The sequence below is a fragment of the Pseudomonas sp. SORT22 genome (assembly GCF_018417635.1).
GTDB lineage: Bacteria > Pseudomonadota > Gammaproteobacteria > Pseudomonadales > Pseudomonadaceae > Aquipseudomonas.
This window is the reverse complement of sequence record NZ_CP071007.1, coordinates 1619181-1676851: the sequence shown is the minus strand read 5'-3', so window position 1 is coordinate 1676851 and position 57671 is coordinate 1619181. Positions and strand designations below refer to the sequence as shown.

At 62.2% G+C, this 57671-nt stretch carries 54 protein-coding genes (2 of these 54 cut by a window edge); 21 read left to right on the top strand and 33 right to left on the bottom strand.

Translation table 11 applies throughout. The features are described from left to right. The 15 genes from fcl to mtnA all read right to left on the bottom strand — a co-directional run. Positions 1-144 carry the beginning of a GDP-L-fucose synthase gene (fcl, locus tag JYG36_RS07850; protein ID WP_442794288.1) on the bottom strand. 783 nt of this gene lie to the left of the window's left edge, so only the first 144 of its 927 coding nucleotides appear in the window; it begins with the start codon at positions 142-144; its stop codon lies beyond the left edge, outside the window. Between the two features lie 41 nt (positions 145-185). Further along, positions 186-1307: a GDP-mannose 4,6-dehydratase gene (gmd, locus tag JYG36_RS07845; RefSeq protein WP_045195372.1), complete on the bottom strand. Its 1122-nt coding sequence runs from the start codon at positions 1305-1307 to the stop codon at positions 186-188. A 15-nt stretch (positions 1308-1322) separates the two neighbouring features. Further along, the gene (locus tag JYG36_RS07840) at positions 1323-2657 is read right to left on the bottom strand and encodes a glycosyltransferase (RefSeq protein WP_213603509.1); all 1335 of its coding nucleotides are present in this window, start codon (positions 2655-2657) and stop codon (positions 1323-1325) included. After that, positions 2654-3907, bottom strand: coding sequence for an O-antigen translocase (locus JYG36_RS07835; RefSeq protein WP_213603507.1), 1254 nt, complete (start codon positions 3905-3907; stop codon positions 2654-2656). The genes JYG36_RS07840 and JYG36_RS07835 overlap by 4 nt, the downstream gene beginning before the upstream one ends. Then, positions 3904-5043 carry a dTDP-4-amino-4,6-dideoxygalactose transaminase gene (gene rffA, locus JYG36_RS07830; protein ID WP_093380425.1) on the bottom strand — a complete coding sequence of 380 codons (1140 nt, stop codon included), beginning with the start codon at positions 5041-5043 and terminating at the stop codon, positions 3904-3906. Before rffA ends, JYG36_RS07835 begins: the two co-directional genes overlap by 4 nt. Positions 5044-5178: 135 nt before the next feature. Then, positions 5179-6231: an LPS O-antigen chain length determinant protein WzzB gene (locus tag JYG36_RS07825; RefSeq protein WP_093380422.1), complete on the bottom strand. Its 1053-nt coding sequence runs from the start codon at positions 6229-6231 to the stop codon at positions 5179-5181. 108 nt (positions 6232-6339) lie between these two features. Further along, on the bottom strand, positions 6340-6582 hold the full coding sequence (locus JYG36_RS07820) for a lipopolysaccharide assembly protein LapA domain-containing protein (RefSeq protein ID WP_045195379.1): 243 nt from the start codon (positions 6580-6582) through the stop codon (positions 6340-6342). Positions 6583-6602: 20 nt separating this feature from the next. Next, the gene (gene ihfB / locus JYG36_RS07815) at positions 6603-6899 is read right to left on the bottom strand and encodes an integration host factor subunit beta (protein WP_045195381.1); all 297 of its coding nucleotides are present in this window, start codon (positions 6897-6899) and stop codon (positions 6603-6605) included. Positions 6900-7144: 245 nt separating this feature from the next. After that, positions 7145-8824 carry a 30S ribosomal protein S1 gene (rpsA, locus tag JYG36_RS07810; RefSeq protein WP_045195383.1) on the bottom strand — a complete coding sequence of 560 codons (1680 nt, stop codon included), beginning with the start codon at positions 8822-8824 and terminating at the stop codon, positions 7145-7147. A 125-nt stretch (positions 8825-8949) separates the two neighbouring features. Then, positions 8950-9636 carry a (d)CMP kinase gene (gene cmk / locus JYG36_RS07805; protein WP_093380420.1) on the bottom strand — a complete coding sequence of 229 codons (687 nt, stop codon included), beginning with the start codon at positions 9634-9636 and terminating at the stop codon, positions 8950-8952. After that, complete coding sequence (locus JYG36_RS07800; RefSeq protein WP_213603505.1) at positions 9633-11873, bottom strand: bifunctional prephenate dehydrogenase/3-phosphoshikimate 1-carboxyvinyltransferase; 2241 nt, start codon at positions 11871-11873, stop codon at positions 9633-9635. The genes cmk and JYG36_RS07800 overlap by 4 nt, the downstream gene beginning before the upstream one ends. 43 nt (positions 11874-11916) lie before the next feature. Beyond that, positions 11917-13011, bottom strand: a complete 1095-nt coding sequence (gene pheA / locus JYG36_RS07795; protein ID WP_093380418.1) for a prephenate dehydratase — start codon at positions 13009-13011, stop codon at positions 11917-11919. After that, complete coding sequence (gene serC, locus JYG36_RS07790) at positions 13011-14096, bottom strand: 3-phosphoserine/phosphohydroxythreonine transaminase (protein WP_213603503.1); 1086 nt, start codon at positions 14094-14096, stop codon at positions 13011-13013. Before serC ends, pheA begins: the two co-directional genes overlap by 1 nt. Before the next feature lie 101 nt (positions 14097-14197). Beyond that, positions 14198-16840, bottom strand: a complete 2643-nt coding sequence (gene gyrA, locus JYG36_RS07785; protein ID WP_213603501.1) for a DNA gyrase subunit A — start codon at positions 16838-16840, stop codon at positions 14198-14200. Positions 16841-17118: 278 nt separating this feature from the next. Beyond that, positions 17119-18195, bottom strand: a complete 1077-nt coding sequence (gene mtnA / locus JYG36_RS07780) for an S-methyl-5-thioribose-1-phosphate isomerase (protein WP_213603500.1) — start codon at positions 18193-18195, stop codon at positions 17119-17121. Between the two features lie 108 nt (positions 18196-18303). Between mtnA and JYG36_RS07775 the strand changes: the two genes are divergently transcribed. From JYG36_RS07775 to JYG36_RS07760, 4 genes are all read left to right on the top strand, one after another. Next, the gene (locus tag JYG36_RS07775) at positions 18304-19635 is read left to right on the top strand and encodes a TRZ/ATZ family hydrolase (protein WP_093380411.1); all 1332 of its coding nucleotides are present in this window, start codon (positions 18304-18306) and stop codon (positions 19633-19635) included. Positions 19636-19696: 61 nt separating this feature from the next. Further along, positions 19697-20395 carry a bifunctional 2-polyprenyl-6-hydroxyphenol methylase/3-demethylubiquinol 3-O-methyltransferase UbiG gene (ubiG, locus tag JYG36_RS07770; RefSeq protein ID WP_045195398.1) on the top strand — a complete coding sequence of 233 codons (699 nt, stop codon included), beginning with the start codon at positions 19697-19699 and terminating at the stop codon, positions 20393-20395. Positions 20396-20397: 2 nt separating this feature from the next. Then, on the top strand, positions 20398-21069 hold the full coding sequence (gene mupP, locus JYG36_RS07765) for an N-acetylmuramic acid 6-phosphate phosphatase MupP (protein ID WP_045195400.1): 672 nt from the start codon (positions 20398-20400) through the stop codon (positions 21067-21069). Positions 21070-21147: 78 nt separating this feature from the next. Continuing rightward, complete coding sequence (locus JYG36_RS07760; protein WP_045195402.1) at positions 21148-21888, top strand: YciK family oxidoreductase; 741 nt, start codon at positions 21148-21150, stop codon at positions 21886-21888. Positions 21889-21890: 2 nt separating this feature from the next. Here JYG36_RS07760 and JYG36_RS07755 read toward each other — a convergent pair whose 3' ends face one another. From JYG36_RS07755 to JYG36_RS07725, 7 genes are all read right to left on the bottom strand, one after another. Continuing rightward, complete coding sequence (locus JYG36_RS07755) at positions 21891-22685, bottom strand: iron-containing redox enzyme family protein (RefSeq protein ID WP_093380409.1); 795 nt, start codon at positions 22683-22685, stop codon at positions 21891-21893. A gap of 36 nt (positions 22686-22721) precedes the next feature. Further along, positions 22722-25178 carry an EAL domain-containing protein gene (locus JYG36_RS07750; protein WP_093380407.1) on the bottom strand — a complete coding sequence of 819 codons (2457 nt, stop codon included), beginning with the start codon at positions 25176-25178 and terminating at the stop codon, positions 22722-22724. Positions 25179-25283: 105 nt separating this feature from the next. Next, positions 25284-27116 (bottom strand): ABC transporter ATP-binding protein, encoded by a 1833-nt coding sequence (locus tag JYG36_RS07745; protein WP_213603499.1) that lies wholly within the window; start codon positions 27114-27116, stop codon positions 25284-25286. Beyond that, complete coding sequence (locus tag JYG36_RS07740) at positions 27109-27741, bottom strand: DsbA family protein (protein WP_045195409.1); 633 nt, start codon at positions 27739-27741, stop codon at positions 27109-27111. Before JYG36_RS07740 ends, JYG36_RS07745 begins: the two co-directional genes overlap by 8 nt. A 3-nt stretch (positions 27742-27744) precedes the next feature. Further along, entirely contained in the window at positions 27745-28683 is a 939-nt protein-coding gene (trhO, locus tag JYG36_RS07735; RefSeq protein ID WP_045195410.1) for an oxygen-dependent tRNA uridine(34) hydroxylase TrhO, read from the bottom strand. A gap of 109 nt (positions 28684-28792) precedes the next feature. Then, positions 28793-29092, bottom strand: a complete 300-nt coding sequence (locus JYG36_RS07730; protein WP_045195412.1) for a BolA family protein — start codon at positions 29090-29092, stop codon at positions 28793-28795. Between the two features lie 15 nt (positions 29093-29107). Beyond that, positions 29108-29632 carry a DUF2059 domain-containing protein gene (locus JYG36_RS07725; RefSeq protein ID WP_093380399.1) on the bottom strand — a complete coding sequence of 175 codons (525 nt, stop codon included), beginning with the start codon at positions 29630-29632 and terminating at the stop codon, positions 29108-29110. A 156-nt stretch (positions 29633-29788) separates the two neighbouring features. On the opposite strand from JYG36_RS07725, the gene JYG36_RS07720 reads away from it, so the two are divergent. Further along, positions 29789-31183, top strand: a complete 1395-nt coding sequence (locus JYG36_RS07720; protein WP_045195415.1) for a class II fumarate hydratase — start codon at positions 29789-29791, stop codon at positions 31181-31183. A gap of 1 nt (position 31184) precedes the next feature. On the opposite strand, the gene JYG36_RS07715 is transcribed toward JYG36_RS07720, so the two are convergent. Together JYG36_RS07715 and pap are read right to left on the bottom strand one after the other, a co-directional pair. Beyond that, positions 31185-32141: a DMT family transporter gene (locus JYG36_RS07715; RefSeq protein ID WP_093380397.1), complete on the bottom strand. Its 957-nt coding sequence runs from the start codon at positions 32139-32141 to the stop codon at positions 31185-31187. Positions 32142-32282: 141 nt separating this feature from the next. Beyond that, on the bottom strand, positions 32283-33776 hold the full coding sequence (gene pap / locus JYG36_RS07710; RefSeq protein WP_045195420.1) for a polyphosphate:AMP phosphotransferase: 1494 nt from the start codon (positions 33774-33776) through the stop codon (positions 32283-32285). A gap of 135 nt (positions 33777-33911) precedes the next feature. On the opposite strand from pap, the gene mnmC reads away from it, so the two are divergent. From mnmC to JYG36_RS07685, 5 genes are all read left to right on the top strand, one after another. Beyond that, entirely contained in the window at positions 33912-35927 is a 2016-nt protein-coding gene (gene mnmC, locus JYG36_RS07705; protein ID WP_213603498.1) for a bifunctional tRNA (5-methylaminomethyl-2-thiouridine)(34)-methyltransferase MnmC2/FAD-dependent 5-carboxymethylaminomethyl-2-thiouridine(34) oxidoreductase MnmC1, read from the top strand. 150 nt (positions 35928-36077) lie between these two features. Beyond that, complete coding sequence (locus JYG36_RS07700; protein WP_045195423.1) at positions 36078-37865, top strand: N-acetylglutaminylglutamine amidotransferase; 1788 nt, start codon at positions 36078-36080, stop codon at positions 37863-37865. Positions 37866-37868: 3 nt separating this feature from the next. Next, positions 37869-39614 carry an N-acetylglutaminylglutamine synthetase gene (gene ngg, locus JYG36_RS07695; RefSeq protein ID WP_045195425.1) on the top strand — a complete coding sequence of 582 codons (1746 nt, stop codon included), beginning with the start codon at positions 37869-37871 and terminating at the stop codon, positions 39612-39614. Positions 39615-39628: 14 nt separating this feature from the next. Next, positions 39629-40813 (top strand): osmoprotectant NAGGN system M42 family peptidase, encoded by a 1185-nt coding sequence (locus tag JYG36_RS07690; RefSeq protein WP_213603497.1) that lies wholly within the window; start codon positions 39629-39631, stop codon positions 40811-40813. Positions 40814-40879: 66 nt separating this feature from the next. Next, complete coding sequence (locus tag JYG36_RS07685; protein ID WP_045195429.1) at positions 40880-41107, top strand: YheU family protein; 228 nt, start codon at positions 40880-40882, stop codon at positions 41105-41107. 1 nt (position 41108) lies between these two features. Here the strand turns inward: JYG36_RS07685 and csrA are convergent, their stop codons facing one another. From csrA to JYG36_RS07670, 3 genes are all read right to left on the bottom strand, one after another. Further along, entirely contained in the window at positions 41109-41291 is a 183-nt protein-coding gene (gene csrA, locus JYG36_RS07680) for a carbon storage regulator CsrA (protein ID WP_045195430.1), read from the bottom strand. 135 nt (positions 41292-41426) lie between these two features. After that, complete coding sequence (locus JYG36_RS07675; RefSeq protein ID WP_045195432.1) at positions 41427-41759, bottom strand: YnfA family protein; 333 nt, start codon at positions 41757-41759, stop codon at positions 41427-41429. A gap of 53 nt (positions 41760-41812) precedes the next feature. Beyond that, complete coding sequence (locus JYG36_RS07670; protein ID WP_195884810.1) at positions 41813-42628, bottom strand: SDR family oxidoreductase; 816 nt, start codon at positions 42626-42628, stop codon at positions 41813-41815. 241 nt (positions 42629-42869) lie between these two features. Here JYG36_RS07670 and JYG36_RS07665 point away from each other — a divergent pair, with 241 nt between their 5' ends. Continuing rightward, complete coding sequence (locus tag JYG36_RS07665; RefSeq protein ID WP_010224169.1) at positions 42870-43022, top strand: DUF3309 family protein; 153 nt, start codon at positions 42870-42872, stop codon at positions 43020-43022. Between the two features lie 122 nt (positions 43023-43144). On the opposite strand, the gene JYG36_RS07660 is transcribed toward JYG36_RS07665, so the two are convergent. From JYG36_RS07660 to JYG36_RS07650, 3 genes are all read right to left on the bottom strand, one after another. Further along, positions 43145-44803, bottom strand: coding sequence for a cation acetate symporter (locus tag JYG36_RS07660; RefSeq protein ID WP_045195438.1), 1659 nt, complete (start codon positions 44801-44803; stop codon positions 43145-43147). Next, entirely contained in the window at positions 44800-45111 is a 312-nt protein-coding gene (locus JYG36_RS07655) for a DUF485 domain-containing protein (protein ID WP_038994010.1), read from the bottom strand. The genes JYG36_RS07660 and JYG36_RS07655 overlap by 4 nt, the downstream gene beginning before the upstream one ends. A gap of 191 nt (positions 45112-45302) precedes the next feature. Then, the gene (locus JYG36_RS07650) at positions 45303-46151 is read right to left on the bottom strand and encodes a glycine betaine ABC transporter substrate-binding protein (protein WP_045195441.1); all 849 of its coding nucleotides are present in this window, start codon (positions 46149-46151) and stop codon (positions 45303-45305) included. 224 nt (positions 46152-46375) lie between these two features. On the opposite strand from JYG36_RS07650, the gene JYG36_RS07645 reads away from it, so the two are divergent. Next, positions 46376-47932, top strand: coding sequence for a glycoside hydrolase family 17 protein (locus tag JYG36_RS07645; RefSeq protein ID WP_213603496.1), 1557 nt, complete (start codon positions 46376-46378; stop codon positions 47930-47932). A 98-nt stretch (positions 47933-48030) separates the two neighbouring features. On the opposite strand, the gene JYG36_RS07640 is transcribed toward JYG36_RS07645, so the two are convergent. Next, positions 48031-48387 carry a hypothetical protein gene (locus JYG36_RS07640; RefSeq protein WP_213603495.1) on the bottom strand — a complete coding sequence of 119 codons (357 nt, stop codon included), beginning with the start codon at positions 48385-48387 and terminating at the stop codon, positions 48031-48033. Positions 48388-48629: 242 nt separating this feature from the next. On the opposite strand from JYG36_RS07640, the gene mlaY reads away from it, so the two are divergent. Both mlaY and JYG36_RS07630 read left to right on the top strand, forming a co-directional pair. Then, the gene (mlaY, locus tag JYG36_RS07635) at positions 48630-49928 is read left to right on the top strand and encodes a lipid asymmetry maintenance lipase MlaY (protein WP_045195447.1); all 1299 of its coding nucleotides are present in this window, start codon (positions 48630-48632) and stop codon (positions 49926-49928) included. Beyond that, on the top strand, positions 49921-50724 hold the full coding sequence (locus tag JYG36_RS07630; RefSeq protein WP_045195448.1) for an MlaA family lipoprotein: 804 nt from the start codon (positions 49921-49923) through the stop codon (positions 50722-50724). Before mlaY ends, JYG36_RS07630 begins: the two co-directional genes overlap by 8 nt. A 6-nt stretch (positions 50725-50730) precedes the next feature. On the opposite strand, the gene JYG36_RS07625 is transcribed toward JYG36_RS07630, so the two are convergent. Continuing rightward, entirely contained in the window at positions 50731-51888 is a 1158-nt protein-coding gene (locus JYG36_RS07625; protein ID WP_213603494.1) for a patatin-like phospholipase family protein, read from the bottom strand. Between the two features lie 103 nt (positions 51889-51991). Then, on the bottom strand, positions 51992-52924 hold the full coding sequence (locus tag JYG36_RS07620) for a lipid A biosynthesis lauroyl acyltransferase (RefSeq protein ID WP_045195451.1): 933 nt from the start codon (positions 52922-52924) through the stop codon (positions 51992-51994). Between the two features lie 121 nt (positions 52925-53045). Between JYG36_RS07620 and minC the strand changes: the two genes are divergently transcribed. The 7 genes from minC to JYG36_RS07585 all read left to right on the top strand — a co-directional run. Continuing rightward, a complete protein-coding gene (gene minC / locus JYG36_RS07615) occupies positions 53046-53795 on the top strand; it encodes a septum site-determining protein MinC (RefSeq protein WP_093387360.1) in 750 nt (249 codons plus the stop codon). A 98-nt stretch (positions 53796-53893) separates the two neighbouring features. Next, positions 53894-54706 carry a septum site-determining protein MinD gene (gene minD, locus JYG36_RS07610; RefSeq protein WP_045195453.1) on the top strand — a complete coding sequence of 271 codons (813 nt, stop codon included), beginning with the start codon at positions 53894-53896 and terminating at the stop codon, positions 54704-54706. A gap of 3 nt (positions 54707-54709) precedes the next feature. Beyond that, entirely contained in the window at positions 54710-54964 is a 255-nt protein-coding gene (minE, locus tag JYG36_RS07605; RefSeq protein ID WP_010224188.1) for a cell division topological specificity factor MinE, read from the top strand. A 108-nt stretch (positions 54965-55072) separates the two neighbouring features. Further along, positions 55073-55708 carry an RluA family pseudouridine synthase gene (locus tag JYG36_RS07600; RefSeq protein WP_093380382.1) on the top strand — a complete coding sequence of 212 codons (636 nt, stop codon included), beginning with the start codon at positions 55073-55075 and terminating at the stop codon, positions 55706-55708. A gap of 142 nt (positions 55709-55850) precedes the next feature. Beyond that, on the top strand, positions 55851-57140 hold the full coding sequence (locus tag JYG36_RS07595) for a M18 family aminopeptidase (RefSeq protein WP_045195457.1): 1290 nt from the start codon (positions 55851-55853) through the stop codon (positions 57138-57140). 119 nt (positions 57141-57259) lie between these two features. Next, entirely contained in the window at positions 57260-57424 is a 165-nt protein-coding gene (locus JYG36_RS07590; RefSeq protein ID WP_176794228.1) for a hypothetical protein, read from the top strand. 48 nt (positions 57425-57472) lie between these two features. Next, on the top strand, positions 57473-57671 hold the start of the coding sequence (locus JYG36_RS07585; RefSeq protein WP_093380379.1) for a mechanosensitive ion channel family protein. It continues 1961 nt past the right edge of the window; only the first 199 of its 2160 coding nucleotides appear in the window; it begins with the start codon at positions 57473-57475; the stop codon falls past the right edge of the window.

The window sequence follows — 57671 nt, the reverse complement described above, 5'->3', positions numbered from 1 at the left end:
CAGGTAAACCTGATCGATCTGCTGCTCGGCAAAGAACGCACTGACCTGGCGCTGATCCAGCAGGTCGAGCTCTTCCCGGGTTCGCGTAACGATGTTGGTGTAGCCCTGCTGCTTCAATGCACGCATCAATGCCGAGCCGACCATACCGCGGTCACCGGCAACGAAAACCGTTTCTTTGCTCACGATTAACGCTCCACCGCTACATGCACGTCATGACCATGGGACTTGAGCAGCGCGTGGCGCTGGGCCACCTTGAGATCTTCGCTGACCATTTCCGCACACATTTCCTGAACGGTAATTTCCGGCACCCAGCCCAGCTTCTCTTTTGCCTTGGCTGGATCGCCCAGCAAAGTTTCTACTTCCGCAGGACGGAAGTAGCGCGGGTCGACACGCACAATGACATCGCCAACCTTCAGCGCTGGCGCCTTGTCACCTTCGATGGCGGAAACGATCGCAACCTCATCAACACCCGTGCCTTCGAAGCGCAACGAGACACCCAACTCCGCTGCTGACCACTCGACGAACTGGCGAACCGAGTACTGCACACCCGTAGCAATGACGAAATCATCAGCAACTTCCTGCTGCAGCATCATCCACTGCATGCGAACGTAGTCCTTGGCATGCCCCCAGTCACGCAGCGCGTCCATGTTGCCCAGGTACAGGCAATCTTCCAGCCCCTGACTGATATTGGCCAAGGCACGGGTAATCTTGCGGGTCACGAAAGTCTCGCCGCGACGCGGCGACTCGTGGTTGAAGAGAATACCGTTACAGGCATACATACCGTAGGCTTCACGGTAGTTGACCGTGATCCAGTAGGCATACATCTTCGCCACCGCATAGGGCGAACGCGGATAGAACGGCGTGGTTTCACGCTGCGGCGTCTCTTGGACGAGGCCATACAGCTCAGAGGTCGACGCCTGATAGAAGCGGGTTTTCTTTTCCAGGCCGAGCAAGCGAATGGCTTCGAGAATCCGCAGGGTACCCAAGGCATCGACATCCGCGGTGTACTCAGGCGACTCAAAACTTACCGCAACATGAGACTGGGCGCCCAGGTTGTAGACCTCATCAGGCTGAACTTCCTTGATGATGCGGGTCAAGTTGGAAGCGTCGGAAAGATCACCGTAGTGCAAAACGAAATTTTGATTGGCAACATGTGGATCCTGATAGATATGGTCCACACGCTGGGTATTGAATGAAGAAGCCCGGCGCTTGATTCCGTGAACTTCGTAACCTTTTTCCAGCAGCAATTCGGCGAGATAAGAACCGTCTTGCCCGGTAACGCCAGTAATTAAAGCTTTCTTTTTCATTTCAATTATCCAGTTCTATATTTCAGCCGAAATCAAATCAGAAACCCTGTCAGCCCAGTGCAGATGGCTGAACACACGCGCTGCGCGCTCGTGAATGACGCCGGGTTGCTCGAGATCAGGCGCTTGCGCCCGGTAAACACTGAGGATACGTACTGCCATTTGCCGGACATCAAGCCGGTCGACGATAAAACCATTGCGACCTTCTTCCACGAGCTCCGTGGCGATGCCGACATCAAATGCCACTACGGGTACGCCACACATTAGCGCTTCCCCTAACATCATAGGGCCAGCATCTTCGATTGACGTACTGACAAACAGATCAGCCTTACGATAAAGCGCCGCCAACGCGGCATCGCCTTGACAGTAGTCGAATTGGATCACTTTAACACGCTCAAGACCCAGATGAGAGAAGCGATCCGGCGCCAGGCACAGGAGACCAATCTCCTCCCCCGCGAGCAACTGCTGCTCCAGACAGACGAGCACTTGGGAGAGGTATTCAAAACCCTTGCGCGGGTCGTCAGCATCATTGGCATTGGTAAGCATCCGGAACTGCACCGAACGCTCCGGAGCACGCTGCGCCAGTTCTGGCTTGAACAGGTCGGCGTCCAGCGGCAGCGACAACAGCTGATGGTCAGCATATTGAATGGCAGAGCGCTTTCCGGCCTCATGAATGCGCTGGCTACCCGACAATAATGTCGCCTTCATCTGCAGAATATTCACCGACTTGGCGCGCAACTGATAAGCCGCATAATTTTTCTGGCGCTGATCGAGCGCCGGACAATCAGAGCAATCGACCTGGAAACCCGTGCACTGCCAGTAGTAGTGGCAGCCACCGGTCAGGTGCGCCATGTCCATTGAGGTGTAATACACCTTGCAACCAGTTTTTCTCTGGATCTGCAGGACATCGAAGCTGTTGGCAAAGCCCGCAACCCAGTGCACAAAGAGCACATCTGCCGAGGTAATACGCTGAACCAGCTCGGGATTGATGCCTTGAACCGCGGACTCGCCGACAGAAAAGAACAGGTACTTTCTTTTTGCCGAAAATCGCTCGCGAGCGGCAAAGTGGGCCCGCACCCTGGAGAACACTTTTGATGGCAAGTGCTTCCTGGCAAACGCCTTGATACGGACCTTGAACAGTTCGCTCACCACCCGCGTTACCGCCGGCACGGTATGGGACGATCGGGATTCAGCCACAAACAATTGCGAGTCGTGCCCGGCTGCCAGCAAGGACGCGTGAAAGCGCAAAGCCGCACTGCCGGCACCACCAAAATCATTGGTAGACAAGTGAATGACCCTGGCACTGAACGCTTGCTGCGCCCGCTCGGACGCACCGGTTTCCTTGAGACTCAACGCTGCTTCCTCATATAAACCCGCAAACCGATCAAGCAAATAACGAAGTACAGGATATAAGTAACAACGTATGCTTGCATAACACTTTCAACGCCCACCTGAGCGCGACTCATCAGCCAGGCACCCAACAAAAACAAACCGCCCTGGAGCACCTCGGCAATAATATATAACTTCGTTGCCGCCTTCGCCACGGCGATAAAACCGATTACATAGGCCGATATTTTGAAAAAGTCCCCCAGCAACTGATAAATAATCAGGTCGGCCAGCGGGCTAAACTCTTCGGAAAAAATAAGCTTTATGAAGAACGTTCGCCCCAGGTACAGCGTCCCCGCACCAAGGACAAAAATAGCCTGAACCAGATACAGGTGCCGGAGTGTCATCTTCACCACGACAGTACTGTCCTGTTCAGGGGAAATCCGTGGCACAAAATAGAAGGCCAGGAACATGGTAAAGAAACCCAGGTACGCCGCAGAAAAGCGAATCGCCGCCTGCCAGATCCCCGCATCGTGATAGCCCACCTGGGAAATCAACATGCTGCGCACAGTGATTTCTACCAGCGGGAATGCCAGCGTGCTGACCACCAGCATTGTGGTATAGGCAAACAATTGCCGGAACGACAGCCCATCAATCTTGAATAGGCGAATCCGCCCCCAAAAAGGTGAGCGACGGTAAAAGTACAGTGCTGGTAGCGCGCACAAGGATGAAGCCAGAACGATGGAAACCCCGGCCCCATACTCCAGATAACGGGAGATACAGAGCCATAACAAAGGGACCGCCAGGACGTTGCCAAGAATCTGGCTGTAGGCGAAAACGTGGGTTACACGCAAGCCATTGGTGACACCGAAAACAACATTTGCAAACGCCAGTGCCAACTGGGCAATGGCCAGCAGAATGATGATCGACTGATAGTCATCGACACCAAATACAAACAGTGAAAGCGGCCGTGAAAGCACTATCCCCGCAATACAAACCAACAGGGAGAATAACAGGGCATAGGTGACCGCAGCCGAAATGAAACGCAGCAGTTTCCTGGGCGTCTGGTGGTACTCAGAACAGTACTTGACCAACGCATTGATGATGCCGCCTCCGGAAAGAATCGTCAGCACACTGACAACACTCATCAGGTGCCCGAGCTTACCCACGCCCTCCGGACCAAGATAAACAGCCATGACCTTAAGAAGGATGAAGCCCATGAGCACTTTCGATGCATGGGCGCCACCCGTGAACAGGGCTGAACGGACAGCACTCATTGAATTGAACTCAGCCCCTCGAGCGCTGCATCAATGACGGTAGCCACCATGGCATCAGTCATGTTGAACCAGACCGGAAGGCGAACCAGTCGTTCACTGTCACGAGTCGTTACTACGTCGTCACCGACAAACCTGCCGAACTGCTGGCCTGCAGGGCTGGCATGCAGAGGGATATAGTGGAATGGCGTCAAGATTTCGCGCTGACGCATATGGCTGATGAACTTCGCACGCTGGTCGAGCGACTGGAGTTTCAGGTAGTACATATGGCCATTGTGCTCGCAGCCCTCCGGAACCTGGGGACGCTGAACCAGCCCATGCAATTCCGAAGCCGCAAAGGCCTGGTGATACATATCCCAGATTTGCAGTCGACGGGCATTGATCTCTTTCGATTTTTCCAACTGTGCATAGAGGTAAGCAGCCTGCAACTCACCCGGCAAGAAACTTGAGCCAATGTCACGCCACGTGTACTTGTCGACCTGCCCACGAAAGAACTGCGAGCGGTTCGTACCTTTCTCACGAATGACTTCTGCACGCAAAACAAAGCGCTCGTCATTAATCAGCAGCAAGCCCCCCTCACCACCGCTGGTATAGTTCTTGGTCTCGTGAAAGCTGTAAGCCGCCAAATGCCCAATGGTGCCCAGCGGCCGTCCTTTGTAGGTCGACATCATGCCTTGAGCCGCATCTTCGACAACGAACAGGCCGTGCTTCTCGGCAATGGCCATCAACGTGTCCATTTCGCAGGCAACACCGGCATAGTGCACAGGAACGATCGCTTTTGTTCGTTCGGTAATCGCCTGTTCAACCAAGGTTTCGTCGATATTCATGGTGTCAGCCCGAACATCAACAAAGACAATTTTGGCACCGCGCAAAACAAAGGCGTTGGCGGTACTGACAAAGGTATAGCTTGGCATGATGACTTCATCGCCAGGGCCAATATCCAGAAGCAGTGCTGCCATTTCGAGCGCCTGGGTACAGGACGGCGTTAACAACGTGCGCAAGCAAGCAAAGCTTGTCTCAAACCACTGTTGGCAGCGTTGACTAAACTCGCCATCTCCGGACATTTTATCGCTGCGCATCGCCGCAATAACGTACTGATCTTCCGCACCGGTGTAAGGTGGTTTGTTGAACGGAATCATGCTACACCCTCGAAAATTCGCTTTCAGGCCGCCTTGCTGCACGATAGCAAAGCGGGCCTCACGATAAAACAGAGCCTGCCCCGGAAACACCAAAAGCGGCGCCGCCGCTTTTGGAGTCATGACCGAGCACTTTAATTATTGCGGTCGAACCGGCCGCCGGCGCATCGCTGCCGCCAACAGGACATAGCCTACACCCAGGAGCAATCCAGCCAGCGCAGCCATGGCCAGCACCACAGATTTTCTTGGCTTGATCGGGGCGTCAGGCTGTTCTATAGGACCGTCGATGCGAAAAACCGCTACACTCTCAGGGTTGACTTCAACACTCATATAGAACGCATACCGGGCCTGCAGGTCACGCAAACGGGTAATGAACGGATCGTCAGACCTGCGCTGCTCGAGGTTCTGAATCTCCGCCTCCAGCGCCTTGGTACCACGCATGTAGCTCAAGTGCCCATCCATACCCGCAGACACTTCGGTAGACAAATTCCCACTGATAATCGGCGGCTCTTTCAAACCAATTGCACGCGCAACATTCAGCGCCTCGCGCAACTGAACAATAAGGTCCTCGCGCACCTTCTGCCCACCTTCGCGCAAACGATCAATCTGTTGAGCCAGATTCCTCGCGCGAACTTCTGCTTCGCGGGTGACGTTCTTTATCATCTCTTCACGAGCCGAATCACCGGCGCGCATAACGTAAGTCTTGGCCCAGGCGACCACACGCTGTGGATCCTCGCCTTGCACTGTCAACGAATAGCGATCAGGGGAGTCTTTTCCACTGGGTGAAATCACCAACTCACGAGAAAATTTTTCGTAAAGTCGAGTTTGCGAACCCGCACGCTCTGACTCGCTGAGCGATGGCAGATAAAACTCTTCAAAAAAACTACGGCGCAACGATTCCGCTTGAAGATCACGCAAAAAAACCTCGTACACATCCTTGACCGAGTACGGTTTCAGCTCAGCCTCGGCAGTACGACCGTAGTTGAAATCGGCGATACCATTCTGGGTCGGCGGAATGACAAAAACCCGGGCTTCATAAACAGGCTTGGCGATGAACAGATAAATCACAGCTGCCAGGACGGCGAGGAACATGACTGACAAGATAATCAGTTTTTTCGCCCAAAGGCTTCCAAGTAACTCAAGCACGTCCAACTCTGGATCTAACCGATTACTCTCGGGGGTGTTGCGCATTTATAATTCAGTCCTTATCAGGTTTCGCTGCGCTCTTATCGTTGAGCGTTTTTACATCTATAACAGCCACGCCCTTGCCATTGGCAATCGCCAAGCAGGCTACGAAAATCAAACTTTAGCTCGCCCCCGCCCTTCTTTGCCAAGCAATCGGCCGGCCAGCACCAACAAGGGGCCCACAGCCAGACCAACCAGCAATGCGATAAGTACAAATACAGCCAACGGCAGGGAAGGCAGTGTCCAGGCCATGAAATGCAATGACGCCGGCTGCTGATTATCCAGCACAAAAATCAGCACCATCGCTGCTAGCAGCAAAAGAAATACGACCAAAATCAACCGCTTGAAGTTCCGCACGGAGGCTTCCTTTTATCCGATTAGTGTTCTTGGGACTCTTCCTCATTCACCCGATCCCGCAGCTCCTTCCCCGGCTTGAAGTGTGGCACAAACTTGCCATCCAGGCTGACGGACTGACCGGTTTTTGGGTTGCGACCTACGCGGGGGGCACGATAGTGCAGGGAGAAGCTGCCAAAGCCGCGGATTTCGATGCGGTCGCCAGTGGCCAGGCACTGGGACATTTGCTCAAGCATGGTCTTGATGGCCAGCTCGACATCCTTGGATGAGAGCAGCCCTTGATGGGTGACAATACGTTCGATCAGCTCCGACTTCGTCATATTTTTCCCTTCTTTATCAAGCAGCTAGATCATTGCTCCGTTGTTTTTAGCATGACCTGAGGGATTTGAACAGGGCGGTTCTTGACTTAATCGGATTTTGAAGAAATACGCCTTGGCGCAATGGATGATAGCTGTTTGCCATTAATTACGCCGAAGCTCACTGGCGTAAGGGTTTCAGCCGCAAGCAAGAATCGCAGGCATAAAAAAGGGCGACCGAAGTCGCCCTTTTTTAACACCAGCAGAACTTAGTTCTGTTTGGCCATTGCCTGACGCAGCAGCGCAGCCATGGTGGTGTCAGCAGCAGCTTCCGGAGCGGATTCTTTCAGGCTCTGGATAGCTTCTTTCTCTTCAGCGTCGTCTTTCGACTTGATCGACAGCTGGATGACGCGCGATTTGCGGTCAACGCTGATGATCTTCGCTTCGATCTCTTCGCCTTCCTTCAGGACGTTACGCGCGTCTTCAACGCGGTCACGGCTGATTTCGGAAGCTTTCAGAGTGGCTTCGATGTCGTCGGCCAGGGTGATGATGGCGCCTTTGGCGTCAACTTCTTTTACAACACCCTTGACGATTGCACCCTTGTCGTTGCTAGCAACGTACTCGGAGAACGGATCGCTTTCCAGTTGCTTGATACCCAGCGAGATGCGCTCGCGCTCTGGGTCAACCGACAGGATGACGGTGTCCAGCTCGTCGCCCTTCTTGAAGCGACGTACGGCTTCTTCGCCGACTTCGTTCCAGGAGATGTCCGACAGGTGAACCAGGCCGTCGATGCCGCCGTCCAGACCAATGAAGATACCGAAATCGGTGATCGACTTGATGGTGCCGGAGATCTTGTCGCCCTTGTTGAACTGGCCAGAGAAGTCTTCCCATGGGTTGGACTTGCACTGTTTGATGCCCAGGGAGATACGACGACGCTCTTCGTCGATGTCCAGAACCATGACTTCCACTTCGTCGCCGACTTGTACGACTTTCGAAGGATGGATGTTCTTGTTGGTCCAGTCCATTTCGGAAACGTGTACCAGGCCTTCCACGCCTTCTTCCAGCTCTGCGAAGCAGCCGTAGTCGGTCAGGTTGGTAACACGCGCCATGACGCGGGTGCTTTCTGGGTAACGAGCCTTGATAGCAACCCATGGGTCTTCACCCAGTTGCTTCAGACCCAGGGATACACGATTGCGCTCGCGATCGTACTTCAGAACCTTGACATCGATCTCGTCGCCAACGTTGACGATTTCCGATGGGTGCTTGATACGTTTCCAAGCCATGTCGGTGATGTGCAGCAGGCCATCAACGCCGCCCAGGTCAACGAATGCGCCGTAGTCGGTGAGGTTCTTGACGATACCTTTGACTTGCTGGCCTTCCTGCAGGGATTCCAGCAGAGCTTCGCGCTCGGCGCTGTTCTCGGCTTCCAGGACGCTGCGACGGGAAACGACAACGTTGTTGCGCTTCTGGTCCAGTTTGATGACCTTGAATTCCAGCTCTTTGCCTTCCAGGTGGGTGGTGTCGCGCACTGGGCGGACATCAACCAGGGAACCAGGCAGGAACGCACGGATACCGTTAACGTCGACAGTGAAGCCGCCTTTAACCTTACCGTTGATAACGCCCTTGACCACTTCTTCGGCGGCGAAAGCTGCTTCCAGAACAATCCAGCACTCGGCGCGCTTGGCTTTTTCACGGGACAGTTTGGTTTCGCCAAAGCCGTCTTCGACCGCGTCCAGCGCAACGTGAACTTCGTCACCGACCTTAATGGTCAGCTCGCCAGCTTCGTTGTAGAACTGCTCGAGCGGGATGACGCCCTCGGACTTCAGGCCAGCGTGTACGGTAACCCAGTCGCCGTCGATGTCGACAACGATACCGGTGATGATCGCACCCGGCTGAAGATTGAGGGTTTTCAGGCTTTCTTCAAAGAGTTCTGCAAAGCTTTCGCTCATTTTAATTCCTGTAGATTAGGGCGGGACATACGCCCATCAGCCACATTCCAGACAATGTGGGTTTCGTTCATATAAAGGAAAGCCGACAGGACGTTGACTGGTGCCCCTGCCTGCTCTCCTGGTCATCAGGCGATATCGCGCAGGGCGATCTCGCTCTTGATGCGTTGCAACACCTGCTCGATGGACAACTCCGTGGAATCCAGCTGGATCGCATCGGCCGCCGGCTTGAGCGGGGCCACTGCGCGCTGGGTGTCGCGCTCATCGCGCGCACGAATCTCATCTAGCAGACTCGACAGACTAACATCTTCGCCCTTGCCCTTCAACTGCAAGTAACGACGGCGGGCACGCTCCTCGGCGCTGGCGGTCAGAAAAACCTTCAGAGGCGCATTCGGGAACACCACGGTGCCCATGTCGCGGCCGTCGGCAATCAGCCCCGGCGCTTCCTGGAACGCCCGCTGGCGCTGCAGCAAGGCTTCACGCACCGCCGGCAGCGAGGCGACCATGGAAGCACCGGCACCCACGGTTTCGGTACGGATGACATTGCTGACATCCTCACCTTCGAGAATGATCTGCTGCAGCTTGCCCGGCTCGGCGGCGATGAACTGCACATCCAGATGTGCGGCCAGGGCCTTGAGCAATTCTTCGTTGGTCAGGTCGACACCGTGGTTGTTGGCGTTGAAGGCCAGCAAGCGGTACAGCGCGCCGGAATCCAGCAGCTTCCAGCCCAGCTCGCGGGCCAGCAGGCCGGCGACGGTGCCCTTGCCCGAGCCGCTTGGCCCGTCAATGGTGATGACCGGTGCGTTGGAATTCACGACTTGCCCTCTTCTGCCACACGGATGCCGACTTCGGCGCACAGGGCGAGGAAGTTCGGGAACGAGGTCGCGACGTTGGCACAATCATGGATGCGGATCGGCGCGGTGGCGCGCAACGAGGCCACACTGAAGGCCATGGAGATGCGATGGTCGCCATGACCGTGCACTTCGCCGCCGCCGATCACGCCGCCGTCGATGATAATGCCGTCCGGGGTTGGCTCGCACTTTACGCCCAGGGCCAGCAGGCCGTCGGCCATGACCTGGATGCGATCGGATTCCTTGACCCGCAGCTCTTCGGCACCGCGCAGCACGGTACGGCCTTGGGCGCAGGCCGCGGCGACGAACAGCACCGGGAACTCGTCGATGGCCAGCGGTACCAGGTGCTCGGGGATCTCGATACCTTTGAGTTTAGCCCCGCGTACGCGCAGGTCAGCCACCGGCTCACCGCCGACTTCACGCTGGTTTTCCAGGGTGATGTCGCCGCCCATCAGGCGCAGGATATCGATGACGCCGGTACGGGTCGGGTTGATGCCGACGTGCTCGAGCAGCAGTTCAGAGCCTTCGGCAATCGATGCAGCCACCAGGAAGAACGCCGCCGAGGAAATATCCGCCGGCACTTCGATATGAGTTGCCGTCAGCTTGCCGCCAGATTCCAGCGAAGCCGTAGGACCCTCAACGTCAACGCTGTAGCCAAAGCCACGGAGCATGCGCTCGGTGTGGTCGCGGGTTGGCGCAGGCTCGGTAACCGTGGTCTTGCCTTGGGCGTACAGGCCGGCCAGCAGCAGGCAGGATTTGACCTGGGCACTGGCCATCGGCAGCGTGTAGGTCAGGGCCTTGAGGGTGTGGCCACCACGGATGGTCATCGGCGGACGACCTTCGGCGGCAGTTTCGATCACCGCGCCCATTTCCCGCAGCGGGTTGGCCACGCGATTCATCGGCCGCTTGGACAGCGAGGCATCGCCGGTCAGCACGGTGTCGAACGGCTGCGCCGCCAGCAGGCCGGAGAGCAGACGCATGGAGGTACCGGAGTTACCCAGGTAGATCGGGCCCGGTGGCGGCTTCAGGCCATTGAGGCCGACACCATGGATAGTCACACGGCCATGGTGCGGGCCTTCAATGACCACACCCATGTCGCGGAAGGCCTGCAAGGTTGCCAGGGCGTCTTCGCCCTCGAGGAAACCTTCCACTTCGGTGGTGCCTTCGGCCAGGGAGCCGAGCATGATCGAGCGATGGGAAATCGATTTGTCACCTGGTACACGAATACGGCCAGACACGCGGCCACCAGGATTTGCCAGGAAAATCAGGTCGTTGGAGTTCATAGCGTCCACATAGGCCCGGCGGGCCAGGATTTTACTGAAATGCTCGCGGGCAACACGGGCGCGCGTGAAGACGCCCAGCAGTTGATGCCCATCCCCTGCATCGACCGCGTCGCGCAAGGCGTCGAGGTCGCTGCGAAATGTATCCAGCGTGCGCAGGACAGCCTCGCGATTGGCGAGAAAGATGTCGTGCCACATGACCGGGTCGCTTCCGGCGATTCTCGTGAAATCGCGGAAACCTCCGGCAGCGTAACGGAAGATATCGAGGTTTTCATTGCGCTTGGCCAGGGAATCGACCAGGCCGAAGGCCAGCAGGTGCGGCAAGTGGCTGGTCGCGGCCAGGACTTCGTCGTGACGCTCGACCTGCAAGTGCTCGACATCGGCCTCAAGCGCACGCCAGAGCTGATCGACCAGCGCCAGCGCGGCCGGCTCGGTTTCAGCCAGCGGCGTGAGAATGACTTTGTGGCGGCGGAACAGCGAAGCATTGGAAGCCTCCACCCCGCTCTGCTCGGAGCCGGCAATCGGATGCCCGGGTACAAAACGCGGCAATCGCGCACCGAGGGCCTCGCGGGCGGCGCGCACGACATTACCCTTGGCACTGCCGACGTCGGTCAGCACCGCCTGGCCGAGATCCAGTTGAGCCAGGCGCGCGAGGAGCTTTTCCATGGCCAGGATCGGCACGGCCAGCTGAATGACATCAGCGCCGACGCAGGCGGCAGCGAGGTCTTCTTCGCAGCGGTCGACCACGCCCAGCTCCACCGCCAGCTTGCGCGACTGCGGATCGAGGTCGACACCGACCACTTCGCGGCACAGACCGCTTTCACGCAAGCCCTTGGCGAAGGACCCGCCAATCAGGCCCAACCCGACCACCACCAGCCGGCCGATGATCGGCCCAGGCTTGTTTACCACGACTTCAACCACGGAGCTGGACCCTGTTCAAAACTGCATGCACGCCATTCATACCTCAGAGTACCGCTTTAGGGTAGGAACCCAGCACCTTCAGGGCCACGGCTTCCTGACTGATCTGCTCGAGCACGGCCTTGATCAGCGGATCGCGGTGGTGGCCGACGAAATCGATGAAGAACACGTAGGTCCATTTGCCGCTGCGCGACGGACGGGTCTCGATACGAGTGAGGTCAATACCATTCTCGTGGAACGGCACCAACAGCTCGTGCAAGGCACCCGGCTTGTTGCTCATGGAGACGATGATCGAGGTCTTGTCGTCGCCGGTCGGCGGCACTTCCTGGTTACCAATCATCAGAAAGCGCGTGGAGTTGTCCGGACGGTCTTCGATCTTCTCGGCCAGGCGCGTAAGGCCGTACAGGCCAGCCGCCATGTCGCCGGCAATGGCCGCCGAGTTCCACTCACCCTTGACCCGCTTGGCCGCTTCGGCGTTGCTCGACACCGCCACGCGCTCGACATTCGGGTAATGGGCATCCAGCCACTTGCGGCACTGGGCCAGCGACTGGGCGTGGGAGTAGATGCGGCTGATGCTGTCGGTCTTGGTGTTCTCACCCACCAGCAGGTGGTGGTGAATACGCAGCTCGACTTCGCCGCAGATCACCATGTCGTGCTCGAGGAAGCTGTCGAGGGTGTGATTGACCGCACCCTCGGTGGAGTTCTCCACCGGCACCACGCCGAAGTTGACGGCGCCGGCCGCCACTTCGCGGAACACTTCGTCGATGGCTGCCATCGGCTTGCTGATCACCGCATGGCCGAAATGCTTCATCGCCGCGGCCTGGGTGAAGGTCCCCTCAGGGCCGAGGTAGGCGACCTTCAGCGGTTGCTCCAGGGCCAGGCACGAAGACATGATTTCGCGGAACAACCGCGCCATCTCTTCGTTGCCCAGTGGCCCCTGGTTGCGCTGCATGACGCGCTTGAGCACCTGCGCCTCGCGCTCGGGACGGTAGAACACCGGCGTCTCGCCTTCGGCCAGGGTCGCGGTTTTGACCCGCGCCACTTCCTGCGCGCAGCGAGCACGGTCACTGATCAGCTCGAGGATCTTCTCGTCGAGGCTGTCAATGCGCACCCGCAGCGCCTTGAGTTCCTGCTCCGACATCAGCCGTGCTCCTTCTCGAATTCAGCCATGTAGCCAACCAGCGCTTCGACCGCGTCCAGGCCCAGGGCGTTGTAGATCGAGGCACGCATGCCGCCGACCGAACGGTGCCCCTTGAGGTTGAGCAGGCCACGGGCGTCGGCACCGGCGAGGAAAGCCTTGTCCAGGCGCTCGTCGGCCAGGCGGAACGGCACGTTCATCCACGAACGGGCGTTGACGCTGATCGGGTTGGTGTAGAAGTCGCTGTTGTCGATGAAGCCGTACAGGCGGTCTTTCTTGGCCCGGTTGCGCTGCTCCATGGCCTCGACGCCGCCCTGCTCTTTCAGCCACTCGAAGACCAGCCCCGACAGGTACCAGGAATAGGTTGCCGGGGTGTTGTACATCGAGCCGTTGTCGGCCGCGACCTTATAGTCGAGCATGGTCGGGCAACTGCTGCGGGCGCGGCCGAGCAGGTCTTCACGGACAATCACCACCACCAGGCCGCTCGGGCCGATGTTCTTCTGGGCGCCAGCGTAGATCAGGCCGAAGTTGGAGACGTCGATCGGACGCGAGAGAATGTCCGAAGACATGTCGACCACCAACGGCACGTCACCGGTCTGCGGCACCCAGTCGAACTCCAGACCACCGATGGTCTCGTTCGAGGCGTAGTGCACGTAGGCGGCGTTGTCGCTCAGGTTCCATTCGTTCTGGCCCGGGATAGCCAGGTAGTCGTAGGCCTTGGCGCTGGAAGCAACGTTGATGTTGCCGTAGCGGCGGGCTTCTTCGATGGCTTTTTTCGACCAGATACCGGTTTCGATATAGTCGGCGGTGCCGTCTTCAGGCAGCAGGTTGAGCGGAATCTCGGCGAACTGCTGGCTCGCACCGCCCTGCAGGAACAGCACCTTGTAATTGGAAGGAATGGACATCAGGTCGCGCAGATCCTGCTCGGCCTTCTCGGCAATGGCCACGTAGTCGTCGCTACGGTGACTCATCTCCATCACCGACAGGCCTTTGCCACGCCAGTTCAGCATTTCAGCCTGGGCGCGCTGCAGTACAGCGTCAGGGAGCGCAGCAGGGCCTGCGCAGAAGTTAAAGGCTCGTTTGCTCACATCCACTCTCGCTCTGCTCTTGATGTCCGCAGGAGCCGGTCGGGCAGCGAGCCGTGCCCGACTGCCGCGACCTCCCCCACCAGGATTGCGCTACTAATAGGTTATTCCGGCTGTGCCTCTTCGTCGGCAGCGGCATCGGCCTGTGGCGCCGCATCGGCGTCCACTTCGGTGCCATCCACGTCGGCGTCGAAGTCCTCGTCACCTTCCTCTTCGGATGGCTCCTGGACCCGTTCCAGACCCACCAGGGTCTCGTCGCTGGCCAGTTTGATGAGGGTCACACCCTGGGTATTACGGCCCAGGCTGGAGACTTCACCGACACGGGTACGGACCAGGGTGCCCTGGTCGGAAATCAGCATGATTTCTTCGCCGTCGAGCACCTGCACAGCCCCGACCAGACGGCCGTTACGCTCGTTGCTGACCATGGCGATTACGCCCTGACCGCCACGCTTGTACTCCGGGAACTCGCTAATGGCAGTACGTTTGCCGTAGCCGCGCTCGGAGGCAGTGAGGATCTGGCTGCCTTCTTCCGGGATGATCATGGAGATCAGCTTCTGCCCTTCGGCCAGGCGCATGCCGCGTACACCGCGGGCAGTACGGCCCATGGCGCGAACGTCGGACTCCTTGAAGCGGGTCACCTTGCCGGCGTCGGAGAACAGCATGACCTCACGCTCGCCATCGGTGATGGCCGCGGAAATCAGTACGTCGCCTTCGTCCAGCTCCAGGGCGATCAGGCCGACACTGCGCTGGCGGCTGAAGGATTCCAGCGGGGTCTTCTTCACGGTGCCGTTGGCGGTGGCCATGAAGATGAAGTGACCTTCGGTGTATTCCTCGACCGGCAGCATGGTCGAAATGTACTCGCCCTCATCCAGCGGCAGCAGGTTGACCAGCGGTCGACCGCGCGCGGCACGGGAGGCTTCAGGGATTTCATAGGTCTTGAGCCAGTACACCTTGCCCTTGCTGGAGAACAGCAGCAGGGTGGTGTGGCTGTTGGCGACCAGCAGGTGCGAGATGTAGTCCTCGTCCTTGACGCCGGTAGCCGACTTGCCTTTACCACCGCGACGCTGGGCCTGGTAGGCGGCCAGTGGCTGGGTCTTGGCGTAGCCGCCATGGGAGATGGTCACGACCCGGTCTTCTTCCGGAATCATGTCACCCAGGGTCAGGTCCAGTCGCGCATCGAGGATCTCGGTACGGCGCACGTCGCCGTACTCGGCGCGGATCAGCTCCAGCTCTTCACGGATCACTTCCATCAGGCGCTCGGCGCTGTTGAGGATGCGGATCAGCTCGCCGATCTGGTTGAGGATCTCCTGGTATTCAGCCAGCAGCTTCTCGTGCTCCAGGCCGGTCAGGCGGTGCAGGCGCAGGTCGAGAATGGCCTGGGCCTGTTCCGGCGACAGGAAGTACTTGCCATCGCGCAGACCGAACTGCGGATCAAGGTTCTCCGGACGGCAGGAGTCGGCGCCGGCGCGCTCGACCATGACCTGCACGGCACTGGATTCCCACGGCGTGCTGATCAGCGCTTCCTTGGCCTCGGAAGGCGTTGGCGAAGCCTTGATCAGGGCGATCACCGGATCGATGTTGGACAGGGCAACCGCCTGGCCTTCAAGGATGTGCCCGCGCTCACGCGCCTTGCGCAGTTCGAACACGGTACGGCGGGTAACCACTTCGCGGCGGTGGCGAACGAAGGCCTCGAGCAGCTCCTTGAGGTTCAGCACCCGTGGACGGCCGTCGATCAGCGCTACCACGTTGATGCCGAAGACGCTCTGCAGCTGGGTCTGGGCGTAGAGATTGTTGAGGATCACCTCAGGCACTTCGCCACGACGCAGCTCGATGACGATACGCATACCGTCCTTGTCGGACTCGTCGCGCAGCTCGGTAATACCTTCGAGCTTCTTCTCCTTGACCAGCTCGGCGATCTTCTCGATCAGACGCGCCTTGTTCAGCTGGTACGGCAGCTCGGTGACGACGATCTGCTGGCGGCCACCGACCTTGTCGATGTCTTCGACCATCGAGCGGGCGCGCATGTAGATACGGCCACGGCCGGTGCGATAGGCCTCGATGATGCCCTGGCGACCGTTGATGATCGCCGCGGTCGGGAAGTCCGGGCCGGGGATGAACTGCATCAGTTCGTCGACAGTGATGTCGGCGTTGTCGATCAGCGCCAGGCAACCGTCGATGACTTCACCGAGGTTGTGCGGCGGAATGTTGGTCGCCATGCCCACGGCGATACCGCTGGAACCGTTGACCAGCAGGTTGGGGATCTTGGTCGGCATGACCGCCGGGATCTGCTCGGTACCGTCGTAGTTGGGTACCCAGTCGACCGTCTCTTTATGCAGGTCGGCCAGCAGCTCGTGGGCCAGCTTGGTCATGCGCACTTCGGTGTATCGCATGGCGGCGGCATTGTCGCCGTCGACCGAACCGAAGTTACCCTGGCCGTCGACCAGCAGGTAACGCAGCGAGAACGGCTGGGCCATACGTACGATGGTGTCGTAAACGGCGGTATCACCATGCGGGTGGTACTTACCGATCACGTCACCGACCACACGGGCGGATTTCTTGTACGGTTTGTTCCAGTCGTTACCCAGTTCGCTCATCGCATACAGAACGCGGCGATGCACGGGCTTCAAGCCATCACGCGCATCGGGCAGTGCACGCCCGACAATGACGCTCATCGCGTAGTCGAGGTAGGACTGTCTCAGCTCGTCTTCGATATTGACCGGGAGGATTTCTTTGGCCAGTTCGCCCATGAGAAGCCTGATTCCTTTTTCTGGTGAAACCTCGTCACATCCATATGGGACGAACGAAGCTCGCCGCTGCAAAGTGACTCCTTGCAACGACTTACGACAAATCAACGAGTTATGCCATGGATCTGCGCAGTAAAGACAGCCCCGCAGGGCGGCCTTGGAAACCGTCGGATGTTACCACAATCGCCCAGAGGGTGGGAGTAGCCTGCGGCACTACTACCCTACTGCTCGTCGATAACGCCCGTTAGCCGCTACAACAGGCCGCAGACGACGGCAAAGACTCAATGCAAACGCTTGCGACACATCAGTTGCGCCATCTTCACCGTGTCCGGGCGCTCGACGATGCCTTTCTCGGTGATGATCACGTCGATCAGGTCGGCCGGAGTTACATCAAAGACCGGATTGAACGCCTCGAAGTCGGCGCCTAGCGACTCGCCGCCGAGCTCCAGCAACTCGCTGGGGCTGCGCTCTTCAAGGAGGATGTCGTCGCCACTTTCAAGGTTCATGTCGATGCTCGAGCTCGGCGCCACGACCATGAAGCGCACGCCGTGGTGCATGGCATTGACCGCCAGCTGGTAGGTGCCGATCTTGCTCGCCACATCGCCATTGGCAGTAATGCGCTCGGCGCCGACGATCACCCAGGTGATGCCCTTGGTTTTCATCAGGTGGGCAGCCGCCGAGTCGGCAGTGATGGTAGCCGGGATACCCTCGCCGGCCAGCTCCCAGGCGCTCAGGCGCGAGCCCTGCAGCCACGGGCGGGTTTCATCGACATAGACGCGCTCGATCATGCCTTCCAGGTAAGCGCCGCGCACCACCCCGAGGGCGGTACCGAAGCCGCCGGTGGCCAGGGCCCCGGTGTTGCCATGGGTGAGAATGGCCTGTTCGTTGCCCTGGTGCTTGCGGATCAGGTCGACGCCCAGCTGGGCCATGGTCAGGTTGGCTTCACGGTCGCTTTCATGAATGGCCACGGCCTCAGCCGCCATGACGGCCTGCACGTCATCGCCATCCTTGAGCCGCAGCAGGCGCTCACGCATGCGGTTCAGGGCCCAGAACAGGTTGGCGGCGGTCGGCCGCGCGTGCACCAGCAGCTCGAAATCCTCTTCCAGGGCCATTTCCCAGTCACCGCCGGCGGCCAGGCGCTGGGCAATCGCCATGGCCAGGCCGTAGGCGGCGCTGATGCCAATGGCCGGGGCGCCGCGCACCACCATTGTGCGGATAGCCTCGGCCACTGCGGCGGCGTCCTTGCAGGCCAGCCAGACCTGCGCCGACGGCAACGCGCGCTGGTCGAGCAGATAGAGGGTGCCATCCCGCCAATCGATGGCTTTCACCTTCTCTGCTGCCATTAGTCGATCGCGCATGCCTCACCCCATCATTCGGACATCAAAAGCGGACGATTATAGCGAGCCCCAGGCGCGGACGCTCGGGTATACTTCGCCCTCACCTTCTATCGCCCAGGGAAACCTGACATGCCCAAACCCGCTTTGCCGCTCGACCTGCTGCTCCTGCCTGCCTGGCTGGTGCCGGTCGAGCCTGCCGGGGTGGTTTTGCAGGACCATGCCCTGGGCGTGCGCGACGGGCAGATCGTGTTCATCGGCCCGCGCAGCCAGGCCCAGGCGTTCATCGCGGCGCAAACCCGCGAGCTGCCGGGCTGCCTGCTCAGCCCGGGGCTGGTCAACGCCCACGGCCATGCGGCGATGACCCTGTTTCGCGGCCTGGCCGACGACCTGCCGTTGATGACCTGGCTGCAGGAGCAGATCTGGCCGGCCGAAGAGCGCTGGGTCGACGAAGATTTCGTCCGCGACGGCACCGACCTTGCCATCGCCGAGCAGGTAAAAGGCGGCATCACCTGCTTCAGCGACATGTACTTCTACCCCAAGGTAGCCAGCGAGCGCGTGCACCACAGCGGCATCCGCGCGCAAATCGCCGTGCCCCTGATGGATTTCCCGATCCCTGGTGCGCGCAGCACCGAAGAAGCCCTGCAGCTGGGCATCGAGCTGTTCGGCGACCTGCGCCACCACCCGCGCATCACCGTGGCCCTGGGCCCGCACGCGCCGTACACGGTCAGCGACGCCAACCTGGAAAAGATCCGCGTCATCGCCGAAGAGCTCGACGCGCCGATCCACATGCATATCCATGAAACCGCCCTGGAGGTCGAGCAATCGCTGCACACCCGCGGCGAGCGCCCGCTGGCCCGGCTGGCTCGCCTGGGCCTGCTCGGGCCGCGCCTGCAGGCGGTTCACATGACTCAGGTCAGCGACGAGGATCTGGCCCTGCTGGTAGAAAGCAACACCAGTGTGGTGCACTGCCCGGAGTCCAACCTCAAGCTGGCCAGCGGTTTCTGCCCGGTCGAGCGCTTGTGGCAGGCCGGCGTCAACGTCGCCGTCGGTACCGACGGGGCGGCCAGCAACAATGACCTCGACCTGCTCGGCGAAACCCGTACCGCGGCGCTGCTGGCCAAGGCCGTGGCCGGCTCGGCCAGCGCCCTGGATGCCCACCGGGCGTTGCGCATGGCCACCCTCAACGGCGCCCGGGCACTGGGCCTGGAGGCGATCACCGGTTCGCTGGAAGTGGGCAAGGCCGCCGACCTGGTCGCGTTCGACCTTTCCGGCCTGGCCCAGCAACCGCTGTATGACCCGGTGTCGCAATTGATCTACACCAGCGGCCGGGACTGCGTGAAGCATGTCTGGGTCGCCGGCAAGCCACTGCTTGACGACCGGCGCCTGACCCGCCTGGACGAACAGGCCCTGCACGCCACCGCCTGTGCCTGGGGCCAGCGGATCGGCGCGCGCAACGAATAAACGTCCGGCAGCCAGTGCTGGCGGGCAAAAGCAAATTATCCAAGTTTCAGAGGACTGTTCCATGAGCAACGTCGACCACGCCGAAATCGCCAAGTTCGAAGCCCTGGCCCACCGCTGGTGGGACCGCGAAAGCGAGTTCAAGCCACTGCACGACATCAACCCGCTGCGGGTCAACTGGATCGACGAGCGGGTCAAGCTGGCCGGCAAGAAGGTCCTCGACATCGGCTGTGGCGGCGGCATCCTCAGCGAAGCGATGGCCCTGCGCGGCGCCACTGTGACCGGTATCGACATGGGTGAGGCGCCGCTGGCCGTGGCCCAGCTGCATCAGCTCGAGTCCGGGGTCAACGTCGAGTACCGGCAGATCACTGCCGAGGCCCTGGCCGAAGAGATGCCCGAGCAGTTCGACGTGGTCACCTGCCTTGAAATGCTCGAGCACGTGCCAGACCCTTCCTCAGTAATTCGCGCGTGCTTCCGTATGGTCAAGCCCGGTGGCCAGGTGTTCCTCTCGACCATCAACCGCAACCCCAAGGCCTACCTGTTCGCCATCATCGGCGCCGAATACATCATGAAGCTGCTGCCGCGCGGCACCCATGACTTCAAGAAATTCATCCGCCCGTCCGAGCTCGGCGCCTGGAGCCGCGACGCCGGCCTGACCGTCAAGGACATCACCGGCCTGACCTACAACCCGCTGACCAAGCATTACAAGCTGGCCAACGATGTTGACGTCAACTACATGATCCAGACCCTGCGCGAGGAATAAGCATGCGTTTGCGAGCGGTACTTTTCGACATGGACGGCACCCTGCTCGACACGGCGCCGGACTTCATCGCCATCTGCCAGGCCATGCTCGCCGAGCGCGGCCTGCCGGCAATCGAAGACCAGAAAATTCGCGACGTCGTCTCGGGCGGTGCCAAGGCCATGGTCTCGGTGACCTTCAACCTCGACCCCGAGGACGAAGGCTTCGAGGCCTTGCGCCTGGAATTCCTCGAGCGTTACCAGCAAGGTTGCGCGGTGCATAGCAAGCTCTACGACGGCATGGCCGAACTGCTGGCCGACATCGAGAAAGGCAAGCTGATCTGGGGCGTGGTCACCAACAAGCCGGTGCGCTTCGCCGAGCCAATCATGCAGCGACTGGGTCTGAGCGAGCGTTCGGCGCTGTTGATCTGCCCGGACCACGTGAAGAACAGCAAGCCAGACCCCGAGCCGCTGATCCTCGCCTGCAAGACCCTCAACCTGGACCCGGCCAGCGTGCTGTTCGTCGGCGACGACCTGCGCGACATCGAGTCGGGCCGCGATGCCGGCACCCGTACTGCTGCGGTGCGCTACGGCTATATTCATCCAGATGACAACCCCAACAACTGGGGTGCGGATGTGGTGGTCGACCATCCGCTGGAGCTGCGCAAGGTGCTCGACAACGCGCTTTGCGGCTGCTGATTTCAGACACGCATCGCGGGGCAAGCCCGCTCCCACAGCCCCGCGATTAAGTCACACCCATTTCCAGGAGGTAACCCCATGTTCGATTACTCTGCCCGCCCCGACCTGCTCAAGGGCCGGACCATCCTGGTCACCGGTGCCGGTCGCGGCATCGGTGCGGCCGCGGCCAAGAGCTATGCCGCCCATGGCGCCACCGTCTTGCTGCTGGGCAAGACCGAAGCCAACCTGAGCCAGGTCTACGACGAGATCGAAGCGGCCGGCCACCCCAAGCCTGCGGTCATCCCGTTCAACCTGGAAACCGCCCTGCCGCACCAGTACGACGAACTGGCGGCGATGATCGAAGCCGAGTTCGGGCATATCGACGGCCTGTTGCACAACGCCTCGATCATCGGCCCGCGCACGCCGCTGGAGCAGCTCTCGGGCGACAACTTCATGCGCGTGATGCAGATCAACGTCAATGCCATGTTCATGCTCACCAGCACCCTGCTGCCGCTGCTCAAGCTGTCGGCCGATGCCTCGGTGATCTTCACCTCCAGCAGCGTCGGGCGCAAAGGCCGGGCCTACTGGGGTGCCTATGGAGTGTCGAAGTTCGCCACCGAGGGTCTGATGCAGACCCTCGCCGACGAGCTTGAAGGGGTGGCGCCGGTGCGGGCCAACAGTGTCAACCCGGGCGCCACCCGCACCAGCATGCGCGCCCAGGCCTACCCTGCAGAAACACCGGAAAACAATCCGCTGCCAGAGCAGATCATGCCGGTTTACCTGTACCTGATGGGCCCGGACAGCACCGGCATCAACGGCCAGGCGTTCAACGCCCAGTAAGCTCAGCCCTCGGCCAGCTCCGCCCGGGCCCGGGCGGGCTGCTGGCGCTGTTCCTGTTCTTGTTGCATGCAGCGTTCAAGGAACAGGAACATATAGTCGTAGCTCTTGCAGACGGCCCGGCGCAGTTCGGTTTGCAGCGCCGCCGACGGGTTGTTGCCGGCCAGGGTGCAGACGATCTCCAAAGCCTCCCACGGGTGCGCGTCATCGTACTGGGCGTGCATCTTCAGCCATTTCATGGCGCGCTTGCGACCCTCTTCCGGGAAGCCCTGGGCATAGACACCGGTTGAGCACACCACCGCCGACCACTCGCCGGTTGCGCCTTCGATGGCGTAGTTGGTGGCGGCAATCGCCACTACCAGCGCATCGGTCGCACAGGTGTGCCAGCACCAGTCGCTGAGGGCATTGAGTTCGCTGGGAACTTCCTGCGCCTGCAGCTCTTCGAGGCTGACGCCATGGGCCTGGGCCCAGAACCGCCAGTAATCGGCGTGGTTGAGTTCGACACGGATGTTGCGCATCAGCCAGCGCCGCGCCATGTCTTCACCAGGGTGGCGGGCGTACTGGGTCTTGGTGAGGTTCTTGGCCATGTACAGCGAGAACTGCTCGACCACCGGCCAGCCGCCGATCAGGTACTGGCGCATGGTCCGGCCACTGAGGCGGCCATCGCGCATGCGTTGATAAAGCTCGTGCTCCACCACCCGACGCTTGCTCTCGCTGCAGTCCTTGATCAACTGCTGGGCCCAAAGCGGGTAACTGCTGGGGTCCATCAATGGACCAGTACGTATGAACGCGTCAATCACTGTCAGCTCCTTGTTCCTTGTGATTATCGGTGGATCTCAGCGAAAGGTCCCCGGCGCCTTGAACAACAGGGGCCTTGCAGCAATCCGTTTGCGCTGCAAGCTGTCACAGGTGAACACCTGTGGCCGCTCGATCAGGTATCCCTGGGCGTAGTCGACGCCAATTTCCTGCAGGGCCTGCTCGATCAACGGGGTTTCGACAAACTCGGCAATGGTGCGTTTGCCCATCACGTGACCGATGTGATTGATCACCTCGACCATGGCCCGGTTGATCGGGTCATCGAGCATGTCCTTGACAAAACTTCCGTCGATTTTCAGAAAGTCTACAGGCAAATGCTTCAAATAAGCGAACGACGACATACCGGCGCAAAAGTCGTCCAGCGAGAAACGGCAACCTAGGCCCTTGAGCTCGTTGATAAAGCGAATGGCGCTGCCAAGGTTGGCGATGGCGCTGGTTTCGGTTATTTCGAAACAAATCATGTGCGGCGGAATGGCGAACTCGCTGAACAGCCGTTGCAGGTATTCAAGGAACTTGTCGTCACCAATACTGCTGCCCGACAGGTTGATCGCGCACATGGCCAACGGGCCTTCGCGCTGCTCGTCCAGGCACTGGCGGATGACCTTGAACACACTGCGCACCACCCAGCGGTCCAGCGCAGTCATCAGGCCATAGCGCTCGGCGGCGGGGATGAAGCTGTCGGGCAGAATAATGCGCCCGCTCTCGTCATGCAGGCGCAGCAGAATCTCGATATGCCCGGCGCCCTCATGGGGGCCGAGGGCGGCAATTTCCTGGGCATACAGGCAGAAGCGGTTTTCTTCCAGGGCCACGTGCAGGCGCTGGATCCAGGCCATCTCGCCAAAGCGCATGGACAGCTCGCTGTCGTCGGCGTGGTACACCTGTACGCGGTTGCGGCCCTTCTCCTTGGCCATGTAGCAGGCCATGTCGGCGGCCCGCAGCGAAGCTTCGAGGGTGGTCGGGCCCTGGGCGATATGCACCAGGCCCAGGCTCACGGTGGTCATGAACGGTCGCCCTTTCCAGACGAAATGCAGGCTCTGCACGGCCTGGCGCAAGCTCTCGGCAATGCGCTCGGCCTGCTCCTGCGGGCAGTTTTCGAGGAGGATGCCGAACTCGTCGCCGCCCAGCCGCGCCAGGGTGTCGCCTTCGCGCAGGCCGGCCTGGAGCACCGCACAGATATGGCGCAGCAGTTCATCGCCAGCGGCATGGCCGCAGGTATCGTTGACCAGCTTGAACTGGTCCAGGTCGAGGAACATCAGTGAATGCCGTGCCGGCTTGCGCGCCATGGCGTTGAGCGCCAGCTCCAGGCGATATTCGAACTCGCGACGGTTGGCCAGGCCAGTCAGGGCGTCGTGAGTCGCCTGCCAGGACAGGTTGGCGATGTACTGGCGTTCCTGGGTCATGTCGTGCAGCACCAGGACAATACCGCTGACCTTGCCTTCGGCCATGATCGGCGCGCCCACCAGCGTCACTGACACGGTGCTGCCGTCCAGGCGCTGGATCAGCTTGGTGTGTTCGCTGCCACCCTTGAGGCCACCTTCAAGCACGCGCTCGACCAGGGTCAGGCTGTCTTTTTCGGCGTTCTCGTCGAGCAGGCTGAACAGCGCCGCCAGCGGCAGGCCCTGGGCCTGGGCGGCATGCCAGTGGGTCAACTGCTCGGCGGCCGGGTTCATGTAGGCGATGCAGCCTTCGACATCGGTGGTGATCACGCCATCGCCGATCGATTCGAGGGTGATCTGCGCCCGCTCCTTCTCCACCTCAAGGGCATTGGCAAAGGCCTGGCGCTGGGCCAGCAGCTTGCTCGAGCGCATCCAGGCCAGGGCAATCAGAAACAATGCAGTAGCGAGGTTAGTGACCAGCAGCACCCGCAGCAACATCCGCGAGCCTTCGCCCAGGGCATCGCTGAACGCCCGCGCGGCCGGGGTCACGGCATCGTTGATCGCGGCAATCTGCGCCTTCCAGCCGGCAACGCTGCGGGCGTCGGCCTGGCCGGTGCGAAAACCGCTGTGCATCTGCTCGGCCACTTCGTCCAGCTGGCGCAGAAATCCGTCACCGACTGCCCACAGCTCGATGGCCTTTTGCATATAGCTGACCTGATGAAAGTTCAGGTACAGCCAGATCACGCTGGAAACGTCGTCGGGATGGTTGCCGCCCTGGAGGATGCCACGGCGCGCGGCGTCGATATCCGGGCTCGGCAAGTCGAGGGCTACACGCAGGTCATGGCCGCCCTGGGGCACGGCGATGGCCTTGCGATACTTCTTGAAGACCGCCTCGTCGCGGCTGTCAGCGTATTGATTGAGGTAATAGATGGCGTCTTTCTGGCCCTTGGACCACAGGCTCTCGCCCGCCACATAACCACGCACTGCCGACAGCGCGTACAGGCTGATGCTCCCGAGCAAGGCCTGAAACAGCACCACAGCAACAAATGGCCAGATAATGCCCAACAACTTTGGCGCTTCGAGAGTCCGTTTTCGCTTCATGAGGTCCCTTGCAACAGAGCCGGATGAATCCCACCTACCAAAGCACAGCCTAGGCTATTTGCCATTAATCCTGCAGAGCTTTTCTCACTTGCTAACCAATTTGCCCTAACTCTGTTGCAAATGGCCGTACAGCTTGGCGTACAAGCCACCTTCGGCGATCAATTGCTGGTGATCGCCGTCCTCGGCGACATGGCCGCCGTCAAACACCAGCACCCGGTCGGCCTGCTTCACCGCCGACAGGCGGTGGGCAATGATCAGCGTGGTGCGGGCGCTGAGAAAACGGGTCAGGGCCTGGTGCAAGTTGTATTCGGTGGCCGCATCCAGGGCCGAGGTGGCCTCGTCGAGAATCACCACCTTGGGCTCGGCCAGCACCATCCGCGCAATGGCCAGGCGCTGACGCTGGCCACCGGACAAACGCACCCCGGAGCGACCAACCACGCTGTCCAGGCCTTGCGGCAAGGCGGCGATGGTAGCGTCGAGCTGGGCGATGTTCAGCGCCTGCCAGCAGGCATCATCGCTGCAGTCGCGGCCCATGGTCAGGTTGGCGCGCACCGTGTCGTTGAACAGCGACGGGTGCTGGAGTACCACCGCAACATGCTCGCGCAGGGTTTCCAGGCCGATTTCCTGCAGGGTCGAGCCACCAAAGCGGATGGTCCCGGCCTGGGCGCTGTACAGGCCCAGCAGCAGTTGCACCAGGGTGCTCTTGCCACCGCCACTGGCGCCGACGATGGCGACCTTTTCGCCGGGGGCAATCGACAGGTTGAGCTGGTCGAGCACCGGCTCGTCGTTGTAGGCAAAGCGCAGGCCCTGCACCTCGATGCCGACAGTGTCGCGGCCCTTGAACGGGTCGATGCCACCGGGGTATTGCGGCTCGTCGGCCCGCGCCAGCAGCTCGTTGAGCCGGCTCAGGGCGCCGCCAGCGGCGTAGTAGGCGTATTGCAGGTTGAGCAGTTGCTCGACCGGGCCGATCATGAACCACAGGTAGCTGAACACCGCCAGCATCTGCCCGATCGAGAGGTCGGAGAACAGCACCGTGAGCATCGCCGCGGCGCGGAAAATGTCGATGCCGAACTGGAACAGCAAGCCGCTGGCACGCCCGCTCGCGTCGCTTTTCCACTGCGAGGCGACGGCGTAGTTGCGTACCTCCTGGGCGCGCAGGCCAAGGCGGCCGAGGAAATAGCCCTGGCGGTTGCTGGCACGGATTTCCTGGATCGCGTCGAGGGTCTCGGTCAGCGCCTGGGTGAAGCGCGAGGTGCTGTCGTTCTCAAGCTTCTTCAGGTGCTTGACCCGCTTGCCCAACTGCACCGTGGCGAAGATCACCAAGGGGTTGAACAGCAGGATCAGCAACGCCAGCTTCCAGTGCATCCACATAAGGATGGCGGCGGTGCCGGTCAGGGTCAGCATGGCCACCAGGAAGCGGCTGAGGGTTTCGCCGACGAACTTGTCGAGGGTGTCCAGGTCGGTGACCAGGTGGGTGGTCACGGTACCGCTGCCCAGACTTTCGTATTCACTCAGGGAAATGTGCTTGAGGCGCTCGATCAGGCGAATGCGCAAGCGGTAGACGATGTCTTTGGCAAGGCCGGCGAACAGCTTGGCCTGCACCACGTTGAAGGCCAGGGCGGCGCAGCGCAGGGTCAGGGTGAATACCAGCATCAGGCCGATGTAGCCACCAGCAACCTGCCAGTTGCCGGGCAGGAACTGGTTCATCCATTTGAGCGCGGCATCGCCATGGCCGAGCAGCACTTCGTCAACCAGCAACGGCAGCAGCAAGGGGATCGGCACACTGCACAACGCCGCCAGCACGGCCACGCCGTTGGCGATCCACAGGGCTTTTTTATGGCGCAGGGCCAGGCGGCGGATTTCTGCCCAGCTCAAGCGATCAGCATGCACAGGGCCTGGCCCTGGTACCGGGTCGGGTGAACCCGGCAGGTCAAGCACAGGCGGCCTGCTGCAGCCAGCGGCCGAGCAGCGGCTCAAGCGATTCGAGGGCTTGATAGCCATTGGTCAGCAAGGCCAGCTGGCCATTGCGTTCGGCCAGCAGGGTCGGGAAACCGGCAATGCCCAGGTCCTGGACCCAGGTGAAGTCCGCCGCCGTGGCCGCGCGCTGTTCGGCGCTGGTAAAGGCTTCGGCAAAGGCGGCGCGCTGGTAACCGGCCTGCTCGGCCAGTTCTACCAGCAAGGGCGCACGAGTGACGTCTTCGCCGCGCTGGTAGAAGGCCTGCTGGATCAGCTTGAGCAAGGCACCCACGTATTGCGGGTCAAGGCTACGGGCGGTGACCAGGGCCCGACAGGCAGGCTCGGTGTCGTAGACAAAACCGTCAGGCAGTGCGCCTTCGAATTGAAAATCCTGCCCGGTGGCGTCGTGTACCGCCTGCCAGTGATCAAGGATGTAGCCGCGGGTCGAGGCATCCAGCGCACGGCTGCCGGAACGCAGGCCGCCGAGCACCACCCGGGTCGGCACGCCCGCCGCCTGTGCCTGGGCGATCAGGGCCTCGGCGACCGGGGCAAAGCCCCAGCACCATGAGCACATCGGGTCCATCACATACAGCAGGCGTGCGGACATCAATCAGGCCTCGGCAGCTTTGCGGTAGTTGTGACCGATCGGGTGAGGCTGATTGCGCGCCTTGGCCAGTTCGATCTGCTTCTGCCGGTCAATGGCGCTGCGCCGGGTCTTTTCGCTCAGGCTGTCCCAGCAATGCGGGCAGCTGATGCCTGGCGAGTAGTGCTCGGACGCACGGTCTTCCACGCTGATCGGGGTGCGGCAGGCATGGCACTGGTCGTAATCGCCCTCGGTCAGGTCGTGACGCACGGTGACCCGGTTGTCGAACACGAAGCAGTCGCCCTGCCAGCGGCTTTGATCCTGTGGCACCTCTTCGAGGTATTTGAGGATCCCGCCCTTAAGATGATAGACCTCTTCGAAACCCTCGCCGAGCATATAGCTGGAGGCTTTTTCGCAACGAATGCCGCCGGTGCAGAACATCGCCACTTTCTTGTGCTTGGCCGGGTCGAAGTTGGCCTTGATGTACTCGGGGAACTCGCGGAAGGTGGTGGTCTTGGGGTCGATCGCGCCTTCGAAGGTGCCGATCGCCACTTCGTAGTCGTTGCGGGTGTCGATCAGCAGCACTTCAGGGTCGCTGATCAGCGCGTTCCAGTCCTGGGGCTCGACGTAGGTACCGACCTTGTAGTTCGGGTCAACGCCCGCCACGCCAAGGGTGACGATCTCTTTCTTGAGCTTGACCTTGGTGCGGTAGAACGGCTGTTCGTCGCAGTAGGACTCTTTGTGGTCGATATCCACCAGGCGCGCATCGCTGCGCAGCCAGGCCAGCAGGCCGTCGATGCCTTCACGGGTACCGGAGACGGTGCCGTTGATACCTTCCTCGGCCAGCAACAAGGTGCCCTTGATGCCATTGGCCATCATGCTCTCGAGCAGCGGCTCGCGCAGCTCGAGGTAATCTTTCAGGGTGACGAATTTGTACAGCGCCGCAACGACGATAGCTTGGGACATGCAGTAACTTCTCCAGGTGGTCGCCCTCGCAAAGGGCGGACCGGATGCCAAATAAAAACGCGCCGACAAGCGGCGCGTTGATCATTCTAGCAAAAACCTGACGAGGAAATCAGTGCTTGCTGCCACCGGCGCAGGTCGGCGACGCCGGGGCGACACCGATTTTCTGCCATTCCTGCGGCGTATAGGTGTGCAGCGCCAGGGCGTGAAACTCGCTCATCAGCTCACCGAGGGTGGCATACACTTTCTGGTGACGCTTGACGCTGTTCAGCCCCTCGAACTGCTCGCTCACCAGCACCGCCTTGTAATGGGTCTGCTGCCCACGGCTGTGCATGTGGCTTTCATCGAGCACCTGCAAGTGCGTGGGTGCCAGCGCTTGCAGGCGGTGCTCGATCTTTTGCTGCATGGTCATGTCGGGCTCCGCTGCTTACTTCTTGGCTGGCGCGGCGGCCTTGCCGGCGTTCGGGTCGAGTTCCTTGGTCATGTCAGCCAGCAGCTTGTTGACCACCGGTACCGCGCTTTCCAGTTTCTGCTGGGTCAGCTGCGCCGATTGCTGGGTCACCTGCGGCATCTTCTCGAGGACTTTCTTGCCCAGAGGCGACTGGTAGAAGGCGACCAGGTCTTTCAGTTCGCTTTCAGTGAAGGTGGTGGTGTAGAGCTTGACCATGTCCGGCTTGAGCTTGTTCCAGCCGATGGCCTGGTCCAGGGCGGCGTTGGCCTTGGCCTGGTAGCTGTCGAGCACGGATTTCTTCGAGGCTGGGGCCTTGGTCTGTTCGAAACGCTGGGCAAACATCTGCTGCACCTGCATGTAGACCGGAGTACCGAGCTTGTCGGCATGCGCCATCATGAGGAATTTTTCAGCACTGGCGTTGTGGCTGGCGGTATCTGCAAGCACCTGGCCGCTGGCGCAGACCAGCGCTACAGCAGTGCAGAGGGCGCGAAGACGGGTCATCGGAATTCCTTCAATAGACAGAGGAGGTAGTACCCCAGAGTAGAGCATTCTGCGCCGACAGTGGCACAGTGCTCAAGTGGGTCGACGCGCGATGGAACCGCTACGCCAAATAAGGACCTAAACTGCGAATTCAGACCACAAGGGAGTGAGCGCAGCATGAGCCGTATCGAAACTGACAGCCTGGGGCAGGTCGAAGTTCCTGACCAGGCCTACTGGGGTGCCCAGACGCAACGCTCGCTGATCAACTTTGCCATCGGCAAGGAACGCATGCCGCTGGCGGTGTTGCATGCCCTGGCACTGATCAAGAAAGCCGCGGCACGGGTCAACAACCGCAACGGAGACCTCGCGGCGGACATCGCCCGGCTGATCGAACAAGCCGCCGACGAAGTGCTCGACGGGCAACTGGACGACCAGTTTCCGCTCGTCGTCTGGCAGACCGGCAGTGGCACCCAGAGCAACATGAACGTCAACGAAGTGATCGCCGGTCGTGCCAACGAACTGGCCGGCAATGGCCGTGGCGGCAAAACGCCAGTACACCCCAACGATCACGTCAACCGCTCGCAAAGTTCCAACGACTGCTTCCCCACCGCCATGCACATCGCCGCCGCCCAGGCCGTGCAGCACAAGCTGCTGCCGGCGATCACCGAACTGTCGTCGGGGCTGGCGGAACTCTCGGCGCGCCACCAGCACCTGGTGAAAACCGGTCGCACCCATATGATGGACGCCACACCGATCACCTTCGGCCAGGAACTCTCGGCCTATGTCGCCCAGCTCGACTACGCCCAGCGGGCGATTCGTTCGGCCTTGCCGGCGGTGTGCGAGCTGGCCCAGGGCGGCACCGCCGTCGGCACCGGGCTGAACGCCCCGCACGGCTTTGCCGAAGCCATCGCCGCCGAGCTCGCCGCGCTTTCCGGCCTGCCGTTTGTTACCGCACCGAACAAGTTCGCCGCCCTGGCCGGGCATGAACCGCTGACCACCCTCGCCGGCGGCCTGAAAACCCTCGCCGTGGCCCTGATGAAACTGGCCAACGACCTGCGCCTGCTCGGCTCCGGGCCGCGCGGCGGGATTGCCGAAGTACGCCTGCCGGCCAACGAACCGGGCAGCTCGATCATGCCCGGCAAGGTCAACCCGACCCAGTGCGAGGCCCTGTCGATGCTGGCCTGCCAGGTGCTGGGCAACGACACCGCGATCGGCTTTGCGGCAAGCCAGGGGCACTTGCAGTTGAACGTGTTCAAGCCGGTGATCATCCACAACCTGCTGCAGTCCATCGAACTGCTGGCCGACGGTTGCAGCAACTTCCAGCAGCACTGCATTGCCGGGATCGAACCGGATCCCGAACAGATGGCCGCGCACCTGGAGCGCGGGCTGATGCTGGTGACCGCGCTCAACCCGCACATTGGCTACGACAAGGCGGCAGAAATCGCCAAGAAGGCCTACAGCGAAGGCACCACCCTGCGCGAGGCGGCGCTGAGCCTGGGTTACCTGAGCAACGAGCAGTTCGACCAGTGGGTGCGCCCGGAAAAAATGCTCGAACCGGGCGCCAAGGGCTGAATCACCGGGCCAGGCGAACGCGCCTGGCCCGCCAGCCGGCCATGATCGAGGGGCCCAGGGCGGTCAGCGCCGAGCCCAGCACCACCACCAGCGCACCGATGTAGCCCAGGGTGTTGATCTGCTCGGCGTGGACAAAGTCGGGCCAGAACCAGGCTGCCAGGGCCACCGCCACAAAGGTGATCAGCGGCGTCACCGCCAGGGTCGCACTGACCTTGGAGGCTTCCCAGTGCGCCAGGGCTTCGGCAAACGCGCCGTAGGCCACCAGGGTGTTCAAACAGCAGGCAAGCAGCAGCCAGCCTTGCAGCGGGCTCAATTGCAGCGCCTCCAACGGATGCACCCAAGGGGTCAGCAAGGCTGCGCAAAACAGGTAGATCACCATCATCACCTGCATCGAGTTCCATACCGTCAGCAGCTGCTTCTGGCTCAGGGCATAGAACACCCAGATAGAGGTCGCCAGGAGGATGGTCAGCACGCCGGTGGTGTAGACGCTCAGGGAGGTGAGCAGCTCATCCAGGCGTTGATTGAAGAACAGGCCAAAGCCCAGCAGCAGGATCACCAGGCCCATGCCCTGCCCCAGGCTAAAGCGTTCCTTGAACAGGAACACGCTGGCCACCAGCAACAGCACCGGGCCCATCTGCACCACCAGCTGGGCGGTGCCGGGGCTGAGCAGCTTGAGCCCGACCAGGTACAGCACATAGTTGCCCACCAGGCCGCAGGTAGCCAGCAACACCAGGCCCCAGCCCTTGCGCCCGAGGCCATTGAACGAGGGCAGGCGCTTGCTTGCCGCCAGCCAGGCCAGCAACAGGCCGCCGGACACCAGCAGGCGAAACCAGGTCACGGTGATCGGGTCCATCACCTGCAGCACCTGTTTGAGCTTGATCGGCAGGATGCCCCAGAGCACGGCGGTCAGCAGCGACAAGGACAGACCGTAGACCCAGCGTCCGGAAGAAATATGCATAACCAGCCTCGATAGCCCTTTGGTGGGGGGGAAACTGGATTCTACGGGCTGGGTTGGTGGCGAGACAGGCAAGAATGCGGAAAAGAATTCAGTACTTCATTCCCTGAGCTCCTGCTGGGGCTGCTTTCGCAGCCCCCGCTATCATTTCTTGTGCTTCTTGAACGCCGCCTCCAGCGCCTGGTTGATGGTGCGCAACACCTTGACCCGCGCCCAGCGCTTGTCATTGGCCTCGACCAGGGTCCAGGGCGCAATCTCGGTGCTGGTACGGTCGACCATGTCGCCCACAGCCTCCGCGTACTGCCCCCACTTCTCGCGGTTGCGCCAGTCTTCCTCGGTGATCTTGAAGCGCTTGAACGGGATCTGCTCGCGCTCCTGAAAGCGCTCGAGCTGGGTCTGTTCGTCAATCGACAGCCAGAACTTCACCACCACCACGCCAGCATTACTCAGTTGTTCTTCGAAGTCGTTGATCTCGCCATAGGCGCGCATCCAGTCGGCCTGGCTGCAAAAGCCTTCGATCCGCTCGACCAGTACCCGGCCATACCAGGAACGGTCGAACACGGTGAACTTGCCACGCGCCGGAATGTGCCGCCAAAAGCGCCACAGGTACGGCTGCGCGCGCTCTTCTTCGGTGGGCGCGGCGATCGGCACGATGCGGTACTGGCGCGGGTCGAGGGCTGCCGCCACCCGGCGAATGGCACCGCCCTTGCCCGCCGCATCGTTGCCTTCGAACACGGCAATCAGGGCGTGGCGGCGCATGCGCTTGTCACGCAGCAGGCCAGCCAGGCGCGCCTGTTCGGTAATCAGTTGTTCCTGGTAGTCGTCCTTGTCCAGGCGCAGGCTCAGGTCGAGGCTGCCGAGCAGGCTACGCTGGTCGATGCTTTCACCCAGCGGCGCGATGTTGGCCTGGTGGATCGGCCCGTGATCGGACTTGAGCGCGGCCTGCAGCCCTTCGAGCAGAATCTTGCCCACAGCCAGGCTGCGGTAATGCGGATCGACGCCCTCGATCACATGCCAGGGCGCGTAGTCGCGACTGGTCTGGCGCAGCACCCGCTCGCCAAAGCGCACGAAACGGTCGTAGGTTTCGGACTGCTGCCAGTCCAGCGGGCTGATCCGCCAGCTGTGCAGCGGATCGTCCTTGAGCGCCTTGAGGCGGGCTTTCATCTGCTTCTTGGACAGGTGAAACCAGAACTTGAAGATCAGCGCGCCTTCATCGCAGAGCATCTCTTCGAGGCGCTCGGCGCCGCGGATGGCCTGGTCGAGCACGGCATCCTTGAACTGGCCATGCACGCGGCCCTGGAGCATCTGGCTGTACCAGTTGCCAAAAAATACGCCCATCCGCCCCTTGGCCGGCAGTGCCCGCCAGTAGCGCCAGGCCGGTGGACGGGCGAGTTCTTCGTCGGTTTGCTGGTCGAAGGTGCGCACCTCGATCAGGCGCGGGTCCATCCATTCGTTGAGCAGCTTGACCGTCTCGCCCTTGCCGGCACCTTCGATGCCGTTGATCAGTACGATCACCGGGAAACGCGCCTGCTGCTTGAGCTCGAACTGCGCCTCCAGCAACGCTTCACGCAGCGCCGGGACCTCGGCGTCATAGGTGTCTTTGTCGATGGCGTGACCAATTTCAGCGGATTCGAACATACCAGGCTCCCTACTTGGATAAGCAAGACTAGCGGATTGTCGAAACCTTTGTCGGCACAAAACAAAGCCTGCCACAAGTCAAACAGCCTGGCGCCGATCAGCTAAAATGGCCCTCTTGCCAATGCTGAGCCGAACATGACCGAAGTAACCCAATACGCCCAGATCGACTGGGACGACCAGGGCCGACCGCACTCGCGCCAATACGACGACATCTATTTCTCCAAGGAGCAGAGCCTGGAGGAAACCCGTCACGTGTTCATCGACCAGAACGACTTGCGCCAGCGTTTCAGCGCAATGCAGCCGGGCCAGTGCCTGGTGATCGGCGAAACCGGCTTCGGCACCGGCCTGAACTTCTTCTGCGCCTGGCAGCTGTTTGCCGAGTGCGCCCCGGCTGATGCGCGGCTGCACTTCATCAGCGTCGAAAAATACCCCCTGTCCCGCGCCGACCTCAGTCGCGCCCTGGCCCTGTGGCCGCAGCTGGCGCCGTTCAGCAGCCAGTTGCTGAGCCAGTACGTGGCAGTGCACGAAGGCTTCCAGCCGTTCGCGTTCGAGCAGGGCCGGGTGCGCCTGACCCTGATGATCGGCGACGTGCTGGAGCAACTGCCGCAGCTCGATGCACAGGTGGATGCCTGGTTCCTCGACGGCTTTGCCCCGGCCAAAAACCCGGAAATGTGGACCCCGGAGCTGTTCGCCGAGATCGGCCGGCTGTCAGCGCCCGGCACCACCCTCGGCACCTTCACCAGCACCGGCTGGGTGCGCCGCGGCCTGATCGCCGTAGGCTTTAGCATGAAGCGCATTCCCGGCATCGGCAAGAAATGGGAAGTGCTGCGCGGCACCTTCAATGGCTGGCCGGCCGAGCAGCCGCAACCGGCCGCCAGCGCGCCGTGGTTTGCCCAGCCGCCTGCCCTGCGCGGCCCACGCCAGGCGCTGGTGATCGGCGCTGGCCTTGCCGGGTGCGCCAGCGCCGCCAGCCTGGCCGCCCGCGGCTGGCAGGTAAAGGTGCTGGAGCGCCATGCGACGCCAGCAGCAGAAGCTTCGGGCAACCCGCAAGGGGTGCTGTACCTGAAGCTGTCTGCACACGGCACGGCGTTGTCGCGCCTGATCCTCAGCGGTTTCGGCTACACCCGGCGGCTGCTCGAACGCCTGCAGCGCGGCCAGGACTGGGATGGCTGCGGGGTGCTGCAGCTGGCCTTCGACGCCAAGGAAGACCAGCGCCAGCAGCAACTGGCCGCAGCCTTCAACCCGCAATTGCTGCAACGCCTGGACCGTGAGCAGGCTGAACAACTGGCCGGGGTTGCCCTGGACAGCGGCGGGCTGTTCTACCCTGAAGGCGGCTGGGTGCATCCGCCGGCGCTGTGCCAGGCGCAACTGCAGCACCCGAACATCACCCTGCTGACCCATCATCAGGTACTGCAACTGCGTAAGGTCGACGGCCTCTGGCAAGCCTGGGAAAGCGACAAACTGCTGGCCAGCGCGCCGCTGGTGGTGTTGGCGACCGCCGCCGAAATCCACAACTTCGAGCCTTGCGCCGGGTTGCCGCTCAAGCGCATTCGCGGGCAGGTCACCCGCCTGCCCGTGACAGCGCAAAGCCAGGCATTGACCACGGTGGTGTGCGCCGACGGCTATGTCGCGCCGCCGCGCAATGGCGAGCACACCCTCGGCGCCAGCTTCGACTTTCACAGCACCGACCTCACGCCCACCCCCGGCGAGCACGTCGGCAACCTTGGCCTGCTTGAGGCGATCTCCAGCGACCTGGCCCAGCGCCTGGGCGCCCACAGTCTCGACCCGCATACGCTGCAGGGCCGCGCCGCGTTTCGCTGCACCAGCCCCGACTACCTGCCGATTGTCGGCCCGCTGGCCGAACAGGCGCAGTTCAACCAGGACTACGCCGTGCTGGCCCGCGATGCCCGGCAAATTCCCGCCACCCCCTGCCCCTGGCTAGAAGGCCTGTTCATCAACAGCGGCCATGGCTCGCGGGGGCTGATCACCGCGCCACTGGCGGGCGAAATGATCGCCGCCTGGGCCGACAACGCACCGCTGCCGGTGCCCCGCGCCGTGGCCGAAGCCTGCCACCCGAATCGCTTCATGTTGCGTGAATTGATCAGGAATAAAAAAGCAGCGACAAGCGCCAAGCCACACACTAAAAGCTGATTGACCCGGCGTGCTCTTGCAGCTTGAAGCTTGTCGCTTGCAGCTACCGCTTATAACCGATTGATCTAAAACTCTCGGTATCCGCACCGGTCAGTTTCCATGTGCCCGGGTTTCGGGCACCTTCCCCAACGGCAAAACCGGTAAGGACTTATGTGCGGATTAGCTGGAGAGTTTCGTTTCACCCCTGTTGCCCACCCACCACGCCCGGCGGACCTCGCCGCGGTCGAGCGGATCACCCATCACCTGGCACCTCGCGGCCCTGACGCCTGGGGTTTCCATAGCCAGGGGCCGATTGCCCTGGGCCATCGCCGGCTGAAAATCATGGACCTGTCCGACGGCTCGGCGCAGCCCATGGTCGATAACCAGTTGGGCCTGTCGCTGGCCTTCAACGGCGCCATCTACAACTTCCCCGAGCTGCGCAGCGAGCTGGAAAGCCTCGGCTATGCCTTCTACTCGGATGGCGACACCGAGGTGCTGCTCAAGGGCTATCACGCCTGGGGCGCCGACCTGCTGCCACGCCTGAACGGTATGTTCGCCCTGGCGATCTGGGAACGTGACAGCCAGCAGCTGTTCCTCGCCCGCGACCGCCTCGGGGTCAAGCCGCTGTACCTGTCGCGCACCGGCGAACGCCTGCGCTTCGCTTCGAGCCTGCCGGCGCTGCTCAAGGGCGGCGACATCAACCCGGTGCTCGACCCAGTGGCGCTCAACCACTACCTGAACTTCCACGCCGTGGTGCCAGCGCCACGCACCCTGCTGGCCAATATCGAGAAACTGCCACCGGCCAGCTGGATGCGCATCGATGCCCAGGGCCGCTGCGAGCAGCAAGTCTGGTGGCACCTACACTATGGCCCGCGCACCGACGAACAGGACCTGAGCCTGGAAGACTGGCGCGACCGCGTCCTCGACAGCACCCGCGAGGCGGTGGCGATTCGTCAACGCGCTGCGGTGGATGTCGGTGTGTTGCTGTCCGGCGGTGTCGACTCGAGCCTGCTCGTCGGCCTGCTGCGCGAGGTCGGTGTCGATGACCTGTCGACCTTCTCCATCGGCTTCGAGGATGCCGGCGGCGAGCGCGGCGACGAGTTCCAGTACTCCGACCTGATCGCCCGCCACTACGGTACCCGCCATCATCAATTGCGCATCGATGAGCGGGAGATCATCGAGCAGTTGCCCGCGGCCTTTCGCGCCATGAGCGAGCCGATGGTCAGCCATGACTGCATTGCCTTCTACCTGCTGTCGCGGGAAGTGGCCAGGCACTGCAAGGTGGTGCAAAGCGGCCAGGGCGCCGACGAGCTGTTCGCCGGTTACCACTGGTACCCGCAGGTGGACGGCGCGCGCGATCCGTTCGCAGCCTACCGCGAGGCGTTCTTCGACCGCAGCTACGACGACTATGCCGCCACCGTGCAAGCGCCTTGGCTGCTCGATCACGACGCCGCCGGCGACTTTGTCCGCCAGCACTTCGCCCAGCCCGGCGCCAGCGATGCGGTGGATAAAGCCCTGCGCCTGGACAGCACGGTGATGCTGGTCGACGACCCGGTCAAACGGGTCGACAACATGACCATGGCCTGGGGCCTGGAAGCGCGCACGCCGTTCCTCGACTATCGCCTGGTCGAGCTCTCGGCGCGCATCCCGGCGCGCTTCAAGCTGCCCGACGGTGGCAAGCAGGTGCTCAAGGAAGCCGCGCGGCTGGTCATTCCCAGTGAAGTCATCGACCGCAAGAAGGGCTACTTCCCGGTACCGGGGCTCAAGCACCTGCAGGGCGCAACCCTGGACTGGGTGCGTGAGTTGCTGCTTGACCCCAGCCAGGACCGCGGCCTGTTCAACCCCGCCGCCCTCGACCGCCTGCTCAGCGATCCCCACGGCCAGCTGACGCCGCTGCGCGGCTCCAAGCTCTGGCAACTGGCTGCCTTGAACCTGTGGCTCAGCGAACAAGGAATCTGATCGATGAAAGCCCATGCCTCACCTTACGGCCAGCGCCTGCTGCGCGGCCAGGTGCCGTCCTATGAGCGACTGCAGGCGCAACTGGCCGGCGATGGCAGCCAGCCCCACGACCAGCCGCGTTCGCTGCACTGCGGCTGGGGGCGGCTGCTGATCGGCCACACCTACCCCGACCCGGCCAGCCTGGCCAGCGCCCTGCTCGACGAACGCCCCGGCGAGCGCGACATTGCCCTGTACGTGGCGGCGCCGCAGCAGGTGCTGGCCCAGGCCCCGCAGCAATTGTTCCTCGACCCGTCCGACACCCTGCGCCTGTGGTTCAGCGACTACCGCCCGGCGCAACGGGTGTTTCGCGGTTTTCGTATCCGCCGGGCGCAGAGCGACAGCGACTGGCAGGCGATCAACGCCCTGTACCAGGCCCGCGGCATGCTGCCGATCGACCCCGAGTTGCTGACCCCGCGCCATCAGGGCGGGCCGGTGTACTGGCTGGCCGAAGACGAAGACAGCGGCGCGATCATCGGCAGCGTCATGGGCCTGAATCATCACAAGGCCTTTGCCGACCCGGAACACGGCAGCAGCCTCTGGTGCCTGGCGGTGGACCCACAGTGCACCCGCCCGGGTGTCGGCGAAGTGCTGGTGCGGCATTTGATCGAGCACTTCATGAGCCGCGGCCTGACCTGCCTCGACCTCTCGGTGCTGCACGACAACCGCCAGGCCAAACGCCTGTACGCCAAGCTGGGGTTTCGCAACCTGCCGACCTTCGCGGTCAAGCGCAAGAACGGCATCAACCAGCCGCTGTTCCTCGGCCCAGGCCCTGAAACCGGGCTCAACCCCTATGCGCGGATCATCGTCGAGGAGGCGTACCGGCGCGGTATCGAGGTGCAGGTCGACGATGCCGATGGCGGCCTGTTCACCCTTATCCATGGTGGTCGGCGGGTACGTTGCCGCGAGTCTCTGAGCGACCTGACCACGGCGGTGAGCATGACCCTGTGCCAGGACAAAAGCCTGACCCACAAGGTACTGAGCGCCGCAGGCTTGCAGGTGCCGGCGCAGCAACTGGCCGGCAATGCCGATGACAACCTGGCCTTCCTCGAAGACCACGGCGCGGTGGTGGTCAAGCCGCTGGACGGTGAGCAAGGCAACGGCGTGGCGGTAAACCTCAGCACCCTCGATGAAATCAGTGCAGCGGTAGAAAGCGCCCGGCGCTTCGACAGCCGCGTGCTGCTGGAAAGCTTTCATGCCGGCCTTGACCTGCGCATCGTGGTCATCGGTTTCGACGTGGTCGCCGCCGCCATCCGCCACCCGGCGCAGATTGTCGGCGACGGCCAGCACGCCGTCGGCGCCCTGATCGAAGCCCAGAGCCGTCGGCGTCAGGCGGCAACGGGCGGTGAAAGCCGCATCCCCCTGGACCACGAAACCCAGCGCACCCTGCACGCTGCCGGGGTCGATTACGACAGCGTACTGCCTGCCGGCCAGCGCCTGGCTGTGCGCGGCACCGCCAACCTGCACACCGGCGGCTGCCTGGAGGACGTCACCGAGCGCCTGCACCCGGTGCTGGTCGACGCTGCCATCCGCGCCGCCCGCGCCCTGGACATCCCGGTGGTGGGCCTGGACCTGATGGTCAAGGCCGCCGACCAGCCCGACTACGTGTTCATCGAAGCCAATGAACGCGTCGGCCTGGCCAACCATGAACCGCAACCGACTGCCGAGCGCTTCGTCGACCTGTTGTTCCCCCACAGTCGACCCGCGCCATGAGCACAGGAGTTCGCATGCCCCAACAGCTTCCCGAACCGGACCTCACGTACTTGCAGAAAGTCCTGCTGGAAATGCTCGCCATTCCCAGCCCCACCGGCTTTACCGACACCATCGTGCGCTATGTTGCCGAGCGCCTCGAGGAGCTCGGCATCCCCTTCGAACTGACCCGTCGCGGCACCATCCGCGCCACCCTCAAGGGCCGCAAAAGCTCGCCCGACCGGGCGGTGTCCGCCCATCTGGATACCATCGGCGCCAGCGTGCGGGCGATCCAGGACAACGGCCGGCTGTCGCTGGCGGCGGTGGGCTGCTGGTCCAGCCGCTTTGCCGAAGGCAGCCGCGTCAGCGTGTTCACCGACAGCGGCGTGCTGCGCGGCAGCGTGTTGCCGCTGATGGCCAGCGGCCACGCGTTCAACACCGCCATCGATCAGATGCCGGTCAGTTGGGAGCACATTGAGTTGCGCCTGGATGCCTACTGCACCACCCGCGCCGATTGCGAGTCGCTGGGCATCGGCATCGGTGACTTCGTCGCCTTCGACCCACTGCCCGAGTTCACCGAAAGCGGCCATATCAGCGCCCGCCACCTGGATGACAAAGCCGGTGTCGCGGCGCTGCTGGCGTCGCTCAAGGCCATTGTTGAAAGCGGCGCACAGCCGTTGATCGACTGCCACCCGCTGTTCACCATCACCGAAGAGACCGGCTCCGGCGCCGCTGCCGCCCTGCCCTGGGACGTCAGCGAGTTCGTCGGTATCGACATTGCCCCGGTCGCGCCCGGGCAACACTCAAGCGAACACGGGGTCAGCGTCGCCATGCAGGATTCGGCCGGCCCCTATGACTATCACCTGACGCGCCACTTGCTCAAACTTGCCCGCGAACACGAACTGCCGGCTCGCCGCGATGTGTTTCGCTACTACTTCAGCGACGCGCATTCGGCGATCACCGCCGGTCACGATATTCGCACCGCCCTGCTGGCCTTCGGTTGCGACGCCACCCATGGCTACGAACGCACGCACATCGACAGCCTGGCGGCGCTGAGCCGCCTGCTGACCGCCTACCTGCTCAGCCCGCCGGTGTTTGCCAGCGACTCGCAAGCCACCGGCAGTTCGCTGGAAAGTTTCAGCCACCAGCTTGAGCACGATGCACAGATGGAAAGCGATACCCGGGTGCCGGCCGTCGACAGCCTGGTCGGCAACAAAAACTAGCGCCTACACAGCCAGGACAGGTTTGGCGTAGCATGGCGCTACCTTTTCGCCAGACCTGTCCTGTTCATGCTGATTCCCTACGACCAACTGGAAGCCGAAACCCTCACCCGCTTGATCGAGGATTTCGTCACCCGCGACGGCACCGACAACGGTGACGACACCCCGCTGGAAACCCGCGTGCTGCGGGTGCGCCAGGCGCTGGCAAAAAAACAGGCGTTCATTCTGTTCGACCTTGAAAGCCAGCAATGCCAGCTGCTGGCCAAGCACGACGTGCCCAAGGAACTGCTCGACTGATTCAACCGGCCTGCTTGGCCAGTTGCTCGACGATACGCTTGTAGATCTCCGCCCGGTGCACCTCGATGTGCCGCGGCGCGCTGATGCCGAAGCGCACGGTGTTGCCGTCCACCGACAACACCTTGATCTTGATGTCATCGTCGATGGCGATGATTTCGCCTATTTCGCGGCCTATTACCAACATGCTCCGATCCTCCACAAATCAGGGAATTCGGAGACTGCACGGGGTGCCGGACGCCTTCAATGCTCCGACGGCGAATTAGACCCATCCCACTTAGCTGGGCGATTTTGCCTACAGATTTCTTGAGTTTTCGACCCTTCAGGCACTCTGCAAACGTGGCCCGAGGACGATGATGCTGGCCCCCAGCACGCACAACAACGCGCCGATCCAGTCAGTGCCCAGCGGCCGCGCCCGCTCGACCAGCGCCAGCCACAACAGCGAAGTGACGATGTAGATACCGCCATAGGCGGCATAGGCGCGCCCGGCATACGCCGCTTCGACCCGGGTGAGGATCAGCGCGAACAGGGTCAGGCTGAGCAAGGCCGGGGCAATCCACCAGGCGCTCTTGCCCAGGCGCAGCCACATGTAGAAGGCATAGCAACCGCCGATCTCGAAGATCGCCGCGAGGAAAAACCACAGGTAATTGATCACACCAGGTACTCAAGGCTGTTCAAAGGATGGCCAAGAATACCTGATGGCGACGCTCAAGCCTGGGACGGCCGCGCCTTGGCGCGCATTTTCTCGGCCATGCTGGCCATCTCGTCGTAGAGCATCTGCGGGTTGCGCTGCTTGAGCTTCCAGGCTTCGCGGCCCTGCTCATGAGGCAGGATCAGGAACTCGCCGGCGGCCACTTGCTGGTGGATGTAGTCGGCGATATCGGCGGCGCTGATCGGCGAGCTTTCCAGCAGCTTGCCGACCTGGGCTTTCATTGCCGGGGTCGGGCCACGGAACGAGTCGAGCAAGTTGGTCTGGAAGAACGACGGGCACACCACGTGCACCGCGACCTCCTGCTGGCGCAGCTCGATCAGCAAGCTTTCCGACAGGGCCAGCACCCCGGCCTTGGCGACGTTGTAGTTACTCATCGCCGGGCCTTGCATCAGGGCGGCCATCGAGGCGATGTTGATGATCCTGCCCTTGCTGCGCTCGAGCAGTGGCAGGAAAGCCTTGCAGCCCTTGACCACGCCCATCAGGTTGATTGCGATCTGCCAGTCCCAGTCCTCCAGCGACAGCTCGGCGAAAAACCCGCCCGAGGCCACCCCGGCGTTGTTGACGATCACATCGATGCCGCCGAACTTTTCTTCGCAGGCCTGGGCCAGGGCGGTGAGCTGACTGTAGTCACGCACATCGCAGCGCTGCACGAAACCGTCGGCGCCGGCCTCGCGTACCAGCGCCAGGGTTTGCTTGAGGCCGGCCTCGTTGACATCGGCCAGGGCCAGTTGCCAGCCCTCGCGCGCCCAGCGCAAGGCAATTTCGCGCCCAAGCCCCGAGCCGGCACCGGTAATCATCATGCGCTTTTGCATAGCAGCTGCCTTGTACTGTTCTGGAAAGTTCAGGCCAGTGTAGCGAAGCCAAGGCCGCCACCCACGCAGTATCAGGATGCTGAATAGCCGGGGCAAACAGCGGTGAACGTGACTAATAAAGATGGGATAAAACTTTTAGCCACTGGCGGCAGTCGGAATTAACAGGCGGGCATGAAACACATGACCGAAGAGATGGATTGCAGCGTAACGCCTACTTCTCAAGCCAAACAAGGAAACTGCCATGGGCACCATACTTATCATCATCCTGATTCTGCTGTTGATCGGTGGCTTACCCGTCTTTCCGCACTCCAGAAGTTGGGGCTATGGGCCATCCGGCATCATCGGTACGGTGCTGATCATCCTGCTGATCCTGTTGTTGCTCGGCAAGATATAGAAAAGCTGCAAGCCATAAGCAGCAAGCCGCAAGTCAAAGCAGTACGCGTACGGCTTCAACTTGCGGCTTGTGACTTGGAGCTTGCAGCCAAAAAGGCAGCCAAAGGCTGCCTTTTTGCTTACTTAGTGAGACACCGCACCGCTGGCACCCAGGCCAGTCTGCGAGCGCACGAACTGCGGGAAGAACAGCGCGCGTTCGTCATCGGCGGCCTTGGACTTGTCGGTGATCGAGAAGAACCAGATACCGGTAAAGGCAATGATCATCGAGAACAGCGCCGGGTACTCGTACGGGTAGATCGCCTTCTCGTGGCCGAGGATCTGCACCCAGATGGTCGGGCCGAGGATCATCAGCGCCACGGCACTGATCAGGCCCATCCAGCCACCGATCATGGCGCCACGGGTGGTCAGTTTCTTCCAGTACATCGACAGCAGCAGTACCGGGAAGTTACAGCTGGCAGCGATGGAGAACGCCAGGCCGACCATGAAGGCGATGTTCTGGCTTTCAAACAGGATGCCCAGGCCGATCGCCAACACGCCAAGGGCGACGGTGGTGATCTTCGAGACGCGGATCTCATCCTTCTCGTTGGCTTTGCCCTTCTTGATCACGCTGGCATACAGGTCGTGGGACACCGCCGAGGCACCGGCCAGGGTCAGGCCGGCAACCACCGCCAGGATGGTGGCGAAGGCCACTGCCGAGATGAAGCCGAGGAACACGCTGCCACCCACGGCATCGGCCAGGTGCACCGCCGCCATGTTGTTGCCGCCGATCAGGGCGCCGGCAGCGTCCTTGAACTCAGGGTTGGTGCTGACCAGCAGGATCGCGCCGAAGCCGATGATGAAGGTCAGGATGTAGAAGTAGCCGATGAAACCGGTGGCGTACAGCACGCTCTTGCGCGCTTCCTTGGCGTCGCTGACAGTGAAGAAGCGCATCAGGATGTGCGGCAGGCCAGCGGTACCGAACATCAGCGCCAGGCCCAGCGAAAACGCCGAGATCGGATCTTTGACCAGCCCGCCCGGGCTCATGATCGCTTCACCTTTGGGGTGAACCTTGATCGCTTCGGAGAACAGCGCGTTGAAGTCGAAGTTGACGTGCTTCATCACCATCAGCGCCATGAAGCTGGCACCGGAGAGCAACAGCACGGCCTTGATGATCTGTACCCAGGTGGTCGCGAGCATGCCGCCGAACAGCACATACATGCACATCAGGATGCCCACCAGGATCACCGCGACGTGGTAGTCCAGGCCGAACAGCAGCTGAATCAGCTTGCCGGCACCGACCATCTGCGCGATCAGGTAGAACGCCACCACCACCAGCGAGCCCGAGGCCGACAGGGTGCGGATTTCCTTCTGCCCGAGGCGATACGAGGCGACGTCGGCAAAGGTGTATTTACCCAGGTTGCGCAGGCGCTCGGCGATCAGGAAGAGAATGATCGGCCAGCCGACCAGGAAGCCGATCGAGTAGATCAGGCCATCGTAACCGGAGGTGAACACCAGGGCGGAAATACCCAGGAAGGATGCGGCCGACATATAGTCGCCGGCAATCGCCAGGCCGTTCTGGAAACCGGTGATGCGCCCGCCGGCGGCATAGTAGTCGGAAGCGGACTTGTTACGCTTGGACGCCCAGTAGGTGATGCACAGGGTGGCACCGACGAAGGCGACGAACATGACGATCGCCGAGACGTTCAAGGGTTGTTTCTGCACCGCGCCGGTGAGGGCGTCAGCGGCCCAGACGGCGGGTGCAAAAACGCCGAAGGCCAGGGTTGCCAGTAGACGCCGGATCATTGCTGAGCCTCCTTGAGGATCGCCTTGTTCATCTCGTCGAACTCGCCATTGGCGCGACGCACGTAGATGGCCGTGAGGATGAAAGCCGAGATGATCAGACCGACACCAAGGGGAATACCCCAGGTGATCGACGAGTCAGGGCTGAGCTTGGCACCGAGAATATGCGGGCCATAGGCAATCAACAGGATGAAGGCGGCGTAGAGACCGAGCATGATCGCCGAGAGAATCCAGGCGAAACGTTCGCGTTTTGAAACCAGCTCCTTGAACCGCGGGCTGTTTTGTATCGAGAGGTAAATGCTGTCGTTCATTGTTTTTGTCCTCGCAGCACAGATTAGGTAGTACCCACTCCACTTTATGCTGCCTTCGAACGCACTCCAGACGACCTTAGTCTTAGATGCAAAACTCTTTTACCGATTCGGTAACAGCCTGAAACGACAAGGGCCGCACCGGCGTTTCGCGGGTGCGGCCCTGGAAGGTGCCAGATAGAGGCTTTAAGCCATTATTTGCCGGTCCACTCGGCTACGCGTTCCGGGTGCTTGGCCACCCAGTCCTTGGCTGCGGCTTCAGGTTTTGCGCCCTCTTGAATGGCCAACATGACCTCACCGATTTCATCCTTGGACTGCCACTGGAATTTCTTCAGGAACGCCGCCACTTCCGGCGCCTTGCTGTCCAGTTCCTTGCTGCCGATGCTGTTGACGGTTTCGGCGGCGCCATACACGCCTTTGGGGTCTTCGAGGAACTTGAGCTTCCACTTGGCGAACATCCAGTGCGGCACCCAGCCGGTCACCGCGATCGATTGCTGCTTGGCATAGGCGCGGCCAAGCTCTGCGGTCATCGCCGCGCCAGAGCTTGCCTGCAGTTTGTAGCCGGTGAGGTCGTAGTCCTTGATGGCCTGGTCGGTCTTGAGCATGACCCCGGAGCCTGCGTCGATGCCGACGATTTTCTGTTTGAAGCTGTCATCGGTCTTGAGGTCGGCCACCGAGCTGGCCTTGACGTATTCGGGGACGATCAGGCCGATCTTGGCATCCTTGAAGTTGGGGCCGTAGTCGACCACGTTGTCCTTGTTCTTGGTCCAGTATTCGCCATGGGTTACCGGCAACCAGGCCGAGAGCATGGCGTCGAGCTTGCCGGTGGCCACCCCCTGCCACATGATGCCGGTGGCCACGGCCTGCAGTTTGACGTCATAGCCGAGCTTCTGCCTGATGACTTCGGCGGCGACGTTGGTGGTCGCCACACTGTCGGACCAGCCATCGACATAGCCGATGCTCACTTCCTTGGCCAGCGCTTGCCCCGCGCCAATGGCCAGTACCAGGGCGGTGCCCACCCCCAGGAGTCGTCGCATTTTCATCCAAGCATCCCCTCGTCACGTCACGGAAGCTGCATCATCAACCGCGCATGGTCGCTGACCTGCTCTGGTAGCGACCTCGGGACAACGAGAAACGACATCACATCGCCAGCCATTGAAATCGTTACATCAAGCAACACCCACCCTGACGATCTTTGTAGCCCAAGGCTTTGGCCGGCGCCATTTGCGGGTACTATTGACGGCTTTGTTTCCAGACGGTCTGTTCCATGTCCTCGACTGCGCGCTTCCCGCTATTACCCTACCTGTTCGCCTGCCTGCTGGGCCTGTTCGCCCTCGCAGGGCTGTGGTACGGCCTGGGCAAGCCGGTGGTGCTGCCGGATGCGGCCAGCGCGTCGCACAAGCTGCAGTGCGCCTCCTACACCCCGTTCGACAAGGACCAGTCGCCGTTCGACCAACCGTTCCAGCTGCGCCCGGCGCGCATGGACGCCGACCTGGCCTTGCTGGCCGAGCGTTTCGAGTGCATCCGCACCTACTCGATGACCGGCCTTGAGGCCATCCCCGACCTTGCCCGCAAGCATGGCCTGAAGGTGATGCTCGGCGCCTGGATCAACGCCAACCCGGTGGATTCGCAAAAAGAGGTCAAGGCCCTGATCGCCTCGGCCAATGCCAACCCGGATGTGGTCAAGGCGGTGATCGTCGGCAACGAAACCCTGCTGCGCAAGGAAGTCACCGGCCCGCAACTGGCGGCGCTGATCAACCAGGTGAAAAGCCAGGTCAGCGTGCCGGTGACCTACGCCGATGTCTGGGAGTTCTGGCTGCAACACCCCGAGATCGCTCCGGCGGTGGACTTCCTGACCATCCACCTGCTGCCCTACTGGGAAGATGACCCGAAGAGCATCGACGATGCCCTGGTGCACGTCGGCGAGATCCGCCAGGTGTTCGGCAACCGCTTCGCGCCCAAGGAGATCGTCATTGGCGAAACCGGCTGGCCGAGCGAAGGCCGCCAGCGCGAAACCGCCCTGCCCAGCCGGGTCAACGAGGCACGCTTCATTCGCGGCTTCGTCGCCATGGCCGAACAGCACGGCTGGCAGTACAACCTGATCGAAGCTTTCGACCAGCCCTGGAAACGTGCCAGCGAAGGCGCCGTGGGCGGCTACTGGGGCCTGTATGACGCCGACCGCCAGGACAAGGGCATCCTTGAAGGGCCGGTGAGCAACCTGGCGTTCTGGCCGCAGTGGCTGGGCGCAGGTGTCGTGCTGTTCGCCGCCACCCTGCTGCTGGCCGGGCGCGTACGCGGCACTCGCAGCGCTTTGCTGTTGCCACTGCTGGCGGCCCTGGCTGCGGCCAGCCTGGGCCTGTGGGGCGAGCAGTTGCGCATCAACAGCCGCTTTGTCGGCGAGTGGGTCTGGGCGATTGTGCTGGTGGGCCTGAACCTGCTGGTGCTCGCCCATGCTGCGCTGGCCTTGTCGCAACGCCAGGGCTGGCGCCAGCGGGCCTTCGCCTGGCTCCAAGCGCGTGGCGGCTGGTGGTTGCTGGCGGCGGGTTTTGCCGCGGCGGTGAGCATGCTGGCGCTGGTGTTCGACCCGCGTTATCGCAGCTTCCCCAGCCCCGCCTTGCTGTTGCCGGCAGTGGTGTACCTGCTGCGGCCGGTGGCGGCACGCCGGGGCGAAGCGGCCTTGCTGGCGTTGATCATCGGCGCCGGCATCGCCCCGCAGCTGTACCGTGAAGGGCTGAGCAACCAGCAGGCGCTGGTCTGGGCCGGGGTGAGCGTGCTGATGGTGGCGGCGTTGTGGCGTAGCTTGCGGGTTCGGGTTCAGCAGTGAACCATCGCGGGGCAAGTCGGATCGCCGCACCGCCGCTCCCACAGAGATCACTGTAGGAGCGGCGGTGCGACGACTCGACTTGACCCGCGATAAGACAACTAACGCCGTACCAGCCGCAACCCCGCCAGCACCACGGCAAACACGGCAATGCTCGCGGTGTACAGCACCAATGCCGGCACCCCGCACACCAGTGCCGCCACCGCCAGGCGCCAACCCGCGCGCCCTGGCACCAGCATGGCCAGCAGTGCCAGGCCCAGGGCCGACCAGGCCACGATCCTGAAGTGAATCATCAACCCCATCAGCGAACGCGCCTGGCAGCCCCACAGTTGTGCCTGGTCGGCGCAGGTCGCCACCCAGTGGGCATCTTCCATCAGCACATAACGCAGCCCATAGCTTGCCGCCAGCCACAAGGGCAGAAACACCAGCAATGCGATCAGCGGTAAACGGCGGGACATGCGACACTCCAGAAACATGAAAATCGGCGCCCAGCATAATCGTCCGGGGCGTCTATGCAAGGCAAAAGCGCCAGCCTCAGCTACTTTGTCCTGTAGATAAATGGAACCAATTGTTGCGAATCCTCATTGGACGGCGGCAACATCTGGGACGATAAATGCCGGAGCGCCAGGCAACTTTGCCGGGGCCACCATGGTCCTAGCCTGCGTAACGCACTTTGCTGCTGCATTTTTGGGGATCCGTCATGCTTCGTTCTCTGCGCCTCGCTGCCCTGTTGGGTGGCTTTATCTCGAGTGCGTGCGCTTGGGCACAAACCATCGACGCGGCCAGTTACGGCTATCCGTTGACCAACCCGTTCGAGGCGACCATCGCCACGACGCCGCCGGAGCTACGCCCGGAGCTGCCTAGCGACGACGACATCACCCAGTCCGACTACAGCCTGAACATGCGCCCGGAACGGGCCTTCACCCTGCCCGACAATTTCTGGCCGGTGAAAAAGCTCAAGTATCGCCTGGCCCGCCAGGACCACGAGGCGCCGCTGATTTTCCTGATTGCCGGCACCGGCGCGCCCTACTCCAGCAGCATCAACGAGTACCTGAAAAAGCTCTACTACAAGGCTGGCTACCACGTGGTGCAGTTGTCATCGCCGACCAGCTTCGACTTCATCACCGCCGCCTCGCGCTACGCCACCCCCGGGGTGACCAAGGAAGACGCCGAAGACCTTTACCGGGTGATGCAGGGCGTGCGCGCTCAGCACCCGCGCCTGCCGGTCAGCGAGTACTACCTCAGCGGCTACAGCCTCGGCGCCCTGGATGCGGCGTTTGTCAGCCACCTGGATGAAACCCGGCGCAGCTTCAACTTCAAGCGCGTGCTGCTGCTCAACCCGCCGGTCAACCTCTACACCTCGATCAGCAACCTCGACAAGCTGGTGCAGACTGAGGTCAAGGGCGTCAACAACAGCACCACCTTCTATGAGCTGGTGCTCAACAAGCTGACCCGCTACTTCCAGCAGAAGGGCTACATCGACCTCAACGATGCGCTGCTGTACGACTTCCAGCAGTCACGCCAGCACCTGTCCAACGAGCAGATGGCAATGGTCATCGGCACCTCGTTCCGCTTCTCGGCGGCCGATATCGCCTTTACCTCCGACCTGATCAACCGCCGCGGCCTGATCATCCCGCCCAAGTACCCGATCACCGAAGGCAGCAGCCTCACGCCGTTCTTCAAGCGCGCGTTGCAATGCGACTTCGACTGCTACCTGACCGAGCAGGTGATCCCCATGTGGCGTGCCCGCACCGACGGCGGCAGCCTGTTGCAACTGGTCGACCAGGTCAGCCTCTACGCGCTCAAAGACTACCTGCAACAGAGCCCGAAAATCGCCGTGATGCACAACGCCGACGACGTCATCCTCGGCCCTGGCGACCTGGGCTTCCTGCGCAGCGCCTTCGGCGATCGCCTGACCCTGTACCCCCACGGCGGCCATTGCGGCAACCTCAATTATCGCGTCAACAGCGACGCCATGCTGGAGTTCTTCCGTGGTTAAACGCCTACTGATCATTAGCGCGCTGCTGGCCTGCGGCCTGGCCCAGGCGGCTGAAGAAACCGCACCGCGCGCCAGCGTCATCGAAGCCGATCCGGTCGATGCCGATGGCTTCACCGAACCGCTCAAGGCACTCAAGTTCAACCCCGGCCTGGACCAGCGCGAATTCGAACGCTCGACCCTGGCGGCGCTGAACGTCTACGACCCGCTGGAATCGATGAACCGGCGCATCTACCACTTCAACTACCGCTTCGACCAATGGGTGTTCCTGCCGGTGGTCAACGGCTACCGCTACATCACCCCGCACTTTGTGCGCAGCGGCGTGAGCAACTTCTTCAGTAATGTCGGCGATGTGCCGAACCTGCTCAACAGCCTGCTGCAGCTCAAGGGCAAGCGCTCGATGGAAATCACCGCGCGCCTGCTGCTCAACACCACCATCGGCGTCGCCGGCCTGTGGGACCCGGCAAGCAAAATGGGCCTGCCGCACCAGAGCGAGGATTTCGGCCAGACCCTGGGCTTCTACGGCGTGCCGGAAGGCCCATACCTGATGCTGCCGATCATCGGCCCGTCGAACCTGCGCGATACCGGTGGCCTGGCGGTGGACTATGGCGCCGAGAACTGGATCAACTTCCTCAACGTCGCCGAAGTCAGCAGCAACCATCCGGAAGTCTGGGTACTGCGCGCCGTCGACAAGCGCTACACCACCAGCTTCCGCTATGGCCAGCTCAACTCGCCGTTCGAGTACGAGAAGGTGCGCTACGTCTACACCGAGGCGCGCAAGCTGCAGATCGCCGAGTAAGCGCCCTCAGCTGGGCGCCGGCAGGCCAAGAAAGCCGCACAGCTCGCGGCGCTTGGCCAGGGCGTCGCGGCGCCCGAGTTCAATCAGCTCGCTGCAATAGCCGGCTTCGAACAGCAGGTAGCTGAGCACCCCGGCGCCGCTGGTTTTGGTCGCCCCCGGGCCGCGCAAAAACAGCCGCAGCGCCGCCGGCAACTCACGTCGGTGGCGGGCGGCGATCTCGTCCAGCGGCTGGCTGGGCGCAACCACCAGCACCTCGACCGGCGCCAGGCCCAGGCGCCGGCGTTCCAGGTGCTCGGGCATCAGGTGGCTAAGGTGGTTGAGCCGCTGCAGCAGCTCGATATCGTCTTCCAGGCTGTCAATGAAGGTGCTGTTGAGCATGTGCCCGCCGATCTGTGCCAGGCTCGGCTGCTGGCCGCTGAAGATGCGCTGGCGCATTTCGCCTTCATGGGGCCGCTGCGGGTTGCCGCTGACCCCGACCACCAGTACCCGGCTGGCGCCCAGGTGCAGGGCCGGGCTGATCGGCGCCGACTGGCGCACCGCGCCATCACCGAAGAATTCCTCACCGAGCTTGACCGGAGCGAACAGCAAGGGGATCGCCGAGCTGGCCAACAGGTGCTCGACGCTCAGACGGGTCGGCAGGCCGATACGCCGGTGGCGCAGCCAGGGGTCGATGGCGCCCTTGCCCTGGTAGAAGGTCACCGCCTGGCCGGACTCGTAACCAAAGGCCGTCACCGCCACCGCGCGCAGGTGCTGCTGCTCGATGGCGTGGCCGATGCCGTTGAGGTCCAGGTGCTGGCTGAGCAGTCTGCGCAACGGCGAGCTGTCGAGCAGCGCCACCGGAACCGGCGCGCCGAGACCAAGCAGGCTGTGACCGACGAAGCGGCTGGCCTGGCGGATCACCCCGGGCCAGTCGCTGCGCAGCACCTGATGGCTGCGAAAGCCCTGCCAGAAACTGGTCAGGCGGCGGATCGCGTCAGCAAAATGAGTGGCGCCGCTGGCCAGGGTCACGGCATTGATGGCGCCGGCCGAGGTGCCGACGATCACCGGGAAGGGGTTGGCGGCACCGGGCGGCAGCAGGTCGGCGATGCCGGCCAGCACACCGACCTGGTAGGCGGCGCGGGCGCCGCCGCCGGAGAGGATCAAGCCGGTGATCGGTTCAGCCATTTTACCTTCCTGGATTTTTGGTGAATTCATCGCGGGTCAAGCCCGCTCCCACAGATAGTTGTGGGAGCGGCGGTGCGACGACTCGACTTGACCCGCGATAGCCTCAACGCCGTTTTTCGTAGAGCTTCGGCGCCCCCGGCGGACGCGACTTGAAGCGCCGATGCGCCCACAGGTACTGCTCCGGGCATTCGCGCAGCGCCGTTTCGATCCACTGGTTGATGCGCAGGCAGTCGGCCTCTTCGGTCTCACCAGGGAAATCCGCAAGCGGCGGATGAATCACCAGCCGGTAACCGCTGCCATCGGCCAGGCGCTGCTGGGTGAAGGGGATCACCCGTGCCTTGCCCAGGCGGGCGAACTTGGTGGTGGCGGTGACGGTCGCCGCTTCGATGCCGAACAGCGGCACGAACAGGCTCTGCTTGGCGCCGTAGTCCTGGTCGGGTGCGTACCAGATGGCACGGCCGGCGCGCAGCAGCTTGAGCATGCCGCGCACGTCCTCGCGCTCTACCGCCAGCGAATCGAGGTTGTGCCGCTCGCGGCCACGGCGCTGGATGAAGTCGAACACCGGGTTGCCGTGCTCGCGGTACATGCCGTCGATGGTGTGTTCCTGCCCCAGCAGCGCGGCGCCGATCTCCAGGGTGGTGAAGTGCAGGGCCATGAGGATGGCACCCTGGCCATCACGCTGGGCGGCCTGCAGGTGCTCGAGCCCTTCGATGTGCGCCAGGCGCGCCAACCGGGCCTTTGGCCACCACCAGCTCATGGCCATTTCGAAGAAGGCGATGCCGGTGGAAGCGAAATTTTCCTTGAGCAGGCGCTGCCGTTCGACGGACGGTAGCTCGGGGAAACACAGTTCCAGGTTGCGCGCCGCGATGTAGCGGCGTTCGCCGGCCACCAGGTACATCAGCGCCCCCAGGGCACGGCCGATCACCAGCAAGGCCCGGTACGGCAGCTGCACGATCAGCCACAGCAGGCCCAGGCCCAGCCACAGCGGCCAGAAGCGCGGGTGCAGAAAGTAACGACGAAAACGCGGGCGATCCATTAAAGATTCCGGAAAGACAAGGGCCGGGCATTCTACAACGGTTCGGCACGGGTTGCGGCCAACCGGTGTTCTCGTTATAAGTCTGGGCACTTTTTCGTAACAAGCCGCCCTAATGCAGACCATGAGCCAAACCCAAACGCCAGACCAAGACCCCGTGTTCCAGCTCAAGGGCAGCATGCTCGCCATTACCGTGCTCGAGCTCGCCAGGAACAACCTCGAAGGCCTCGACCGGCAGTTGGCGGCCAAGGTCGCCCAGGCGCCGAATTTCTTCAGCAATACCCCGCTGGTACTGGCCCTGGACAAGCTCCCGGCCGGCGAAGGCGCGGTCGACCTGCCCGGGCTGATGCGCGTCTGCCGCCATCACGGCCTGCGCACCCTGGCCATCCGCGCCAGCCGTATCGAAGACATTGCCGCGGCGATCGCCATCGACCTGCCGGTGCTGCCGCCCTCCGGTGCCCGTGAGCGGCCGCTGGAGCCGGAGCCGGAAGTGAAGAAGCCCGAGCCTGCGCCCGCCCCCGTGGCGCCGCCGGAGCCGGCCATCCGCCCGACCAAGATCATCACCACCCCGGTACGCGGCGGCCAGCAGATCTACGCTCAGGGTGGCGATCTGGTAGTAGTGTCGTCGGTCAGCCCGGGCGCGGAACTTCTCGCCGATGGCAACATCCATGTGTACGGTGCAATGCGTGGGCGGGCACTGGCCGGGATCAAGGGCAATACCCGGGCGCGGATCTTCTGCCAGCAGCTGACCGCCGAGATGGTCTCGATCGCCGGGCAATACAAGGTCTCCGAAGACCTGCGCCGCGATCCGCTGTGGGGGGCCGGGGTACAGGTCAGCCTGTCCGGTGACGTGTTGAACATCACCCGTCTTTAACGGATACTTGCCGCCATTTTCTGCGCAACTTTTTTTCGATGTTGCCGTTTTTTGTATTTTTTGGGACTCGACGTCCTTTTCTTTAGGGGTGAAACACCTTGGCCAAGATTCTCGTGGTTACATCCGGCAAGGGTGGTGTGGGTAAGACCACCACCAGCGCCGCTATTGGTACCGGCCTCGCACTGCGCGGCCACAAGACTGTCATCGTCGACTTCGACGTCGGCCTGCGTAACCTCGACCTGATCATGGGCTGCGAACGCCGCGTGGTGTACGACTTCGTCAACGTCGTCAACGGCGAAGCCAACCTGCAGCAAGCGCTGATCAAGGACAAGCGCCTTGAGAACCTCTACGTGCTGGCCGCCAGCCAGACCCGCGACAAGGACGCGCTGACCCAGGAAGGCGTGGAAAAAGTCCTGATGCAGCTCAAAGAGGACTTCGAATACGTGGTCTGCGACTCGCCGGCCGGTATCGAGAAAGGCGCCCACCTGGCCATGTACTTCGCTGACGAAGCGATCGTCGTGACCAACCCGGAAGTCTCCTCGGTACGTGACTCGGACCGTATGCTGGGCCTGCTGGCGAGCAAATCGCGCCGCGCCGAACGCAACGAAGACCCGATCAAGGAACACCTGCTGATCACCCGCTACCACCCGGAGCGCGTCAGCCAGGGCGAAATGCTCGGCGTCGAAGACGTCAAGGAAATCCTCTCGGTGGCCCTGCTGGGCGTGATCCCTGAATCCCAGGCGGTGCTCAAGGCATCCAACCAGGGCGTACCGGTCATCCTTGACGACCAGAGCGATGCTGGCCAGGCCTATAGCGATACCGTTGACCGCCTGCTGGGCAAAAACGTGGAACATCGGTTCCTTGATGTGAAGAAGAAGGGATTCTTCGAGCGCCTGTTTGGAGGCAACTAACCAATGAACCTTTTTGACTTCTTTCGTGCCAGCAAAAAAGTAAGCACCGCCTCGGTCGCGAAAGAGCGTCTACAGATCATCGTGGCGCACGAGCGCGGTCAGCGCAGTACTCCGGACTACCTGCCAGCCCTGCAGAAGGAACTGGTGGAAGTGATCCGCAAGTACGTCAACATCGGCTCCGATGATGTGCAGGTCGCTCTGGAGAACCAGGGCAGCTGCTCGATCCTCGAACTCAACATCACCCTGCCCGATCGCTGATAGCGTTTTCGGGCACCCTGTGGGAGCGGGCTTGACCCGCGATTGCGATCTGCCAGTCATATCGCGTCGCGGGTCAAGCCCGCTCCCACAGCTATTTTGGAACACGCAATGCCGCTGTCCAACGTACACATCCTGCATGAAGATGACGCCATCCTGGTGATCAACAAGCCGACCCTGCTGCTGTCCGTACCGGGCCGGGCCGAAGACAACAAGGATTGCCTGATCACCCGCCTGCAGGAAAACGGCTACCCTGATGCCCTGATCGTCCACCGCCTGGACTGGGAAACCTCGGGGATCATCCTCCTGGCCCGCGACGCCGACAGTCATCGCGAACTGTCCCGGCAGTTCCACGACCGCGAAACCGAGAAGGCCTACACCGCACTGTGCTGGGGCCAGCCGCAGCTCGACAGCGGCAGCATCGACCTGCCGCTGCGCTACGACCCGCCGACCAAGCCACGGCACGTGGTCGACCATGAGCAGGGCAAGCATGCCCTGACCTTCTGGCGCATCGTCGAGCGCTGTGGCGATCATTGCCGGGTCGAGCTGACGCCGATCACCGGGCGCTCGCACCAGTTGCGCGTGCACATGCTGTCGATCGGTCATCCGTTGCTGGGTGATCGCCTGTATGCCTGCCCCGAGGCGCTGGCGGCCCATGAGCGGCTGTGCCTGCATGCAAGCATGCTGAGCTTTACCCACCCGGTGTCCGGGGAGCGGTTGCGCTTCGAGTGTCCGGCGCCGTTTTGACGGCGCCAGCGGCAAGCTTCAAGCTTCAAGCTTCAAGCTTCAAGCTTCAAGCAGTCACCCTGCATTGAGTTGCGCCGCCTCTTGCAGCTTGCAGCTTGCAGCTCACCCGCTAAAATGCCGCCACTGCTGTCTGGAGTGACCTATGCGCGATGCACTGAATCAAGGCCTGATCGACTTCCTCAAGGCCTCCCCTACGCCGTTCCATGCCACCGCCGCCCTGGCCCAGCGCCTCGATGCCGCCGGTTACCAGCGCCTGGACGAGCGCGACAGCTGGGCCACCGTGGCCGGCGGTCGCTACTACCTGACCCGCAACGATTCCTCGATCATCGCCTTCAAGCTCGGCCGTCACTCGCCGCTGCTCGACGGCATCCGCCTGGTCGGTGCCCACACCGACAGCCCGTGCCTGCGGGTCAAGCCGCAGCCCGAACTGCAGCGCCAGGGCTTCTGGCAGCTGGGCGTGGAAGTCTACGGTGGCGCCCTGCTGGCGCCGTGGTTCGACCGTGACCTGTCGCTGGCCGGGCGGGTAACCTTCCGCCGTGACGGCAAGGTCGAAAGCCAGCTGGTCGATTTCAAGCTGCCGATCGCAGTGATCCCGAACCTGGCGATCCACCTCAATCGCACCGCCAACGAAGGCTGGGCGATCAACCCGCAGACCGAGCTGCCGCCGATCCTGGCCCAGGTGGCTGGTGACGAGCGCGTCGATTTTCGTGCCCTGCTTACCGACCAGCTGGCCCGCGAGCACGGCCTGAACGCCGATGTGGTGCTGGACTACGAACTGAGCTTCTACGACACCCAGAGCGCCGCCCTGATTGGCCTGCATGGCGAGTTCATCGCCGGCGCACGCCTGGACAACCTGCTGTCGTGCTATGCCGGCCTGCAGGCGCTGCTCAACGCCGACAGCGATGAAACCTGCGTGCTGGTGTGCAACGACCACGAAGAGGTGGGTTCCTGCTCGGCCTGTGGCGCCGACGGGCCGATGCTCGAACAGACCCTGCGCCGCCTGCTGCCCGACGGCGACGACTTCGTCCGCGCGATCCAGCGCTCGCTGCTGGTCTCGGCCGACAACGCCCACGGCGTGCACCCCAACTATGCCGAGAAGCACGACGGCAATCACGGGCCCAAGCTCAATGCCGGCCCGGTGATCAAGGTCAACAACAACCAGCGCTACGCCACCAACAGCGAAACCGCCGGCTTCTTCCGCCACCTGTGCATGGCCGAGGAAGTACCGGTGCAAAGCTTCGTGGTGCGCAGCGACATGGGTTGCGGCTCGACCATCGGCCCGATCACCGCCAGCCACCTGGGCGTGCGCACCGTCGACATCGGCCTGCCGACCTTCGCCATGCACTCGATCCGCGAGCTGTGCGGCAGCCAGGACCTGGCGCACCTGGTGAAAGTGCTGACGGCGTTCTATCGCAGTCGCGATTTGCCTTGATGAAAGCATCGCGGGTCAAGTCGACCCGCGATGAGGCCCGCCAGCCTGACCCCGATCAACCCCTCGCCGGCGAATCCCGCTATGCTTGAGCCATAACTCTCAAGTAAGGACCTTGCCGCATGTCAGCCTTTGCCTCTCTGTTCCTTCCGGTCATCGCCGGCCTGATCCTGCTGACCGTAGGCTTCAACCTGCGCGATCGCAATATCGGCGTGTTGATGATGTGGGTCGGCACCCTGGGCATGATCGGCATCATGTGCTGGAAGATCCTCGAGAAACTCAACTGACAAATACACTACACTCGGGCGATTGATCGTTTTGAGGTTGATTGTCCGGTGCCTGTCTTTTTCCGCGTTTTTCTCCTGCTCCTGCCCTTGCTCTTCGTTGCGCCCGCGCACGCCGCCGGCCTGCCGGGCCTGCTCGGTGGCGGCAGCAAGGCCCAGCCCGAAGCTAGCGAACCCCTGGGCCAGTCACTGGACGAAGTCATCAAGAGCCTGGAAAACGACCAGCAGCGGGCCAAGCTGCTGGCCGACC

Excerpts from the sequence above, each read along its gene's own strand:
- JYG36_RS07590 (WP_176794228.1), top strand. The coding sequence starts at position 57,260 with ATGTCAGCCTTTGCCTCTCTGTTCCTTCCGGTCATCGCCGGCCTGATC.
- JYG36_RS07740 (WP_045195409.1), bottom strand. The coding sequence starts at position 27,741 with ATGTCCGCACGCCTGCTGTATGTGATGGACCCGATGTGCTCATGGTGC.
- pap (WP_045195420.1), bottom strand. The coding sequence starts at position 33,776 with ATGTTCGAATCCGCTGAAATTGGTCACGCCATCGACAAAGACACCTAT.
- JYG36_RS07835 (WP_213603507.1), bottom strand. The coding sequence starts at position 3,907 with ATGAGTGCTGTCCGTTCAGCCCTGTTCACGGGTGGCGCCCATGCATCG.
- mtnA (WP_213603500.1), bottom strand. The coding sequence starts at position 18,195 with ATGCGCGATCGACTAATGGCAGCAGAGAAGGTGAAAGCCATCGATTGG.
- JYG36_RS07660 (WP_045195438.1), bottom strand. The coding sequence starts at position 44,803 with ATGATCCGGCGTCTACTGGCAACCCTGGCCTTCGGCGTTTTTGCACCC.
- JYG36_RS07760 (WP_045195402.1), top strand. The coding sequence starts at position 21,148 with ATGTTCGATTACTCTGCCCGCCCCGACCTGCTCAAGGGCCGGACCATC.
- ubiG (WP_045195398.1), top strand. The coding sequence starts at position 19,697 with ATGAGCAACGTCGACCACGCCGAAATCGCCAAGTTCGAAGCCCTGGCC.
- gyrA (WP_213603501.1), bottom strand. The coding sequence starts at position 16,840 with ATGGGCGAACTGGCCAAAGAAATCCTCCCGGTCAATATCGAAGACGAG.
- minC (WP_093387360.1), top strand. The coding sequence starts at position 53,046 with ATGAGCCAAACCCAAACGCCAGACCAAGACCCCGTGTTCCAGCTCAAG.
- JYG36_RS07690 (WP_213603497.1), top strand. The coding sequence starts at position 39,629 with ATGCCCCAACAGCTTCCCGAACCGGACCTCACGTACTTGCAGAAAGTC.
- trhO (WP_045195410.1), bottom strand. The coding sequence starts at position 28,683 with ATGTCCCAAGCTATCGTCGTTGCGGCGCTGTACAAATTCGTCACCCTG.
- JYG36_RS07720 (WP_045195415.1), top strand. The coding sequence starts at position 29,789 with ATGAGCCGTATCGAAACTGACAGCCTGGGGCAGGTCGAAGTTCCTGAC.
- JYG36_RS07655 (WP_038994010.1), bottom strand. The coding sequence starts at position 45,111 with ATGAACGACAGCATTTACCTCTCGATACAAAACAGCCCGCGGTTCAAG.
- mlaY (WP_045195447.1), top strand. The coding sequence starts at position 48,630 with ATGCTTCGTTCTCTGCGCCTCGCTGCCCTGTTGGGTGGCTTTATCTCG.
- ihfB (WP_045195381.1), bottom strand. The coding sequence starts at position 6,899 with ATGACGAAGTCGGAGCTGATCGAACGTATTGTCACCCATCAAGGGCTG.
- JYG36_RS07825 (WP_093380422.1), bottom strand. The coding sequence starts at position 6,231 with ATGCGCAACACCCCCGAGAGTAATCGGTTAGATCCAGAGTTGGACGTG.
- JYG36_RS07730 (WP_045195412.1), bottom strand. The coding sequence starts at position 29,092 with ATGACCATGCAGCAAAAGATCGAGCACCGCCTGCAAGCGCTGGCACCC.
- JYG36_RS07685 (WP_045195429.1), top strand. The coding sequence starts at position 40,880 with ATGCTGATTCCCTACGACCAACTGGAAGCCGAAACCCTCACCCGCTTG.
- JYG36_RS07645 (WP_213603496.1), top strand. The coding sequence starts at position 46,376 with ATGTCCTCGACTGCGCGCTTCCCGCTATTACCCTACCTGTTCGCCTGC.
- JYG36_RS07725 (WP_093380399.1), bottom strand. The coding sequence starts at position 29,632 with ATGACCCGTCTTCGCGCCCTCTGCACTGCTGTAGCGCTGGTCTGCGCC.
- JYG36_RS07670 (WP_195884810.1), bottom strand. The coding sequence starts at position 42,628 with ATGCAAAAGCGCATGATGATTACCGGTGCCGGCTCGGGGCTTGGGCGC.
- rpsA (WP_045195383.1), bottom strand. The coding sequence starts at position 8,824 with ATGAGCGAAAGCTTTGCAGAACTCTTTGAAGAAAGCCTGAAAACCCTC.
- JYG36_RS07640 (WP_213603495.1), bottom strand. The coding sequence starts at position 48,387 with ATGTCCCGCCGTTTACCGCTGATCGCATTGCTGGTGTTTCTGCCCTTG.
- ngg (WP_045195425.1), top strand. The coding sequence starts at position 37,869 with ATGAAAGCCCATGCCTCACCTTACGGCCAGCGCCTGCTGCGCGGCCAG.
- minE (WP_010224188.1), top strand. The coding sequence starts at position 54,710 with ATGAACCTTTTTGACTTCTTTCGTGCCAGCAAAAAAGTAAGCACCGCC.
- JYG36_RS07620 (WP_045195451.1), bottom strand. The coding sequence starts at position 52,924 with ATGGATCGCCCGCGTTTTCGTCGTTACTTTCTGCACCCGCGCTTCTGG.
- JYG36_RS07595 (WP_045195457.1), top strand. The coding sequence starts at position 55,851 with ATGCGCGATGCACTGAATCAAGGCCTGATCGACTTCCTCAAGGCCTCC.
- gmd (WP_045195372.1), bottom strand. The coding sequence starts at position 1,307 with ATGAAAAAGAAAGCTTTAATTACTGGCGTTACCGGGCAAGACGGTTCT.
- JYG36_RS07600 (WP_093380382.1), top strand. The coding sequence starts at position 55,073 with ATGCCGCTGTCCAACGTACACATCCTGCATGAAGATGACGCCATCCTG.
- JYG36_RS07715 (WP_093380397.1), bottom strand. The coding sequence starts at position 32,141 with ATGCATATTTCTTCCGGACGCTGGGTCTACGGTCTGTCCTTGTCGCTG.
- JYG36_RS07700 (WP_045195423.1), top strand. The coding sequence starts at position 36,078 with ATGTGCGGATTAGCTGGAGAGTTTCGTTTCACCCCTGTTGCCCACCCA.
- mnmC (WP_213603498.1), top strand. The coding sequence starts at position 33,912 with ATGACCGAAGTAACCCAATACGCCCAGATCGACTGGGACGACCAGGGC.
- pheA (WP_093380418.1), bottom strand. The coding sequence starts at position 13,011 with ATGTCGGAGCAGGAACTCAAGGCGCTGCGGGTGCGCATTGACAGCCTC.
- JYG36_RS07650 (WP_045195441.1), bottom strand. The coding sequence starts at position 46,151 with ATGAAAATGCGACGACTCCTGGGGGTGGGCACCGCCCTGGTACTGGCC.
- JYG36_RS07625 (WP_213603494.1), bottom strand. The coding sequence starts at position 51,888 with ATGGCTGAACCGATCACCGGCTTGATCCTCTCCGGCGGCGGCGCCCGC.
- JYG36_RS07665 (WP_010224169.1), top strand. The coding sequence starts at position 42,870 with ATGGGCACCATACTTATCATCATCCTGATTCTGCTGTTGATCGGTGGC.
- JYG36_RS07750 (WP_093380407.1), bottom strand. The coding sequence starts at position 25,178 with ATGAAGCGAAAACGGACTCTCGAAGCGCCAAAGTTGTTGGGCATTATC.
- csrA (WP_045195430.1), bottom strand. The coding sequence starts at position 41,291 with ATGTTGGTAATAGGCCGCGAAATAGGCGAAATCATCGCCATCGACGAT.
- mupP (WP_045195400.1), top strand. The coding sequence starts at position 20,398 with ATGCGTTTGCGAGCGGTACTTTTCGACATGGACGGCACCCTGCTCGAC.
- rffA (WP_093380425.1), bottom strand. The coding sequence starts at position 5,043 with ATGATTCCGTTCAACAAACCACCTTACACCGGTGCGGAAGATCAGTAC.
- JYG36_RS07775 (WP_093380411.1), top strand. The coding sequence starts at position 18,304 with ATGCCCAAACCCGCTTTGCCGCTCGACCTGCTGCTCCTGCCTGCCTGG.